The sequence below is a fragment of the Rhodospirillales bacterium genome (assembly GCA_016712595.1).
Classification (GTDB): domain Bacteria; phylum Pseudomonadota; class Alphaproteobacteria; order Rhodospirillales; family Defluviicoccaceae; genus Defluviicoccus.
Genome location: JADJQT010000002.1, coordinates 1,093,202 through 1,150,872 on the forward strand (window position 1 = coordinate 1,093,202; position 57,671 = coordinate 1,150,872).

A 57,671-nucleotide genomic window follows, 5' to 3' on the forward strand; every position below is an offset into this window, starting at 1 on the left:
GATACTCGCCTACACGACGCCGCTGTGGGTCGTGCCGCTGTCGGCGCTGCTGCTCGGTGAGCGCATCGGCGCGGCGCAGATCGGCGCCCTCGTGCTCGGCCTTGCCGGACTCGCGGTGCTCTTTAATCCGCTGGCGATCGATTACGGCAACGCCGATGTGCTGCTCGGCAACGGCCTGCTGCTTGCCGGCGCCGCCCTGTGGGCCATCACGATCATTCACGTCCGTGCCCACCACTGGCACGGAACACCGCTCGACCTGATGACGTGGCAGATGGCACTGGGCGTTGTTGCGCTGGTTCCGGTGGCGCTGATCGTCGAACCGCACCCATTCGTCCATTGGTCATGGGCGTTTGCCGCGATCCTTTTCTATAATGGCCCGATTGCCTCCGCGTTCTGCTTTTGGGCGTTCGTAACCGTCAATCGCAGTCTGCCGGCTGCGACGACGGCGCTCGGCTCGCTGGGGGTTCCGGTGGTCGGCGTGCTGTCCGCGGCGCTGGTGGTCGGCGAACCACTTACAGCGGCAACCCTGACCGGCCTCGGATTGATTGGTGCGGGTGTGGCGGTACTGGCGCTTAACCGGCGGGACGAGGGCTGATGCGATGGTCAAACGATCGGGGCGCCTTGCTTCGATTGGTGCAAACAACCATAGTACCTGCATGCGCACTCACGAGCGGTCGGCCCAGGAGTTCGGCACGGCGGCGGCCAGCAGGGCGGCGGCCGAGCGCCGTTGCTGTGAGCGCGAGGGATGCGATCGCGACGGCGTACACCGGGCGCCGCGCTCGCGCCAGAATCTGCAGGAATATGTTTGGTTCTGTCTCGATCACGTGCGCGAATATAACGCCGCGTGGAATTATTACGCCGGCATGAGCGACGCTCAGATCGAGGACGACGTCCGTCGGGATACGGTCTGGCAGCGGCCTTCCTGGCCGCTTGCGGCCGGTCTTCACGCCTGTGCCTGGAGCGCGGCGCGAATCGACGATGGCTTTGCCGGCTTCGACGGCGAGCACCCGGCCCCGCGTCGCCAGCCGAAGAGCCCGCATGAAACGGCGCTGGCAGTCCTCGACCTTCGGCCCCCGGTTACGGCCGCCGTGGTGAAGTCCCGCTACAAGGCGCTGGTCAAGCGCCACCACCCGGACGCCAATGGCGGCGACAAGGCTGCCGAAGAACGGTTCAAGCGGATTAGCGAGGCCTATCGCGCCGTCATGGATAGCTTGGCGCAATGAGTTTCGTCGCTGGAGAACGATGCCTGGCTTTGTCGATCCAAATGGATACAACCACGCAAAGAGCGAATGATGACGGCGCATGTTCCACATGAGACAGTCAAGACCGGGTGCGTGCTGAACGCGCCCGACATCACGGTGTCTGTTCGCCAGACGTTCGGCATCGACAGCGATATCGACGTACCGGCGTTCAGCATCGCCGATGACCACGTCCCGGACGTCGACGATGCCTACCGCTTCGATCACGACACGACGCTCGCCATCGTCGCTGGTTTCGCCCACAACCGGCGCGTTTTGGTGCAGGGCTATCACGGTACGGGCAAATCGACGCATATCGAACAGGTTGCGGCCCGGTTGAACTGGCCCTGCATTCGCATCAACCTCGACAGCCACATCAGTCGTATCGATCTCGTCGGCAAGGACGCGATCGTCCTGCGTGAAGGCTCGCAGGTCACCGAATTCCGCGAAGGTATCCTGCCGTGGGCGCTGCAACGTCCGACGGCGCTCGTCTTCGACGAGTACGACGCCGGCCGGCCGGATGTGATGTTCGTCATTCAGCGCATCTTGGAAGTCGAAGGCAAACTGACGCTGCTCGACCAGAACCGGGTGTTGCGTCCGCACCCGTGGTTCCGGCTGTTCGCCACCACCAACACCGTCGGCCTCGGCGATACCACCGGGCTCTACCACGGCACGCAGCAGATCAATCAGGGTCAGATGGACCGATGGAACATTGTCGCGACGTTGAATTATCTGCCGCACACGGCTGAGACGGAGATCGTGATCGCCAAGGTGCCGCACTACAACAGCCAGGACGGCCGCGAAAAAGTCTCGGCGATGGTCGAACTGGCGGCGTTGACCCGCACCGGCTTCGTGAACGGCGATATCTCCACCGTCATGTCGCCGCGCACGGTCATTACCTGGGCAGAGAACGCGCAAATTTTTGGCAGTATCGGCGTCGGCTTCCGGCTGACCTTTCTTAACAAGTGTGATGAGGTGGAGCGGCCGACGGTAGCGGAATACTATCAGCGCTGTTTCGGGGAGGACCTTCCCGAATCGGCAATGCGCTCCGTCGTTCGCTGAGCCACGTGAAAGACAAGGAAGACGCGGCGAACTTATTGAAGCGGGTCACGTCCGCAGCCTTGCGCGCCGTCGCCGGGCGGCGGGACGTCGCCATCGCCTTCGGTGGTAACGAGGCTGAGGTGCGCGGGAACCGGGCACGTCTGCCCAACCCCGCAGCGCGTTGCCAACCGACCGATGTGGCGCGGCTCCGTGGCTCCGCCGATGCGCTGGCGCTGATCCTGCGTTACCACGACAACGTGCTCCACCATCGCCGCATGCCGCAGTCTCAGCCGGGACGCAGCATCTTTGAGAGCGTTGAGCAAAGCCGGGTGCAGGCGCTCGGCGCCCGCCGCCTCGTTGGCGTCGGCGCCAATCTCGATGCGCTCCTCGAGCATACCTGCCGGAGCAAGGGATACGCCAAGGTCGAGGGCCGGGACGAGGCGCTCATCGCTGATGCGATCAGCCTGATCGTGCGCGAACGGTTGACCGGCAGCCGGACGCCGGCCATTGCCGCGCCCCTCGTCGATCCATGGCGGCCCATCGTCGCCGAGCGATGCGGCGCGCAACTCAAACGCATGGCCGAGAGCCTCGGCGATCAGGCGTCGTTCGCCGAGGCGGCGGCACAGATGATCCATGCGCTGGGTCTGATCGACGAGGATGATCCATCGTTGAGTAAGGACGACGAAAACGAAGAGCAGGACGGCTCGCAAAAGCCAAACGATGAGGAGGCATCGCGGACGCAAGGCAACGAAAACGGTTCCGAAGGCGGCATGACAGCGTCGGGCGGCTCGGCGATGGAGATCGGCGAAGCGGTTCCGGACAAGCCGTCGGGCGACGACGACATGCGCGGGGAGGGGGGAACGTCGCCGGCGGGTCCGTCCTTGCGGCGCAACCGTCAACCCGAGCCGCCAGCGTCGGAAGGCAACGCCTACCATTCGTACTCGTCGGCGTTCGATGAGATCGTCGCCGCTGACCGGCTATGCGATCATGACGAGTTGACGCGACTGCGCTTTCAGCTCGATCAGCAACTGAGCAGTCTCGAGGGGGTCGTGGCGCGCCTTGCCAACCGGTTGCAGCGCCGGTTGCTGGCGCAGCAGACACGCGCCTGGCAGTTCGATCTCGAAGAAGGGTTGCTTGACGCCGCTCGTCTGACGCGCGTCATCGTCGATCCGGTCCATCCGTTGACCTTTAAAATGGAAACGGAGACAGAGTTCCGCGATACCGTCGTGACCCTGCTGATCGATAACTCCGGCTCGATGCGAGGCCGTCCGATTTCGGTGGCGGCAATGAGTGCCGATATTCTTGCCCGCACCCTGGAGCGCTGCGGTGTCAAGGTCGAGATCCTGGGATTTACCACGCGCGCGTGGAAGGGCGGACAATCCCGCGAGCGATGGGTGAAGGAAGGGCGGCAGAAATCACCAGGGCGGCTCAACGATCTGCGGCACATCGTCTACAAGTCGGCCGACCAGCCGTGGCGGCGCGCCCGGCGCAACCTCGGCCTGATGTTGCGCGAAGGCCTTTTAAAGGAGAACATCGACGGCGAGGCGTTGCTGTGGGCGCACGGGCGGCTGGTGGGGCGCGCGGAGCATCGGAAGGTACTTATGGTGATTTCCGACGGCGCGCCGGTCGACGACGCCACATTGTCGGCGAACCCGGGTAATTTCCTTGAGCGTCATCTGCGCGACGTGATCAACTGGATCGAAACGCGCTCGCCGGTCGAGCTAACGGCCATCGGTATCGGCCATGACGTCACCCGTTACTATCGCCGTGCGGTTACGCTCGTCGATGCCGAAGAACTGGGCGGAACGATGATGCAGAACCTCGCTGATCTGTTTGACGAGGATGCGCGCAACCAGCCGGCGAAGCCGCACCGGCCGACGGGGCGCATCGCCGGCCGCCGTCGCTAGGCGAGACGGCCGACGGTACATATACCCGGCCGCCATCGCTAGGCGAGCCGCGAACACGGATCCCTGACCGGAATTGTTGCGCACAAGCAACTGTGCGACACGATCGGTACACAGCCGATTTCTCAACCTTGACGTTTAATCCATAAGACTATTATGGGATTTTAACGAACGGATCGCCGTTCGTCGCCGACGGTCGAGTCGGCCGTTAGGTGCGAACGAAGTCAGAAATACGGCCGCTCGAACGCTTTGCTAATCCGTTTCTTATGCGCGTGAGGCGGCTGCGGAGATGACAAAATGATCAAACAAACGATGACCAAGGTGGCAACAGCCGGTGTGATGGCGGTTGGCCTCGCCGCTGCCGCGCCCGCGCACGCCTACGAGCCTGGCGATTTCATGGTGCAATTGCTGGTGGAGGGGTTCTACAGCGGTGCTCAAGGGCACATCGCTCCCGGGGTCAACTATGACAGCGGCGATCTGAGCGCCAATCCGGCGCTGAACCTGAGCTACTTTTTCACCAAGAACATCGCGGTGCAGACGGTGATCGCGGTGCCGTGGGCGCGGGTCGATCTCAACGTCAATGGGGATCGTAGCAAGGCCACCGATCAGTGGGTGCTGCCGCTCAGCCTCATCGGCCAGTATCATTTCTTCAGCGACGAGATGATTTCGCCGTTCCTTGGCGCGGGCATGACCTACGCCAAGTTCTGGGAGGATCAGAGTCATCTTGCCGGCGGCTCGCACCTTGAGGTCGATGACACGTGGGGTGGGGTGATCAACTTCGGGGTCAACGTCAAGATCCCGGATTCGAACTGGGTCGCGGTCCTCGACGCCAAGAAGTGGTGGCTGGCTCCGGCCAACGTGCACGTCGGCGGCAACAAGTTCGACAACCTGACGGTCAATCCCTGGTTCTTCGGCGCCGGCATCGGCTACAACTTCTCGACGCCGCCTCTCTTTTAGGTTGAGATCTTCGCTTCTGGCGCGGCCGAAGCGTTCGTCCGTTCCTTGTGTGGAATCATATTGGTCATCGTAAAAGTAAAATCGGGCGGCGCCTTCCAGCGCCGCCCGTTTCCTTGTTCGCTTGCGAATTCGTGCGCGGTGTTCAGACGATGAACGGCACGATGACCAGCGAGACGATCGATAACAGCTTGATCAGGATGTTCATCGCCGGACCGGAGGTGTCCTTGAACGGATCGCCCACGGTATCACCGATGACCGCAGCGGCGTGCGCATCGCTGCCTTTCTTCTCACCGGTGATCTTGCCGCCTTCGATGAACTTCTTGGCGTTATCCCAGACACCGCCCGAGTTGGCCATGAACAGCGCCAGCACCACCCCGACGATCAGCGAGCCCATCAGCATTCCACCAAGCGCCTCGGGACCGATGAAAAAGCCGACGATCACCGGCGCGGTGACCGCCATCAGACCGGGTGCGATCATCTCCCGCAACGCGGCCTGGGTCGAGATGGCCACGCAGCGCGCCGTATCCGGCTTGGCCATCCCCTGGAGCAGGCCGGGGATCTCGCGGAACTGCCGGCGGATTTCGTTGACCATGTCGATCGCCGCCTTGCCGACTGAACTCATCGTCATTGATGCCGCAAGAACGACGACGATGGCGCCGACGAAGGCACCGACGACGACACGCGGATCGGTGATATCCATGTTCAGCGGCACCGGTGATTTCAGGTCGACCGCTTCCTTGTAGGCGACGAACAGGGCAAGGGCGGTGAGCGCCGCCGAGCCGATGGCGAAACCCTTGCCGGTGGCGGCGGTGGTGTTGCCGATGGCATCGAGGCCGTCGGTGATCTGACGCACCTCCTCCGGGCATTCCGACATTTCGGCGATGCCGCCGGCGTTGTCGGACACCGGGCCGCTGGCGTCGAGGGTCATGGTCATGCCCGCCGTGGCGAGCATGCCGACCGCTGAAACGGCAATCCCGTAAAGGCCCGCCGCCTGGTATCCGACGAGTGTCGCGGCGGCGATCAGCAGCAGCGGCAGAGCGCAGGACTCAAATCCAACCGCGATACCGGTGATCACGTTGGTTGCGGCACCGGTCTTCGATGCGGCGGCGACGCGCAGCACCGGCTTTGAGGCCGTATAGTATTCGGTGATGCGGCCGATCAGCACGCCGGCGACATTGCCGGAAATCACCGCGACAAAAATTCCCCAGCCGTAACCGAAGCTCAACAAAATGATCAGCGTCAGCGTGATGAAGATCGCGGCGGTGCCCATATCGGCGATGGCCAGCGAGCGCGCTGGACCGACGCCCTTCAGCAGGCGCAGGCCGAAGATGCCACACAGCGACGCTGCCAGCCCGGCGATCGCCATCAGCAGTGGCAGGGACATGAGCATTAGGTGAGCCGCGATGACCTCGCCGCCGAGCACCGGCATGACACCGATGGTCGACGCCATGTCCATCAGGCGGGCGGGAATGGCGCCACCGAACATCGATAGCACGTCGGTCGTGCCGAGGGTCGCGCCCAGCGTCATGGTCGCCACGATCGCTCCGACGTAGGATTCGTAAATGTCTGCGCCCATGCCGGCGACGTCACCGACGTTATCGCCGACGTTATCGGCAATGACGCCAGGGTTGCGCGGGTCATCCTCGGGGATACCTGCCTCGACCTTGCCCACGAGGTCCGAGCCGACATCCGCTGCCTTGGTGAAGATGCCGCCGCCAACTCGCGCGAACAAAGCGATCGATGAGGCTCCCATGGAAAAGCCCCAGATGTTGTGCACCAAGTCCGGCGTTCCGTAGAAATAGAACAGCAGGCCGACGCCGAACAGGCCGAACGACGCCACAGCCAGTCCCATGACCGCGCCGCCGTTGAACGAGACGTTCAGCGCCGCGCGCTCGCCACTGTAAAGGGCCGCCGCCGTGGTACGGACGTTGGCCCGCGTCGCTGCCTGCATGCCGACGAAACCAGCCCCGGCCGAGGTGAGCGAGCCAAAGATGAAGCATATGCTCATGTAGATGTCGTATTGGAAGGACAGCAACATCGCGACAACGACGACAAAAATCGCAATGCGAAAATACTGTTCGCGCAGATACGTCATAGCGCCGAGATGAATTTCGGCGGCGATCGCCTTCATGCGGTCCGTCCCCTCGGGCTGGCGCACGATGCTGGCGAAAATCACGGCCGCGGCGGCTATTCCGATCCCCGCCGCGACGAGTGCTAACGTACTGGTGCTTATACCCACGCTCATTCTTAGTCTCCCGTCCGGTTGGGTCTCTTCTCGGCAAGGCGGGGCGGGTTATCGTGATTTGAGAACGCCCCCTCGGAGGGCGGACCTATCAAACCGCGTGCCACTTTCTTGTTGTGGAGTGGTTACCGCAGCCCACGCGCCTAATCTGACACAGCCTTCCCCACGCGGGTTACACCATCCGATTTTGAGACTTTGTTGCCTTCTAGAGGCCAAATCGCGAACTGTCCAGTCGATCGCGATTGCGACTCATCCCGCGCACTGGTGTTGCATCGCGATGGGAAGCCGAACAGAATGGGGCGAAGAGGTCGTCGTCTACCGCATCTGGCCCTTGTCTGCGCCATCGCCCCAGGGCCGGCGCGCGGGTGCAAATGCGTAGCACCGCCGCAATGGACATCTGGGAGAATAATACATGTATTGCCGGCATTACATGGTGCGCTCAACGCCAACTGTGCTTGATACCGCGACACTCGCGGAAGCATTGGCTATTATGGTGAAGCATCACAGGCAGCAGTTACTGATTGTCAATGTTGCGGGGGAATACGTCGGCGAAGTAACCACGTTCACCTTGGCGAAGATGCTTTTGCCGGAAGACGGAAAGAGCCAGACGGTGGAAGAAGCAGAACTCGAAACGGTCGTCGACGTCGACGATCGTATAGCTCCTTATCTTGGCCGAAAGGTCGCAGAATTTGTCGAGCACGATCTGCCGATCATGTCACCTGATACGCCATTGGCGGAGGCGGTCAAACTGCTGGCCAGTGGCCGGCTTCGCTTGCCGGTTGTTGACCCGAAGACCAACAAGTTCGTCGGCGCCATTTCATCACTCACTGTGCTGCGCCGCTATCAGTTCTAAGGGGTAAGGCCTTTGCCCGGGGACGAGGTGGCCGCATTCAAACGGCTTCCCGTCCGCTCGGGTGCCCGCGGCGGGCTGCCTGATCGTGTGCGATGAGAATGCGCGCTTTCGGCCGGTAGCACTCAACGCGTGCCTGTGCTATAGGCAGCGTCGATGAAGAATCTGACCAAGAAGCGAGTGGGAAGGACGAAATGATTTTAAAAGTCATGTTGTTGCTAACCGGTGGTGGGCCGATGGTCATTCTGACGTCGTCCGAGTCGCCCACCGCGCCAGCGTTGCTCCGCAAGTTGCATTCGAAGGGCATTGACAAATTTATCGCTTACGACATTCCGATCGAATTGGCCAAGGAACGCTACGGCAATCACTTTGACGCCGTCGTTCACGATATCCACGAAACGGACCAGTTGCGGATTTTGGACTTCAGCGGCGACCGCGCCTTCAAGCTCTTCCGCTTTGAGGAACTGGGCACTCCCACTCGCTACGAAAGTCCCGCATAGCCCGGGGCGGGGCCGCGGCCTCGCTCCGCCGGTCGCGCCAGGGGCAGGCGGAGGGCGCAGGGGTGGGGTCGTACGGTCTTAAAGATTGGTGCGGAAAAAATGCTGTGTCCGCTCCCAGGCGAGTTGCGCGTCCTTTTGATCGTAACGAGCGCCTGAGGGGTTGGCGAAGGCATGATCGGCTTCGTACCAGTAAACGGTGAGCGGCCTGTCTGCCTGGCGCATCTCGGCCTCGAACGTGTCGACCATTGTTTTGGTGATCCAGGTATCGCGCGTGGCAAAGTGGCCCAGGACCGGGCCGTTAAGGCGGGCAAGGCGTTCGGCCGGCTGATCGACTTGGCCGTAATAGATCACCGTCGCATCGACGGGCGTCGCGAGCGAGGCGTTCAGCGACCAGCCACCGCCCAGGCACCAGCCGATCGTTGCGATCTTCGCCGAGGTTTTCGGGTTGTCGCGCAGCCAGTCCGCCCACGCCACCAAGGTCTCGGTCGCTTGCAACGGATCGATCGCCTGCATCAGCGGCTTCGCCGCGTCCGGTGTTGTCGCTACCCGGCCGCCATAAAGGTCGACCGCGAGGGCGACATAGCCCTCGCGGGCGAGCTCGCCGGCGACCGCCTTGATCTGATCGTTCAACCCCCACCATTCGTGGATCAGCAGCACGCCGGGCGCCGGCGTCCTTACCGGCAGGGCGAGGGCGGCGGTGATCGCCCGCCTGGACCGGGTGGTGATGGAAACGCTCTTCAGCGCCGCTGCCTCGGCGCGCGCCAAGCGGGCGTCGGCCAGGATCGTGGCGAGCGGGGCGGCGGATGCGATGCCGCAAACCACCGCACGACGGCCTACTGCGCGACGGCCAGGGGTATCGATGTTCATGGGGTACCTCCTGCCTATTTGTCGCCCGGAGCGCTTCGCAACCGGACGTTGGCGCCATGCACGAAATCTCGACAGCAGGACGCGCGGGCGAAGAGCTGGCGATGCTGAGGCGCTCCGCGAGCCAGGGTATCACTCGCAAGCGCTGCGCGCGCGCACTCTTCGCGCTTCTTGTTGCTTGTGCCTGCGGCGGTGCTGCGCCAGGGGGGCCAGCGCGGGGCGGCGTCAACGCGGACGAGATCGCGGTCGACTCGATCCCCATGCCGTTGCGGCCTTTCCATTCAACGGCGCGCCATCTCGGCCGCCTCGACTACCGCGGCGGCGTCCGGCTGTCTTCCGCCGACGCCCGTTTTGGCGGCCTGTCCGGCCTGCTCGTCTCCGGCGACGGGCGCTCGCTGATCGCCATCTCCGACCATGGCTATCGCGTCGACGCCGATCTCGTCTACGATCCGCAGGGCGATCTTGCCGGGATCGAGCGCGTCCGTCTTAGCGATCTGCGCGGGCCTAAGGGAGGCTCGCTCGCCGGGACGCGCGGCGGTGACGCCGAGGATCTCGCCCGTGCGGCGGATGAACATGCGGTTGTGATCGCCTTCGAAAGCCGGCCCCGGCTGTGGCAGTACCCGGCGGCGAATGCGCTGCCGGAGCGGCTTGCATCACCGCCGGGACTCGAGAATGCGCCGCGGAACGCTGGTATCGAAGCGCTAACCCGCCTTGCCGACGGCCGCCTGCTGGCGCTGACCGAGGGATATCGCATCGATGGTGGTACGGTCGGATGGCTCAGCCAGACACCGGACGGCTGGTCGGCGCTGACCTGGCGCAGCGGCGGCGGCTTCGAGCCGACGGGAGCGGCAACGCTGCCGGATGGCGACGTCCTGGTGCTGGAGCGGCGAACGCTGCCACCTGGCGCACGGCTGCGCGTGCTGAAAAGGGTGGATGTCGCGGCGGGCGCCGTGCTCGACGGCGAGGAAATCGCCCGCTTCGAAGGGCCGGTGACGTTCGATAATATGGAGGGCATCGATGCACGCCGCGGTGCCGACGGCGAAACGCTCATTTACCTTGTGTCGGACGACAACTACATGATGTTGCAGCGCACATTGCTGCTGATGTTCCGCTTCGTCGAATAGGGACAATCGCCCGCCGGCGGCTTGTGCATCCGTAGGCGACGTTCAGGCGCCGCCGGCCGGAGCATCATGGCCGACGCACGTCCAACCACAACCAACGACGGAACGCGATGAGAACACGATCACCGACTTCCGCCGATCCCGGTCACCGGGGAGACCTGCGGACGCTTCGCACGCTGCTGCCGTACTTGTGGCCGGCGGGTGAGCTGGGCCTGCGCGTCCGCGTGGCCGCCGCCGTCGTGTTCCTGATCGCCGCCAAGGGGATCAATGTCCTGATCCCGGTGCTCTACAAGTACGTCGTCGACGCTCTCGCTAGCGACTCGACCGGCCGGATCGCAGCGGTGCCGGTGATGCTGGTCGTCGCCTACGGCGTTGCCCGCATGGGCTCGCAGGCGATGGGTGAAGTGCGCGACGCCGTCTTCGCCAAGGTTGCACAACGGGCGATCCGGACCGCCGGCCTCAGGACGTTCGAACACCTGCATGCGCTGTCCTTGCGCTTTCACCTCGACCGGCGAACCGGAGCGGTCAGCCGGGCGATTGAGCGCGGCACCAAGGGCATTGATTTCCTGCTCAGCTTCATGCTGTTCAACATCCTGCCGACGCTGCTGGAAATCCTGCTCGTCTGCGGTATCCTCTGGTCGCTCTTTGACGTCTGGTACGCAGCCGTCACCTTCGCCTGCATCTCCGCCTACATCGCCTTCACCATCTTCGTCACCGAATGGCGGACAAAATTCCGCCGGCTGATGAATGAGACGGATTCCGACGCCAACACCAAGGCGATCGACAGCCTGCTCAATTTCGAAACGGTGAAGTACTTCGGCAACGAGGCGCACGAGGCGCGCCGCTTCGATGCGGCGCTCAGCCGCTACGAGCGCGCCGCGGTCAAGAGCAAGGTAACGCTGAGCCTGCTCAATATCGGCCAGGGCGGCATTATCGCGGTTGGATTGGTGACGTTGATGCTGATGGCGGCATCCCAGGTCGCCGCCGGTGAGATAACCGTCGGTGATTTCGTCATGATCAATTCCTACCTGATCCAGCTCTATCTGCCGCTCAACTTCCTCGGGTTCGTCTATCGCGAGATCCGCCAGTCGCTGACCGACATGGAGCAGATGTTCGCCCTGCTCGCCGTTGACGCCGAGGTCGCCGATCGCCCGGGCGCACCACCGCTAGTGCCAAACGGCGGCGGCATCGTCTTCGACGGCGTCTCCTTCGCCTATGATGCGCGCCGTGCTGTCCTGCAGGATATCTCGTTCACCGTTCCACCGGGCGCGACCGTCGCCGTCGTCGGCTCCAGCGGTTCCGGTAAGTCGACGCTCTCGCGGCTGCTGTACCGGTTCTACGACGCAACCGATGGCCGGGTGCTGATCGACGGCCAGGATTTGCGCGCGGTCACACAGACGAGCGTTCGCGCCGCGATCGGCATCGTTCCGCAAGACACCGTGCTGTTCAACGATACGATCTTCTACAATATCGCCTATGGACGCCCGGGCGCCGGGGCAGCCGAGGTCGAGGCCGCGGCACGCCTCGCCCGCATCGACGAATTCGTGCGCTCACTGCCCGACGGCTATCAGACGATGGTCGGCGAACGCGGACTGAAGCTGTCCGGAGGGGAGAAGCAACGGGTGGCGATCGCCCGCACGATCCTCAAGGCGCCGTCCATCCTCGTTTTCGACGAGGCGACGTCGGCGCTCGATACGCATACCGAAAAGGAAATCCAGACGAGCCTGCGCGACGTGTCCCGCGGACGGACGACCGTGGTCATCGCTCATCGCCTGTCGACCGTCGTCGATGCCGATCAGATCCTCGTGCTCGAAGCCGGGCGCATCGTCGAGCGCGGCACCCACGTCGCGTTACTCGCCGAAGCCGGGCGCTACGCGGCGATGTGGGCGAAGCAGCAGCAGGTCGAGGAGGCCAGGGAGGCCCTGCAACAGGCGGTCGCCGAAGAAGGCGTTCCGGCGATGGTGGACAGTTAACCGCCTTATTTATGTAAAACATCTTAAAACAGGAAAATAAGCTTCTTTTTGGCGGCTTATCCTGGTACTGTTTGTAAATTGTAGGAACAAAGACCTGTAGCGAGGTCATCTGCCATGGCTCCCTCAACGATCAGCCTCAAGGCAATGCGCCGCTTGCTGTTCGCGCATCAATGGGACGACGCTGCCGACTGGGCGCAGGCGATCTTCTCTCTTGCCGAGCTTGCCGACGACGAAATCGAACGACTGGCGCAACCTGCCGGTGCCGCCCCGGCACCGCGGCGGCAGCATCGCCGTGCCGCCATCGGCTCTGAGACTCAATCTCAATCGGAACAGGGAACGCCGGCGATTGGCCGCTCGGCCGTGATCCAGCCGCCGCCCAGGACGCGTCGCTCGCGGTAAAGAACGCACGCCTGCCCTGGGGCGATGGCCGCCTGCGGCTGGTCGAGCATGACCGTGGCATTTCCCGCGCCATCGATGCTGACGCGGGCGGGAACCGCGGCCATGGTCGAGCGCAGTTTCACTTCGACGGCCAGGTTGTCGACGGGCAGCGGCTCGGAGCCGAGCCAGTTGACCTCGCGGACGAACACCCGATCCTGCAGCAGGGCGGTGCGTGGGCCGACGACGACGCGGGCGGCGGTAGCATCAAGGCGGACGACGTAGAGCGGATGGTCAGCGGCAATGCCGATACCCCGCCGCTGGCCGACGGTGAAATGGGCGATGCCGGCGTGCCGGCCAAGAACGTTGCCATTAAGATCGACAATCTCGCCCGGGCGATGAGCCTCGGGACGCAGCCGCTCAATCAGGCGCGCGTAGTCACCGGACGGCACGAAGCAGATGTCCTGGCTGTCCTGTTTCTCGGCGACGGGCAACTGCAGGCGGCGGGCGATCGCGCGTGTTTCGTCCTTTGGCAGATCACCGAGGGGAAAGCGTAGGAAGTCGAGCTGGGCGCGGGTCGTCGCAAACAGGAAATAGCTCTGGTCCCGGCTGGCATCGGTGGCGCGGTGCAGCGATGGGCCATCGCTGCCGTGGCGGTGGATGGCGTAGTGACCGGTGGCAAGGGCGTCGGCGCCGAGATCGCGAGCCGTTTGCAGCAAATCTTCAAACTTAATCCGCTGGTTACAGCGCACGCAGGGAATCGGCGTTTCACCGGCGACGTAGCTGTCGGCGAAGTCGTCGATGACGGCGGCGCGAAATCGCTGCTCGTAGTCGAGGACGTAGTGGGGGATGCCGAGACGATCAGCGACGCGGCGGGCGTCATAAATGTCCTGACCAGCGCAGCAGCTTCCCGGACGGGCGACGGCCTGACCGTGATCATAGAGCTGCAAAGTGACGCCGATGACACTGTGGCCGGCCTCAGCCAGAAGCGCCGCAGTCACCGCGCTGTCGACACCGCCGGACATGGCGACGACGATCCGGCTCGCCGCCGGGAGCGCCTGGGGCGGAAGAGAAATCATGCCCTGACTATATCCCGCCCGCGACCGGCCGACAGCATCCACGTTTGGCCGATTTCATTTGCGCAAGCCCACATGCGAACGATCGAACCGCCATCGTGATCCGGGTCCTATCGACGGCCGCTGGCAAAAATCTGCGCGGACTGCTCTTGCGGAGGAAATCCAGGCTGCTGCAAAAAATGCCATAAACCCCTCGTTTGGGGCAGTTAAGGGGTGATATAGGACGTAGTTCCTGTTAGGTTGATCGCGTCTATGTGGACCTAGCTATTCCCGCTGGAGTTTGGAATGGGCCGATCGCGCTGCCTGGTCAAGCTTATTCTCCTCGCCATGGGGTCCTGCCTGCTTTTCGCCAGCGGATCCGGAGGTGCGGTGGAGGCAGAAAGACATGTTATAATTGTTGGAACATTAAAAAATTTCTACCCTGAGTATACAGTTGACCCAAATGGGCGATCCGACGACTTCGCGATCCAGATGATGGATGCGGTGGCGAGGCATGCCGGGCTGAGCGTGAGCTATCGCCCGTTCGAGACCTTGGCCGAGGTCTTCGCGGCGTTGGATCACGGCGACATTGACGTCATTCCCCTCGTGACGATTACCCGGGAGCGTGAACGGCGCATGCTGTTCACGCGCGCATTATTAACGTTACCCACCGCCTTGTTCGTTCGGCTCGATACCGAGAACATCCGTAGCTGGGCCGATCTCGCCGACCGAAGCATCGGCGTGATCTCGAGCGGAATTTCGGAGGAACTCCTCAAGCAGCGCGGACTCGAATCGCGCCTCGTCTCCTATCCTCGCCTGCAGGATGCGCTGTTCGGCCTTATGGCCGGAGACATCGATGCCCTCGTCTCCTTCGAAAATTCGGTGTTGAAGCTGGCTCAGCGAGCGCGAATAGACGATCGGATTAAGGTCATTGACGAGCCTCTGACTGAGGCGAGGCGTGCCATTGCCGTGCGCAAAGACCTGCCCGATCTGCAGCACCGGCTGGATCTGGCTGTCGACGATTTTATGAATACGACCGAATATCGGGAGAGTCTCACTCGATGGTATGCCGATCTACCACCGTTCTGGACACCCGCGCGGGCAACGTGGATTGCCGGGGCGTCTCTGGCTCTCCTTTTGCTCGCGATGCTGATCTGGCAGACGCTCTCCGTCGCGGCCAGGGATCGCCGATTGGACGAGGACGTGCTCGGAACGGTCCCGCTCGGTCCACCAAGCGACGAAGACATCGGTGCACGGGTGGCGCGCGGGTGCGGTCTTACGGCGCTGGCGCTTGGCGTCGTCGTGCTGCTCGGATGGGCATTCGATGCCGCCATGCTCAAGAACGTGCTGCCCGGTCTGGTGGCCATGCAGCCGTGGACCGCCACCGCCATCGCGCTCGGTGGAGCCGCACTGCTGGCGGCAACAGCTCCGGGCAAGCTTGCAGCCACGCTATTCCTGACCTTCTCGGGGGGTGTCCTGATCATCGGGTTGCACGCCCTTATCGAGTACACGACGGGGATCAACTTTGGGGCTGACATATGGCTCTTCTCTGAAAGCCTGCGCAGCCAGCCGGCACCGTACCCGTATCCCGGCAGGCCATCCCAGGCCACCAGCGTTGCCTTCATACTCCTCGGTGCGGCGCTTCTGCTCGCACATCGTCTGTCAAGCCGTCGGGGCGCGCCGATGCGCGCGGCCTTTCTGACCTTGGGCACCTTGGGACTCATGTGGACAGGAACGCCGCTCCTCGGCTATGCGATCGATATCGCCGCGCTGCTCAATGTGCCGTTTTTTCGGGAGCTCGCCCTCAACACGGCGTTAGGCCTGACCGTGCTGTTCGCGGGAGTACTGGCCTTGCGCCCGGGTGTGGGATGGATCTCAACGCTCCTTCGCGACAGACCGGGTGCCGCCTCTGCGCGCATGTTGCTGCCTGTGGTCGTCTTTGGCCCGGTGCTGCTGGCGATGCTGGTCGATGCCGGCCGGAGAGCCGAACTCTACGGCACGCAATTTTGCCTGGCGCTGTTCACCCTGTCGACCATCACGCTGCTTGCCACCAGTGTGCTGTGGAGCGCCGTACGCGTCGATCGTCTGCACCGCGCCCGGCTGGCGGCGGCCGGGGCGCTGCGCGAAAGCGAGGGCCGCCTCGCCGCGATCGTGGAATCGTCGGACGACGCCATCATCAGCAAGACACTCGAGAGCATCATCACCAGTTGGAACCCTGCCGCTGAACGACTCTTCGGCTATTCGGCCGCCGAGGCGATCGGGCAGCCGATCTTTCTGATTCTGCCGGAATTGCAGGTATCCGAAGAGGCAGAGCTCTTGGCGCGGATAAGGCGCGCGGAACACGTCGCCCATTATGAGACCAAACGTCGACGGCGTGACGGCAGCGAGGTTGACGTCTCCATTTCGTTGTCGCCGTTGCACGCTGCTGGCGGCGAGATCGTTGGCGCTGCGGCCATCATGCGCGACATCAGTGAACAAAAGCGCCGGGATGAGGATCTTCACCGCAGCAATGCCGAGCTCGAGCAGTTCGCCTATGTGGCATCTCATGACCTCCAGGAACCGCTGCGCGCGGTCGCTAACTTCACCGAACTGCTGGCACAGCGCTATCAGGGTAAGCTCGACGAGCGGGCGGACAAGTACATCCACTACGCCTGCGAGGGCGCCCGGCAGATGCAGCGGCTCATCGCCGATCTTCTGGCTTATTCCCGGGTGGGATCCGAGGCCAAGCCGCTTGAGCCGGTCTCATCCGGGTTCGTTCTCAATCGTGTGTTGAGATCGCTGCGCAGGGTGATCAGCGAGACCGGCGCCCAGATCGACCATGGACCGCTTCCGGTTGTCCTTGCCGACGAGATCCAGCTGGCTCAGCTTTTTCAGAATGTGATTGGCAATGCGATCAAGTTCCGCTCGAAGGCGCCACCGAAGGTCAACGTGAGCGCGGAGCCCAACGGAGGACACTGGCACTTCATCATCGCGGATAACGGGATCGGCATGGACATGCGCTATGCCGAGCGGATCTTTCAGATGTTCCAGCGCTTGAACGAGCGCGGCAAATTCGAGGGAAGCGGCATCGGGCTTGCCATCGCCAAGCGCATTGTCGAACGCCACGGTGGTCGGGTTTGGGTCGAGTCCGAGCTCGATGTCGGCACAACCTTCCATTTTACGCTACAGGCGGCGAGGGACGACCATGCTGAGACCGATTAACGTTCTTCTCGTCGAGGACAACGAGGCGGACGCCTTTCTAACCACGGAGACGCTCGCCATGAGCAAACTCCGAATCGATATTACGGTCCTCGCCGACGGCGCCCTGGCCCTCGCCTATCTGCTGCAAGAGCCTCCGTACGAAAACGCGGAAATACCGGAGCTGATCCTGCTTGACCTCAACCTTCCGAAAATCGACGGCGCGCATTTGCTTGCCGAGATCCGCGGGCGTGAGACGCTCCGGCGAATACCCGTGGTCGTTCTCACATCGTCGGACGCCGAGCAGGACATCATCAAGAGCTATGATCTTGGCGCGAACTGTTACGTGACCAAGCCGGTCGGTATCGAGACGTTCCAATCGATCGTCCGTTCGGTTGAGCATTTCTGGTTCACCATCGTCAGGCTCCCTTGATCCGACGCCACGTGCCTGGCGTGCGCGGGCGCTCTCAAGCGACATCCCGGAGCCACGTCCGCGAACGCCGCTCAAGGACAGATGGGCAAGGCTGAAAACCACCCAAGCCATTGGCTTAAGGCCTTAATTTCAAACGTCTGCGTCGACCCCGGCGTCGCGGCGGCGGCAGCGGTCAAAGGTGCCGCTCGGGCGCGACAGAGCGGCTATCTCCGCCGCCTTTTCCCTTTCGTCGGAACGAAGGTTGCCGGTTGCCGCCGTTTGACGTTGAATGCGTCGCGGCGTCGTCGTCCGCCTCCTGCAAGACGCAGGGGGACGATAAAGAGATGCGGACCGCATGAGACGGACGGAATCACGATAAAAAGAGGAGCGCGAATGCGACGGATCGCCATCGGCTGCCAGGGTGGGGGTACCCACACGGCGTTTACGGCCGGCGCTCTCGCCGCCCTGATCAAAGAACAACTCGCGCATCAGGATTTCGAGATCGTCGCGCTGAGTGGAACGTCGGGCGGCGCGATCGGTGCGCTCCTCGCCTGGTACGGACTTCTTCTCGACGGAGGTCCGGCTGCGATCGATCGACTGGAACACTTCTGGCAGGACGGCTTTCCGCGTGGGGGCGCGGCTCAACTGGTCGCCGACCGATTGGCGAATGCCGCGGCCGTGGCGGCGCTGCGGCTACCGACGATGACCGAGGTCAGCCCCTATACCGCCGATCGACTTCTCAGCCTGATACCGCGATCAGCGCAGGAGCCGCTGCGCGTGTGGTTCGATGCCCAGACGGGGCTGCGCACGATCATCGAGGCGTTCGTCGACTTTTCCACCATCCCGGCGCTGGTGGCGAGGGACCGGTCGCGCCGCGAGCTGCTCATCGGTGCGGCAGAAGTGCTGAGCGGCAATTTCGTCGTCTTTCGCGGCACCAATCCGGATTTCAGCGTCGATGCCGTGGTCGCCTCCGGTTCGCTGCCGGAGTTGGCGCGCGCCACGGTCATCGGCTCTGGCCGTTATGCTGGCGTCTATTGGGACGGCCTTTATTCGCAAAATCCGCCTATCAGCGATTTTTTCGACCTCGGCGAGGGGGGCGTTGAGGACAAGCCGGACGAAATCTGGCTGATCCGCATCAATCCCGAGGCGCGGGACAGCGAGCCGCGGACACTGCTCGACATCTCCGACCGGCGCAACGAAATGGGCGCCAACCAATCGTTGCAGACGGAACTCTCGCGGGCGCGCTCAATCAATCAACTCGCCGAAGCCTTCATCGCGACGGGCACGGCTCTCGGTGCGACCAGCGCCGAGGCACTGGCGCAATTCGAAACCTCGCCGCTCGCCGGCTTGTTGCGGCGCTACAAACCCGTGGTGCTGCCCGAGCCGATCGTCATGGCGCCCGCCGTCTCCGGCCGGCTGGACCACGCGTCGAAGTTCGACCGCAATCCGGCCTTCCTGCGCAAGCTTTTGACGCACGGACAGGATCAGGCGCTGGCATTCCTCGAGCGTCGGCGCCAGTCCGCGCAATGGCGGGCGACGACGGTGTAGCGACGTATTCCGCCACCATCGGCATCGGGCTTCAGCGAAAGCCGTCGAGCGGGATGCCGTGCTTCTTGATCTTGTCGTAGAGAGTCTTCTTGGGCAGGGCGAGCGCTTCGCTCGCCGCGGTGACGTTGCCCTGGTCGCGGCGAAGCTGCTCGACGAGTAGCATGCGCTCGAATGCGTCGACCTGATCGGCCAGGCTTCGCGGTGGCTCGATTTCGTCATCGCCGGCGAATGGCCGGCCAAGGACGCCAAGAACGTAGCGGTCGGCGACGTTGCGCAACTCGCGGATGTTTCCCGGCCAGGGGTGGGCGATCAGCTTTCGCGTCATTTCGGATGAAACGACTGGGGCTTGGCGGCAGTAGCGCGTGGCCGCCTGCAGCACGAAATGCTCGAACAGCAGTGGAATGTCGTCTCGCCGTTCGCGCAGCGGCGGCAGATCGATCCGCACGACGTTGACGCGGTAATAAAGATCGCGGCGAAACCTGCCGTCGTCGCTCAACTCTTCGAGATCGACTTTGGTTGCGGCGATAAAGCGGACGTCGACGTCGATGACGACGTTGGAGCCGAGGCGCTCGACGCTGCGTTCCTGGATCGCGCGAAGCATCTTGACCTGAATCACCAGGGGCATGGATTCGATCTCGTCGAGAAAGACGGTCCCTCCGGCGGCATGCTCCATCTTACCGACACGCCGCTTGACCGCGCCGGTGAAAGCGCCGACCTCGTGGCCGAACAGCTCGCTGTCGATCGTCGTCTCCGGCAGGCCGCCGCAGTTCAGCGCGACGAAATTTGCGTCGCGGCGGCGGGAAAAGCGGTGAAGGCACTGCGCGACGAGTTCCTTGCCGCTCCCGGTCTCGCCACAGATCAATACATCCGGGACCGCTTCGGCCAGCCCCAGGATCGTCCGCCGGATGCGCTCCATTTCCGGCGAGGCGCCGACCAGCACACTGCCGATCCCCTCCCGGTCGTCGAGCTTGCGTCGCAGATCTTGCACCTCGAAAGTCAGCGAGCGTTTCTCCAGCGCACGCTGGACGGTGCTGACCAGGCGCTCGGAGGCAAACGGTTTCTCGAGAAAGTCGTAAGCCCCCCGCCGCATCGCCTGAACCGCCATCGCGATATCGCCGTGTCCGGTGACAAGGATGACCGGCAAGTCGGCGTCGATCGCGATCGCGCGGTCAAGCAATTCGAGCCCGCTCATGCCGCGCATGCGCACGTCCGAGACGATCACGCCCGGCAGGTGCGGGTGGATATGCGGGAAGGCCGCATCGGCGGACTCGAACTGCTCGACGGTAAGATCCGCGAGTTCGAGCGCCTGCACGACGCCAAAGCGTACAGCCGGATCGTCCTCGATGAGGATGACTCTAAGCGGGTTGTTCAATGCTCGCCTCTTCCCGGACGGTCTCGGCGAGTTCGATGACGACGCGCGCGCCACCGGATGGGCGGTTCTCGGCCAAAAGGCTGCCGCCGCACTGGCGGACGATTCCTTCCGAAATGGTCAGGCCGAGACCGAGGCCGACGCCGGCGGCCTTGGTGGTGAAAAAAGGCTCGAACAATCGGGGCAGGACGGCGGCGGGAATGCCGGGACCATTATCGCTGACCGCGATGGTGATCCGGTGGTTGCCGTCTTGTCGGGTCTCGGCCTTCGCCTCGGCTCGCGTCACGGTAATCTCTATTCGGCCGCGTGGCGTCTCCCCCAGCGCATCCAGGGCATTGGTCAAAAGGTTGACCAGAACCTGCTCCAGCCGGCCAGGATCGCACAGCACCATTACCGCGGACGGAATCGCATCGCAGACGACCTCGATCTGCTGGCGAGACAGACGATTTTCGACCAGAGCAAGAGCATGTTCGAGGCAAACGCCGATGGCAGCGAGACCGGGGCGGCCTTCGCCCTTGCGGGCAAATCCCTTGAGCTGACCGGTGATCTTGGCCATGCGCTCGACGGTCCGGACGATCATCTCGAGATTGGCGCGAACGGACTGGGGTTTGTTACGCTCGAGCAGGAGCAAGGCGTTATCGGCCAGAGTGCGCAGGGCCGCCACCGGTTGATTGAGTTCGTGGGTCATGCCCGCCGCCATCTGACCGATCACGGCAAGCTTGCCGGCATGGACCAATTCGTCCTGCGTCTCGCGCAGGACCTGTTCCGCCCGCTCGCGTTCGGCAACCTCGTCGCGAAGGCGCACGTTCACGCAGGTCAGGTCGCGCGTGCGCTCCAGAACCTTGCGCTCGAGTTCCTGGTTCGCGCGCTCCAACGCTTCCTTGGCGGCGAGGCGGATGCGGATTGCACGGCGTCGTGCCGAGAGATAGAGGCTTCCCAGTAGCAGCGAGCCGAGGCCGAGCGCGGTGACTGCCTGTGCCGCGCGGGTCAGCAGCCGGACATCGGTCAGCTCGGAGAGAACGACGATCTTCCAGTCCGAGTGGCCAAGGCTGGCCTCCTGCGCCAGCATGCGCAGGCGGTGGCCGCCGGACTCTTCAGGAAGCGAGATGACGTCGATTCCGTCGGCGACTGGCTGTTCGACCCTGAGCCCGAGGGGATGGAGCTCGACGTGCGCATATTTGCGGTTCGCCCGCACGACGGCGAGGACGTCAGGCGCGAGTTCATGCAAGGTGTGGAACTGCCAACCGGGCACGGAAGAGAGAATAACGACGCCATATTCGTCGACAACCATCGCCGGGTCCGTACCCCAGCCGAAGGGATTTTTCACCCCGTCGAGCGCCACCTTGACGACGGCGACGCCGAGCCGGACGCCGTCGGCGTCGATCGCACGGGCGAAATAGTAGCCAGCCTCGCCGCTGGTGGTGCCGACGCCGTAGAATTCGGCGGCGCCGGCCTGCAGCCCGTCGCGGACGTACGGCCGATAGGAAAGATCGATTCCGACGAAGCTGGTCGGTTTCGCCCAGTTGCTGGCGGCAAGGACCTGGCCACGCTGGTCGACGAGGTAGAGCGCCGCCGAGCCCGCCGCGTCGTTGACCGCATCGAGGTAACGGTTGACGCGATCGACTTGGCCCGGGACAGGCGGCGAGCGCATGAGCGCGAGGACCTGCGGATTGAGCTGAACGATCTCCGGCAGGTAATTGTACTTCGAAAGTTCCCCGTTAAGCAGGCGCGCGTAGTGTTCGGTGCGGGCAGCGCCATCGTCAGTGAGCTGGCCGATTTGGGCGCTTTCCACCAGCCGTCCGGCGAGGAGCACGGCAATGACGAGCAGAGCAGCGCTGGCAATCCACAGGATCGATTGACGATAAGAAAACGAACGAGAAAATGACGGCCCCATCAGCAGCGCACCAATATCCTCCGAGCGCGGTCTCGCTCCGGTTGAGAGTAACGCGGGGAAGTTTCGCTGACCACAGACGGGATGTGCGCGAGGAGCGAAAAGCATCGGATCTCCAAGGAAAAAACTGCCGCCGGCTTGGGGGGCCGGCGGCAGATCGACACCTCGATCGACAGGGGAAGGGGACTGCCGGCGAGATGTGTTGCGGAAAGAGGCTGCCCGCCGCCGCGTCGACCTGTACGTTTGACGGTTTCGCGGCGGCGGCTACTCAGACTCCTGACTCTTTAATCGCCGCATGAACCAATTCGGGCTGGTTCGCTTCCGCCGTGGTTTCATGATCGAGGAGACGGCGCATGCGGTCGCTGTCGAGGGCATTTTCCCATTTGGCGACGACGATGGTGGCGATGCCGTTGCCGACAAGGTTGGTTAAGGCGCGAGCTTCCGACATGAAGCGGTCGACGCCGAGGATCAGCGCGATGCTGGCGACCGGGATATGGCCGACGGCGGCGAGCGTCGAGGCGAGGACGATGAAACCCGAACCGGTGACGCCGGCGGCGCCCTTCGACGTCAGCAGCAGGATGCCGATGATCGCCAGCTCCTGACCCAGGGAAAGATCGATGTTGGTCGCCTGGGCGAGGAACATTGCCGCCATGGTCAGGTAGATGCAGGTTCCGTCGAGGTTGAAGGAATAGCCGGTGGGGATGACGAGGCCGGATACCGAGCGGCTGACGCCGAGGTTTTCCATCTTCGCCATCATCCGCGGCAGCACCGATTCCGACGACGAGGTACCGAGCACGATCAGCAGCTCTTCTTTGATGTAGCGAATGAACTTGAAGATGCTGAAGCCGCAGATCCGGGCGATCGTTCCGAGCACGACGAAGATGAAGATCAGGCAGGTGGTATAGAACGCAGCCATCAGCTCGCCGAGCGAGACGAGGGTGCCGATCCCGTACTTGCCAATGGTGAATGCCATCGCGCCAAACGCGCCGATTGGCGCCACGCGCATGATGATGCCGACGATGGCGAACATGATGTTCGAAAGGTTGTCGATCAGCGTGAGAACCGGCTTGCCGCGCTCGCCCAGCATGTGCAAAGCAAACGCGAACAGCACGGAAAACAGCAGGACTTGAAGGATTTCGCCCTCGGCGAAGGCACCGATCACGGTACTCGGTATGATGTGCAGGAAGAAATCGACGGTGGATTGCTGGCTGGCCTTGGCGGTGTAGGCGGCGATCGCCTGGGTGTCGAGCGACGCGGGATCGACATTCATTCCGGTGCCTGGCTGCCAGACGTTGATGACGATGAGGCCGACGATCAACGCCAGGGTGGTCAACACCTCGAAGTAAATAAGTGCCTTGAAGCCGACGCGTCCGACCTTCTTCATGTCTTCCATGCTGGCAATGCCATGCACGACGGTCAGAAAGATAATCGGCGCGATGACCATTTTGATGAGCTTAATGAACGCATCGCCAAACGGTTTCATCTTAGCGCCGATCTCCGGGTAAAAGTGACCCAGAAGTACGCCAAGCATGATTGCGCAGATGACTTGGAAATAAAGGCTTTTGTAGAGGCGCGGTTTATTTTCCGGCGTTGGCCGGGCGGCGGGCACTGTGGTCATGACGTCTCCCTTAATGTGATCGATTACCTGCGTTCGACCTTTGGCCGGCGGCACGATCTGTTTTCGAATAGATAAACGCACGACGCGTGCCATGACCGCGGTAGTGTCCAAAAAACCGTAACAATCTGAATACACTTAAGAATACCGCTGCGGTCGGTCGTTCAAACCGCAGCCGTGCGCGAAAGTTCGCACGCTCGCCCGTTGGGTCGTGCGGGTTTCCGCACGCGACCGCCGGCGCCCGCGCCCAGCCGGTCGTCCTCGGTCAGAGCGGGTCGCCGCGGTCGACGTGAAGAGGAATGGCGCTCTTGATGTGGAGATCGCGCTGGGGAAACGGCATCTCGATACCGTGCTTGCGCAGGGCATTGTAGATGGCGAGGCAGTACGCGGCACGGGCGCCGGCCGGCCGATGGATACCCTCGGTCGTCAACCAGACGACGAGTTCGAACTCAAGCCGGTATTCGCCGAATTTCACCAGCCAGAGCAGGAGCTTGCGGTTGTCGTCGCCCTGAAGTGTGAATGGAACCTGCTCGGCCGCCTCGAACACGACGGCACGGACAGTCTCTACGTCGATGCCGTAGGCGACGCCGAAGGGCACGTGGATGCGCGCGTGGGCGTCGAGCATCGTCCAGTTGGTCACCCGGCCGTTGACGAATTCGGAGTTTGGCACGGCGACGTCGATGTTGTCGGGGGTGGTGATGATGGTGTTGCGCACGCTGATCTTGCGGACGGTGCCGGCGAGATGGCCGTGATCAAGGTCGACGAAGTCACCGACCTTGAGACTCCGCTCGGACAGCAAGATCAGGCCGGCGACGAAATTGTTGAAGATCGCCTGCAGGCCGAAACCGATTCCGACGCCGAGGGCCCCGGTAAATACGGCAAGCGCGGTCAAATCGATGCCGATCGTGCCGAGCGCGATGAACACCGCGCCGATGATCAGCATCACCTTGATCAACCGGGCGAAGAGCACCTGTGTCGAGGCGGCGAGTCCGGAGATCGATAATAAGCGGTCTTCAATCTGCCGCGCCGACCATGAGGCGAGCCAGAGCAGTCCCGCCAGCCAGACAAGTCCAGTGACGATGGTGATCGGGGAAAGATGCAGGCTGCCGATGGTGAAGGAAATCCGCCCAAGCGTGTCGAACGTATCACCCAGCAAGCCGAAGATATTGAGGGCGGCGAGCACCCACACGACGCCGGCGATCAGGCGTTCTCGCATCCGGTCGCGCAGGACGCTCGATGTCAGCCGGATCACCACCCACGCGCCCAAGAGGCTGGTTGCGAGGTTGAGATGCTGTGCCGGCCAGCCGGCGGTGCGGGCGGTGGCGAGCGCTGCCGCGAGCAGCGGCAGCATGAGGATCGGAACGATCAACGGGATGAGCGCGATGGTCAGGCGGCGGACGACGACGTTCGTCTTCTGGCCGAGGCGGCTATCGCTGTCGAACCGCCGGTGCCATGTCCGGATCCAGCCGCGGACACGAGGGGCGGCGAGCAGGGCGACAATCACCGCAAGGGCGATGATGGCCATCTGCACCAGCGCGCCGGTTGTTGCGACCTGGGCGAGAAACCACCCGCGCGCCGTCGCGAATCCCGCCTCGAATGTGGGCTGATCGAACGGCGTGGTCACGCGTGCCTCCATCAACCGCGACGCGCCTGGGGGCGCGGCAGTGCCCGCGCGCGCAGCGATCAGAAGCTTACAGTGTCTGCCGTCGAGCGCAAATCGCCGCACGGCAAAACCCGCCGCGCCACGAACGATCGGGGGGCGGCTTCGCTGAGGATGACGTCGGCGAAAAGGTTATCCGCCCGGAACTCAGCTTGCGTCGGCTTGCAATGCCGCTCGGGCGCGCGTTTGCGGGCGACTTTTGCACGCCGCGTGGACAGGTGGCCTACGTGCGTTCGTCGAGCCACGCCATCTGGATGGATTCGAGGATCTTTTCGTTGGAGCGCAGCGGATCGTCATCGAAATCGGAAAGGTTCTGGATCCACTGCCAAAGATCGGTAAAGCGCAGATTGACCACGTCGGCGTCAGGGTGCTCCTCCTCCAACGCGATTGCGATATCGTTCACGTCGGACCAGCGCAGGCGCATGTGGGCGTCTCCTCTCCGGCGGCGAAAGATTAGCGGTCGACCATCATATTGCGGGTTGCGGACGGCAGGGTGACCGTCAGTCCGTCCAGTTCCGTCGTCATGCGGATCTGACAGCCGAGGCGGGACGTATGGGTCAACCCGAAGGCAAGATCGAGCATGTCCTCCTCCTCCTCGCTCGGCTCGCCAAGACGATCGTACCAATCGGGATCGACGATGACGTGACAGGTAGAGCAGGCGAGCGACCCCTCGCAGGCGCCTTCGAGATCAATGTCGTTGCGATGAGCGATCTCCAGCACCGAAAGGCCGAGTGGGGCCTCGACCTCGCTGCGTGTCTTGCCATCGGCCGATACGAAAACCATCTTCGGCATGCACAGTCTTCCCTCGTTTAAGACCCTCAGGGCTGCCCGCCGATGTTTCGGTCGTCATTGGCAGCCTGATCAAATTCCCGCACGTCGCGGCCACTGAGTGCCGCGCGAATTCCCCTATCCATCCGCCGCTCGGCGAACGGGTGGGTCGCCGCATCCAGTTCCGCAACCGCGGCACTTATTGCATCGCGATCCATGCCATCGACGGCGATCTCGACCGCCTGCATCGCGCTGCCGATGACACGTTGCTCTTCGTCCGTCAAGAGATCGCCGTCTGCGGTGAGCGCTGACGCCACCGCCGCCACCACCCGCCGGGCATCGACACGGGACTCGGCGAGAAGCCGGCGCTGCATATCGTCGGCACCGTGCCGCAGAGCTTCATAAAGCATCGCGGCCATTTCGTCCTCGTCAAGTCCGTAGGACGGCTTCACCGCGACCTCCTGTTCGACCCGCGTGGTCTGTTCGCGAGCCGAGACGGTGAGCAGGCCATCGGCATCGACGGTAAACATCACCCGGATGCGCGCCGCTCCCGCGGTCATCGGCGGGATTCCCCGCAGTTCGAACCGGGCCAGCGAACGGCACTCGTCGACAAGCTCGCGCTCACCTTGGACGACGTGCACCGCCATCGCCTGCTGGCCGTCCTGATAGGTGGTGAACTCCTGCGCCTTGGCGACGGGAATGGGGGTATTGCGCGGGATGATCTTCTCGACGATCCCGCCCATCGTCTCGATTCCGAGCGACAGTGGCGTGACGTCGAGCAGCAAGGTGTCCGATCCGCGGGTCAGGGCGTTCGCCTGCAACGCCGCGCCCACGGCCACCACCTCGTCGGGATTGATATGGGCGAGCGGCTCGCGGCCAAACATCTCGGCGATGCGACGGCGGACGAGCGGCACCCGCGTGGAGCCGCCGACCAGCACAACACCGCAGACATCTTCGGGAAGTACCCCGGCGTCGTCGAGCACATGGCCGCAGATATCGATCGTCCGCTCGACCAGAGGAGAGATGATCCGCTCCAGCGCCTCGCGGTCGAGCTTGTGCAAACTGTGGGCATCGTTCACCTCGAGCGCCCACTCTCCCCATTTCTGGCTACTGAGGCATTCCTTGGCGATGCGTCCGGTCATCAATGCCTGCTTGACCGCCGACGAGGACAGGTGATCGTCGGCGAAGCGGGCACGACGCTCGGCAAGGAAATGTTCGGCAACCGCATGATCGAAGTCATCGCCACCGAGGGCCGAATCGCCCCCGGTCGCCAGCACCTGAAAGACGCCCTTTTGCATGTTGAGCAAGGAAACGTCGAAGGTTCCGCCCCCGAGGTCGTAGACGGCGTAGACGCCTTCGGCGTGGTTGTCGAGGCCGTAGGCGAGGGCGGCCGCCGTCGGCTCGTTGACCAGGCGGAGCACCTCAAGGCCGGCGAGGCGCGCTGCATCGCGCGTCGCGGAGCGCGCCGCGTCGTCGAAGTACGCCGGCACGGTCACGACGGCCTGCTTGACCTCGGCGCCGAGGATGTCCTCCGCCCGCTGCTTGAGGGCGCGCAGGATGTCGGCGGAGATTTCAACCGGGGTCAACGTGTTGCCGGCGACGAGGACGCGGACCATCCGGGCGGACTCATCGCCCGAGTCGGTGCTGCCCGGAGCGATTTCGTAGGGCAGGGACCCGGCGAGGGTCTTCAGGTCAGCGGCGCCCCGGCCCATCAGGCGCTTGATCGAACTCACCACGACCTCGGGCCGGTCGAGGATCAGGCGCCGGGCGATCTCACCGACGATGGCCGAACCGTCGGCCGCATAGGCCACGATCGAGGGCAGCAGCGCCGTGCCGTCCTCGTCCCGCAGAACCCGGGTGTCGCCATCGACGGTGGTCGCGATGACGGAATTGGTCGTTCCAAGGTCGATGCCGACGGCGATCGACCCGCCCTCGTCGTCCGGTCGCGGTGTCGCGCCAGGCTCGTAGATGTTCAGAAGCTGGATCATCGTTCATGCCGGATGTTCGAGGCCACGCGCGCGGACCTCAAGGCCGTTGACGCGAAAGGCAGAGGAAGGAAAGCCGCAGAGGGGAACGCCCGATCGCAGCCGATCGTCAGAAGAGCGCGGTGTTGCGGCGAAGGCATCGTCCGCGCATCGCCGTTCTAGCGCCCCGCGCGTCTTTGCAGGCGCGCCCGGCAGTCGTCGGTGAGTTTGTGAAGGTAGGTCAGCCGGGTGGTCAGCCGGGCTGCTTCGTCGAAGTCGCTGCGGGCGAAGGCGTCGGCGACGTTGGCGACGCACCGCTCGATATCGACGCGAGCGCTCTGGGCCAAAGCGCGAACCGCTTCGGGCGTGCCCGCGTCTTCTAACGCCTCGCGCAGCTCCATGGCTTCGAGCAGCAGGTCAGGATCGTTGGCGTGCGTCACACCGGCGCTCCCGTCCGCGGCATGCCGCGTCTGCAGCAGATATCCCGCACGACGCAGGGGGTCCTTCAGCGTTTCGTATGCTTCGTTGATCGCTGTCGCCTGGCTTTGAGACAGGGCCCGCTCGCGCGGGCTCCGGGTGGCGAAACGGTCGGGATGAAGCTGACGCTGCTGCTCGAAATAGCGCCGCTCGATAAGCGCGGGATCGATGGCAAACGCCGCGTCCAGACCCAATCGGGAGAAATGGTCGATCTGCCCGGGCGGCTGAACCGCACCACAGGTCCGGCAGAACATCTCCCGAACGCTGGCGGGGCCGCGACAGGACCAGCATGCGAGCATTGGCGTGTCGGGCGATTCCGCCCCCATCGTAGGTGCGCCAATGAGGCCAATCCGCTCACCCATGGTGCGTTCAGAGCCGTCCATTTCCATCGCCTTCCCGCAAAAGCGTTTGTCCTCTCGCCAAGGTTCGACCGAACGCCGGCCGATCAAACGTGGAAGGATTCGCCACAGCCGCAGCGGCCCTTCTCATTCGGATTTCGAAACACGAAGCCGGACTCCATCTTGTCTTCGACGAAGTCCATCTCCGTGCCGAGGATGAACATCGTCGCCTTGGGGTCGATCAGGATGGTCACACCCTCTGTCTCCACCACCTCATCGAACGCGGAGCGTTCGTCGGCGAACTCGAGCGTATACGACATCCCGGAACAGCCGCGGGCCCGGATGCCGATGCGAACGCCGACCGATGGTTTGCCGCGGCTGGCGAGCAGGGCTTTGACGCGATCGACCGCCGCCGGCGTCACGCTGATAGGTTGCTGGTTTTCCGCCATAATTATTTCTGCCGTTCTCCGGTTAGGTCTGCGGTTCAGGCGACCTGTTCGTCCTCGCTGGTTTTGCTCGTGGTCATCGAACGCTTGCGCTTGTAATCGGCGATCGCCGCCTTGATCGCGTCCTCGGCCAGCACCGAACAGTGGATCTTGACCGGAGGCAACGCCAAGTGGTTGGCGATTTCCGTGTTCTTGATCGATTCGGCTTCATCCAGCGACTTGCCCTTAACCCACTCGGTGACCAGCGACGATGAGGCGATCGCCGATCCGCATCCGAAGGTCTTGAACTTGGCGTCCTCGATGATGCCCTCGGCGCTCACCTTGATTTGCAGCTTCATAACGTCACCGCACGCCGGCGCGCCGACGAGACCGGTTCCCACCTCGGTGGCGTCCTTGTCCATCGCGCCGACATTACGCGGGTTTTCGTAGTGATCGACTACCTTGTTACTATAAGCCATCGTGTTTCTCCTTCCTGTGCGTCGAGACGGTTTTGTCCGCTGTTGATCCCGCGTGTCAGGCCGTTGTGCCTCAGTGTTCCGCCCATTTGATTGACTTGATGTCAATTCCCTCCTGGGCCATTTCCCACAGGGGACTGATGCTGCGCAGCCGTTCGACTTCGCCGACGATACGCTCGACGGCACGGTCAACCTCGGCCTGCGTGGTGAATCGCCCGAGGCCGAGACGCAGGCTGGTATGCGCGAGTTCCTCCTCGACACCGAGCGCGCGTAGGACGTACGACGGCTCAAGCGAGGCCGACGTACACGCCGAGCCGGACGAAACCGCCAGTTCCTTGATCCCCATCATCAGGCCCTCGCCTTCGACGAAGGCGAAGCTGATGTTGAGATTGCCAGGAATGCGGTGGTCGAGATCGCCGTTCAGGTAGACCTGCGGCAGCCGGCTGGTGATCGCGTCGAGCATCCGGTCGCGCAGGGCACGCAGGCGTTCGGCCTCCGCGGCCATTTCCTCGCCGGCAATCCGGCAAGCTTCGCCGAGACCGACGCACAGCGGCGTTGCCAGCGTACCGGAGCGCATGCCGCGTTCCTGCCCGCCACCGCTGATGATCGCTTCGAGCCGCACCCGCGGCCGGCGGCGAACGTAAAGCGCGCCGATCCCCTTCGGGCCGTAGATCTTGTGGCCGGAGATGCTCATCAGATCGATGTTCATCGCCTCGACATCGAGTGGGATCTTGCCCACCGCCTGCGCTGCGTCGGTATGGAAGAACACCTTCTTCTCGCGGCAGAGGCGGCCGATTTCGGCCAGCGGCTGGATGACGCCGATCTCGTTGTTCACCGCCATGATCGAGACGAGCACTGTGTCGTCGGAAATCGCCTCGCGCAGTTGAGCGAGGTCGACCAGACCGTTGTGCTGTACCGGCAGGTAGGTGACGCGAAACCCTTCCAACTCAAGATGGCGGCAGCTGTCGAGCACGCACTTGTGCTCGGTCACCTCGGTGATGATGTGGCGCTTCTTGTCCTTGTAGAAGCGAGCAACCCCTTTGATCGCAAGGTTATTCGATTCGGTCGCGCCGGAGGTGAAGACGATCTCCTTTTCGTTGGCGCCGATGATCGCCGCCACCTGGGCGCGCGCGGTCTCGACGGCCTCTTCCGCTTGCCAGCCGAACGAATGGTTGCGCGAATGCGGATTGCCAAAGACCTCGGTGAAGTAGGGCAGCATCTTCTCGACCACGCGCGGGTCCGTCGGCGTCGTTGCCTGATAGTCGAGATAGATCGCCGCCTGAGCGTTCGAGGGGCGACTCTTTGGCGTCGCAAAACTGGCGAGTTCGTTCATTCTGTCACCTTTCCGACACGATCCCAATCCAGCGCAGCGGTTGCCGCAGACCCAGCCGAAACGCTCTCCCGACGGCTCACTTGCGCGTAAATGCTCGTCCAGACCTGGCAAAACCGATCGACGTCGTCTGCAACCGTGGTCCAGCCGGTGCTCACTCGCAGCGCGCTCCTTGCAAGATCCTCGCCAACACCCATGGCTCGCAGCACATGGCTGGCGCCGACCTTTCCCGACGCGCACGCCGCGCCGGCGCTGACCGATATGCCGGCGAGATCGAAGGCGATGACCTGAGTTTCAGCCGGCACGCCCGGCATCGTCAGGCAGGTAGTATTGGGCAAGCGCGGCACGCCTTGAGCGAAGACGCGTGACGATGGGCACACACCGCGAATTCGCCGCTCGATGGCTTCGCGCAGACCGGCGAGACGCGCGTCGTCCTGGCTGCCGGCGGCAGTCTCGGTCGCCGCGGCAAATCCGACAATTCCGATCAGGTTTTCACTTCCAGCACGGCGTCCACGCTCCTGGCCACCGCCCCGCAGCATCGCTGCGACCGGAATACCCGGCGCAATCGCGAGCGCGCCGATGCCGGCGGGGCCGCCGAGCTTGTGCGCCGACCAGGACAGAAGGTCGATGCCCATCACGCGCATGTCGATGGCGATCTTCCCGGCCGCCTGCGCCGCGTCGCAGTGGAATAGCGCTCCATAGCGATGCGCGATATCGCCAACGGCTGCGACCGGTTGCACCGCACCCGTCTCGTTGTTGGCAAGCATGACCGAAACCACTGCCGGCTCGGTGCTTTCCGCCAGGATAGCGTCGAGCGCGACAAGATCGACAATCCCGTCGTCGTCGACGGGAACGATCACCGGGCTATCGCCGGCGCTAAGCACCGAGGCGTGCTCGATCGCCGTGACGACGAGGCGCCGCCGACCGCTCGCGCACAGAGCCAGCGCATTCGATTCGGTGCCGCCGCTGGTGAACACGACATCGGCCGGTTCTGCTCCAACGCTGCCCGCGATCGTAGCGCGGGCGTCTTCGATCAGCCGGCGGGCGTTGCGGCCATGGCGATGCACCGAAGACGGATTGCCGAGCATTTCCATCGCCGCGCGCATCGCCACGGCCGCCTCGCAGCGGAGCGGCGTCGTCGCGTTGTGATCGAGGTAAATGCCAAAGCTCATCTCGGTGCGAAACTCCACTTGTGTCCGGTCTATCGTGCCGCCGCAGCGGAGAGTTCCGTGCGCACGCCGCCGCTGAAAACCATCCGGCTGCTGCCCAAGACCCGCCGTTCGCAGACGTCGGCGAGGGTGACCGAACTCAAGAACAGATAAATCTGATTGCCGAGCTCCTCCCACAGATCATGGGTCAGGCACCGGCCCTTATGCGAATGGCAGCCCGAGGGCGAACCGGGGGTACACCGCGTCGCCTTGATCGGCTCATCGACGGCAAGAATGATGTCGGCGATACGCATCTCCGAGGGCTCGCGCGCCAGCATGTAGCCGCCGCCGGGTCCGCGCACGCTCGATACCAGGCCACCGCGCCGCAATCGCCCGAAAAGCTGCTCAAGATAGGACAGGGAAATCTCCTGGCGATCGGCGACTTCCGCGAGTGCGACCGGCCTGCCGTTGCTGTGGTGGGCGAGATCGGCCATCGCCATCACCGCGTACCGACCCTTCGTGCTCAATTTCACCGTCGGCCTCCTCTTGCTACCCTCAGCTTGATCAATGACGCAGCCCTTCGCCATCCGCCTGCTTGGCACCCTCGATGTGTGTCTCCGCTCCGCCGTCGGTTCCGTCGGATGGCGGGCTGGCGGGATCGGAACGTCCATCGGTGCGCGCTTGCATCGCATCGAGACGTTGGGTGAGCGCCATGACCTGAGCGGTGAGAACGTCGATCGTCGCCTGCATCGGGTCCGGACAGCCGCCGGCAAGGGTGCCATAGGCGGAAAACCGCTCGACGACATCGCGATCGCGCGGGGCGACGACATGTGCGGGAATGCCGACCGCGGTTACGCCGGCGGCCACGTCGCGCGTGACGACCGAGTTGGCTCCCACGCGTGCGCCCTCGCCGATGACGATCGGCCCGAGAATCTGGGCCCCTGATCCGATGATCACGCCGGCTTGCAGCGTCGGGTGCCGCTTGACCGCCACCTGCGCACGCGAATCAACCGACGGAGAGATGCCGCCGAGTGTGACACCCTGATAGAGCGTCACGTCATTTCCGATCTCGGCAGTTTCGCCGATGACCACGCCCGTGCCATGATCGATCACGAGCCGTCGCCCGACCGTCGCCCCCGGATGAATCTCAATTCCCGTGGCCAGCCGCCCGAGGTGAGAAACCATACGTGCCAGAAGGAACATACGCCGACGCCAAAGGAACCGGGCGACCCGGAAAACGACGATCGCTTGGAATCCCGGATAGCAAAGGACGATCTCGATTCGAGAGCGCGCCGCCGGATCCCGCGCCATGAAGGCGTCGATGTCCTCGTTAAACCTCTTGAAAACCATGGGTCCTTCGATATTTTCAGGCCTCCCTTGCCCCGATCGAGCGGCAAGCGTGGCCGTGGCCAACCCTCCTATACGCAAAATCGTATATAGGATGCCTGAGTGATTTGGTCAAGATTGTCGAGTATGTGCAGACTTGCGGGCAGCATTATTCACCTACTACAGCATTAGGAAATTAAACGACAAGCAGGGGGGTCAGCAGCATGGGAATCGCATGCCCGAGGTAATATTCAACGGCACTGAGGGACGGCTCGAGGGGCGCTATCACCACTCGAAGCGGGCGAACGCTCCGATCGCCCTGATGCTGCACCCCCATCCGCTTCACGGCGGCACGATGAATAATCGCGTCGTTTTCGCACTCTTCCAGGCCTTCCAGAAGCGGGGCTTTTCGGTCCTGCGCTTCAATTTTCGTGGAGTCGGGCGCTCGCAGGGTCGGTTTGACGCCGGCCCCGGCGAATTGGGCGATGCCGCGTCGGCGCTCGACTGGATGCAGAACATCAATCCGAACGCATCGGGCTGCTGGATCGGGGGATATTCGTTCGGCGCGTGGATCGGCATGCAGTTGTTGATGCGCCGTCCCGAGATCGATGGGTTTATTTCGGTCGCGCCGCCCGCCGGCAGCCTCGACTTTTCCTTTCTCGCGCCGTGTCCCGCCTCGGGCCTGATTCTGCACGGCGACCGTGACGACGTCGTGCCGGCCGAAGCGGCGGAGAAGCTGGCGAAGAAGCTGGCGCACCAGAAGAACGTCGTTGTTGAATTCAAGGCGATCGCCGGTGCCGATCACATTTTCGCGGCACACATGCCGGAACTGGCGAAAGCGATCGACGCCTACCTCGACAAGTCGCTGCCGGCGCGCGCGTAAACCCGGCTGTTGCCGTCGTCAGCCGTGTGGCGGCGAGGCGGCCGCTGGCTCACCGCAGGCGGCAAAGGGTCGATTGCCGCGTCGGGTCTTGCCGGCCCCGTGACTTAGCACCCAGCGCCCCGCCGCCCGGAATCGCCCAGCCGGGAACCTTGCCCGCGACCCGCCGTTCCCGACATGCACCGCGAGGGAGATCGGCCATGAAATCCGTCATATTGTGGGCACTGGGTGTGCCGCTCGGCATCGTCATCCTGTTGAACGTGTTTCACGTCCTTTAGCCTTTAGGCCTTTGGCTTGTGCCATCGGGTGACGGGTGATGCAGCCGGCCGCCGGTGAGTGCGCGCGGCGTGCCGGTAGTCGAGGGCAGGCTCAAGGGCTGCCCGCGCAGCGAGCGGACGGCGAGAAAGGCAAACGCCTCCGCCTCAATGGCATCCCCGCGCCAGCCGACGGCTTCGACCGGCTCAACCGGTGCGCCGGCGATATCGGCGATCATCTGCATGAGTGTCGGGTTGTGGCGGCCGCCGCCGCATACCAGCCACCGACGCGGCGAATCCGGCAACAGCGGCAGGGCAAGGGCGAGAGCGCGGGCCGAAAAAGCGGTCAGGGTCGCCGCGCCGCTTTCCGTGCTCATCCCGGCGATGGCGCCAAGGACAAAGTCGAAGGCATTGCGATCCAGTGATTTCGGCGGCGGGCGGCGGAACCAGTCATGGCGTAGCCACTGCATGACGCGCGCGCCGTCGATTCGTCCGGCGGCTGCGGCGCGACCGCCTTCATCGCAGGCGGTACCCGTGCGCGCCTGCATCCAGTCGTCGAGCAGCGCGTTGGCGGGGCCGGTATCAAAGGCGAGCACGTGAGGATCGGACCTCGACGGTCCAACGGGCGTTCCGATGTAGGTAATATTGGCGACGCCGCCGAGATTGAGCACGGCGACGGGCTTTTCCAGCGCTTCCGCCAGGGCGGCATGATAGAGCGGAGCGAGCGGCGCGCCTTCGCCGCCGGCCGCGACGTCCGCCGCGCGAAAGTCGTTGACGACGGGAATGCCGAGCAGGCGGGCGAGCCGGGCGCCGTCGCCGATCTGCAGCGTTTGCTGGCGCTCCGGGCGGTGCCAGATCGTCTGACCGTGAAAACCGACGACGCCAATCTCGCTGGCGCCAATGCCCGCTTCGGCGAGCAAGGTTACGACCGCGTCTGCGTGCCGATCGGTCAGTTCGTCAATGATCGGCTGCCAGGACGGCTGCGGCTCGCCGCCGAGAAGCGCGTGCAGCCGGCAGCGAAAGTCCTCGGGGTAAGGGGCGGTAAGGGCGTGCCCGTGCGCCAGCACCCGCTCGCCGTCGGTGGTGATCATCGCCGCGTCGATCCCGTCGAGAGACGTGCCGCTCATCAGGCCGATCGCGAGGATGCGCGCGCTTGGAGGTGCTGCGCCCGATCCCGAAGCGCTGAACCCGGCTTCACCCAAGCCCGTTGCGTTCATCGGCCGTTCCTCCCCGGCGTTGTTCGCCGCCGTCGCGTGTGATACCTACGCCGCCGCCCGCATCCGTTCGCCTTGAACTTGTCACCTAGCACGAGGCCCATGTCTAATCCTCGCTCGGATTTTCTTCGCACCGTCGTCGATCGCGGTTATCTGCACCAGTGCACCGACCTCGAGGGGCTGGACGCGCTCGCCTGCGAGCACGCGATCACCGCCTATATCGGGTTCGACTGCACCGCGCCGAGCCTGCACGTCGGTAGCCTCGTTTCGATCATGCTCTTGCGGCATTTGCAACGCGCGGGCCACAAGCCGGTGGTGCTGATGGGCGGTGGGACAACGCGGATCGGCGATCCTTCCGGACGGGATGAATCCCGCAAGCTGCTGACCGACGGCGAAATCGCCACCAACATGGCGGGCATTCACCGCATCTTCGAGCGGTTCCTCGTCTTTGGCGACGGACCCGCCGATGCGGTGATGCTGAACAATGCGACGTGGCTTGATCCCCTGGCATACATCCCGTTCCTGCGGGACTATGGACGGCATTTTTCGGTAAATCGCATGCTCACGTTCGAATCGGTGCGCATGCGCCTTGACCGCGAGCAGCCGCTGTCGTTTCTCGAATTCAACTACATGATCTTGCAGGCGTACGATTTTCTCGAACTTGCCCGGCGCGCCGGCTGCGTGCTGCAGATGGGCGGCTCGGACCAGTGGGGCAACATCGTCGCCGGCGTCGAATTGGCCCGGCGAATCGACGGGCGCGGGCTGTTCGGCCTGACGACGCCGCTGATCACCACCGCCTCTGGCGCCAAGATGGGCAAGACCGCGGCGGGCGCCGTGTGGCTGTCCGCCGAGATGCTTTCGCCCTACGACTATTGGCAATTCTGGCGCAACACCGATGATGCCGATGTCGGTCGCTTCCTGCGATTGTTCACCGAGCTGCCAGAGCCGGAGATCATTCGGCTGGAGCGGCTGGTCGGCGCGGAAATCAACCAGGCGAAGGTCGTTCTCGCCGACGAGGCGACGCGGCTGTGCCACGGCGAGGATTTGCGGGCGGCAGCGGCGGAAACCGCCCGGCGGACTTTCGCGGAGGGCGACGCCGGCGACGAGTTGCCGACCGTGGACGTCGCGCGGGGCGAAGTCGCCGCCGGAGTACCCGCGTTCGAACTATTCCGCCGGGCCGGCCTCGCCGCATCGAACGGCGAAGCCCGGCGGCTAATCAAGGGCGGCGGCGCACGGCTCAACAATGAGCCTATCAGCGAGGAGACCCGCCCGGTGACGCTGGACGACTTCGACGAGCGGGGGCTGCTCAAGTTGTCCGCCGGCAGGAAGCGCCACGCGCTCGTACGCGCGCTCTGACCGATCCGGAGTCCGATCCGCACAGCGGCATAAGGCGTTCGTCTTACACGTTTGGCGATCGGCGGCCTCGGCCACCGCGGCGGCGCTCAAGGACGAGGATGAAGGCGCAGACACCGGCGATGCAAACACCCGCCGCTGCTGCGAGCACGCCCAGCAGTCCCGTCCGTGAAAGGATCGCCGTCGGCAGACGGTGTTGCGAGGTCAACGCTTGCGCCGCCTGTTTCGCTTCGAACGCGGCGATCAGCCTATTACCTTGGTCGACGGAAACGTCGAGCGCGGTTTGCGCGCTTATGGTTCCGGCGAAAAATGACCGCAACTGCTCTTCGATGATCTGTTGAACGTGGGCGAAATCCCCAAGGCGGATGCCGCGCGAATGGACCGTCGGCGGATGCAGTTCCAGCGTCTGAACGGCGATGTTCGTCCCTGGGTTGACGGCATAATATCCTTGAGCCCGAGTGAACGCGTACGCCTCGCTCGTCGTCGGAACGTCGCCGGTCGCCTGATGCCACGCCGCTTGAACGGGCGCTGAGATGAGATATCCGAAGAAGCGCGCGACACAGCGGTCTTCGGCTTGCGTACCGCCACGCGGAGACCAAAGATAGCTGCCGCCGATCAGGGTATTCTGAGGGGCGCCCGGATCATCGGGCCAATACGGTAGCGGCCCGATTTCAAACTCGAAGCCCCTGATCGACGTTTTCAGCGCGGCGTATTCGCTGGAGGAATCCGTGTACATCACGCAATGCTGCGTCAGGAATTTCTGTGCGGCCTCGTTGCGCCCGTTGGGTCCGTCCTCGTTCGGTCCCGAATACTCGAACACGCCAACGCTTTGCCACTCACCCAGGGTTTCGAGGTGACGGATAAAGGGGCGGGCATTGAAAGCGAGGCGAGCCGGGCCAGGATCGAGGCCGTTCGCGTAGGTGGCGAACGGCAGGTTGTGCCAAGCGGCGAAGTTTTCGATGTGCACCCAGGACGGTCGTCCGGTCGTCAACCCGCAAGCATAGCCGGCTGCCTGGGTCCGGTGTGCGGCGCGGGCGACATCCGGCCACGTCCTCGGCGGAGTCTTGGGATCAAGGCCAGCCAGTCGGAACGCGTCCTTGTTGTAGTAGAGGACAGGCGCCGCGAGATCGAACGGCAATGCCATCAGGTCACCGTTCTCGTCGGTGACGCTCCCTGCAACGGCCAGCAGGAACTGGCTTTGATTGAACGGCTCGCTGGCGGCGGACATCAGCTCCCGGATCGGGTAGAACCGGTCCCTTGACGCCAGAAGTGTCGCCGTGGCGGTACGGTCAATCTGAATGATTTTCGGCGGATTGTTCTGATCGAGCACGTCGAGGACGCTATTCGTCGCTGAGAAGAAATTGCCGGCATAGATCGGAACGACCGAACACTCCGGCTGTACGGCGTTAAAGCGGGTGACCATTTGACGTAGTTCGGTGCCGCGCTGGCCCGACATCGTATGCCAGAATTCAACGTAATCGGCTGCCCAAGCCGATGCCGTCGCCGCCGCCATCGCCGCAAGGTAGGCGGCAAACCATATGACGGAAGTCGTCCGCATATCGGAAATCCTTCCCCGGCGCCAGCGGTTGGACTCGAAGTTTGTCGGCACCAATCCAGTCGAGGCGTCTTTGGAGATGAAGTAAATTTCAGGCCGGTCAGCTTCTCGCGCGCGGGAGGCTGACTATTCAACGGCAGTTTGCATTTTTCCAATTATTCCTATAATAGGTTAATTGTCAATGACGGAGGCGTGTCATTTCGCGTCCAGCCGATAAGCATGCGCCGATGACTGAAATTCCCGAGTCGAGGTGCTTGGCGGTTGGAATCCTGAGGCGGTGGTCGCCCGCTCAAGGGGTGGTGGACTCCGGCGGTTCGTCGGCGATCGTCGACGCTTCAGTGGTAACCCACCCCTCGAACGTCGACAGGATCCAGCGCAGGAAGCCGGGGAAGAGCACGCTGATCGGATTGACCGAAACGGCCGGCTCGGCCAGCGATCCAGTGACGGAATAACTCGCGGAAAAGACGCCTCCGCCGGATTCGCCTCCGGTCAAAGCACCGCCGATCAACGGCAGACGGCCAAACGCGGCGTTGACGGCATAGAACGGCACGAGTTCCCCTTGCATGTCGACCGTGTCATTGCCGGTATCGACGTTCCCGGAAGCGGTGATGCCAAGTGCCGCGCCGAACGCCTTGGCGTCGGTGATATCAATGGCGCGCGCGCGCGCCTGGAACGGCATATCGAAGGTCGAAAAGTGAATGCCCCGGCCGGTCAGTGCATCACGAATGCCGGTCAATGCGAGCACGCCCAGCAGTCGGGCGAGGACGGGCATGTTCACCAGATAGAAGTCGGTTACGCGCAGCCGGCCCTTCAGCGGGTGATCCGCCTGGCTGTCATCGAACCTGCCCTTGGCGTCGAGCCGGCCGCCGGTCATGTCGGAAAACAGGCCAAACGCACGCAGCGCCGCTCCGGCGTTCTCGGCGTTGACGGTGAGCAGGCGGCCCTCGCCATCGGTCGGCGTGATTGACAGGGCGAGTGGATTGGCATCGGCGAGTGAACCCTCGAGCTGGACCGGGCTCCACTTGCCGTCTTGATGGATGACGGTCGCCTTCACGGCGAGAATTGGATCGTTGTCATCGAACCATACGCGGTCGAGATCGGCGGTCAGCACGAGACCGGGCCAAACGCGCGCGCCCGCCGCTTCATCATCGCTGCTCTTCGCTTCGACGTCGATCAGCGGACCCAGATCGATGCTGGCGCCGCTCACGGTCACCTCCCAGCCGTCGCCCTCGAGGCGGCCGATCGTCCCGGTGGCGTTCGTTCGGCCGGCGATGAGGTGTGAGATATCGATGCGATCGATATTGTTGTCGGCATCGAACCGCAACACGCCGCTGACATCGAGGCCGGGTGCCAGGATCGTCAGGCGCGGGACGGCGGCGATGCGATCCGCCGTCGTCTCGATATTGGCCGTGACCGTGCCCATGGGGCCCGCGGCCTTGCTCCAGCCGAGCTCGGGTATCGCAACCGCGGCGCGACTTGCGTCGATCGTTGTATCGATGTGTCCGTCGCCGCCGCGCGAGATCACCAGCACGGCCTTGCCGGCGAGTGCGCCGTCAAGAAGATACTCGCTGAGTTTAGTGGCCTTAGGGACGCTCTTGCGCAGACGCTCGACCGGAACCTCGGGTGCCTCGACCTCCAGGCGCGACTGCGGCTCTGCGTCATCGACAAACGATTGGCTCAGCGCGAATTTCGTCTCGATGTCCGCGACAGCCAGGTGACCGGTGGCTGTCATCCCGTCGCCGTTGATGTCGAGATGGCCGTTGCCGTGGCTGAGATCGACGCGTGGCTTGAACCCGGGGATGATATCGGTCACGCCGAGATCACGCAGGTCGGCGGTCGCCTGGATGTCGATCTGATCCGCGTCGAGATCGGCGAGCAACGGGAACGCCAGCCGGACCCGCGCCGACGTCTCGCCGGATGTCTGATCGGGCCTGATGCCGATTTTCTGGGGATAGGCGAGGGGTTCGTGGGCGATCAATTGCATCGCGTCGCGCACCGGCCCGTCGACGACGATGTCAATATCGATGCTGGACACGTCGCGATCGATGTCCGGGAAGACAATCGTGCCTTGGCGCACGGCCAGTCCGTCGGCGCGTCCCCCGGTCACGGCGATGCGCAGGCTGTTCAAATCGGCCCGCGCTGTTCCCCTGGCGTCGCGAACCGGCGGCATCGGTGGAAGATAGTCGACCGTGAGGCGCTCGATGCCGAATTGGGCGTCAAGGGCGGCGATCTGCGTCGCTCCGTCGCGGGCGACGAGGTCGATACGGGCGCGGGCCTCCGGCACGAATCCGTCACGCAGGTGTTCAATGCACCATTCATAAGCGCCGGAGGCCAGTTTCGGCGGCCAGTAGCGGCGAAAGTCGGCGACCTTGACCGCGCTCATACGCAAAGCAACGGTCCCTGCCGGCACCGCGTCAAGACCATCGATCGACGCTGTTGCCGTCAACTTCTGGCCCGCGAGATCGAGATCAAGATGGCCGTCGCGAAGCGACGCGGAGGCGTACGTTCCCGATGCGGTGAGGCTCGCCAGGGGCAGGTGAAAATCCACCGGTTCCGGAAGGTATATCTGTGTTCGCGGCGAAAAATTGATGCTCGCGCTTTGCACGTCGATACCAGCGGCCGCGCCCGACATTGAGGCACGCAGCGCGAGGCTGCTTACCGCAAGCCGCTGCGCGGCGGCGATGGGAAGGTGCATCGCGCCAAGAACTTCGGCATCGAGTGAGAGGAAACCGGTGCCGCCGGAGATCGCCGCGACGATGGTATCGAGGTTACCGTCGTCGGCGACGGTAAAGGTCATGCGTCCTTGCAGGGGCACGTCAAGGGCGGCGAGTGGCGCCAGTTCGGGCAAAAGGCTGGCAAATGCCGCCGGTCGCAATCTTGCAACCGTGAGCGTTCCATCGGTTTCGTTCCTGTCGGCGGCGGTTTCCAGACCGAGGGTGATCGTCGCGGTTTCTCCATCGTGAGCAAGCGCCGCATCGGCGGTGCCGACCAGCGCGTCACCGTTACGGACGAACCGTGCTTCGCCGATTCGGGTCGACCAGGACGTACCCGGCTTCGCGTTTGCCGCTGGTGGATCTTTCTGCGCGATGCTCACATCGCTCAGTTTTGCATCGAGCAGATAGCTCAAGGGGCGGGTGGGTGTCGGTTGTGAGCGCAGCCCTGCCAATACCGCGGCGATCGTATCGCCCTCTCTCGGCTCCCCTTCCACAATTGCGGGTGAAGGTGCGGACGAGGGGACCGGCAGACGTGCGATCTCACCGCCGGGAAGAATAAGCCGCACGGTTTCGGCTTCGATCGAGGTCGGCGCCAGAACCCGATGCGTCATCGCCTGCGGACTGAACGCGACGGCAAGCGCGCCGATGTGCGCGATCGAAGCGCCGGTGTCGTCAAAGGCTTCGACGTTGGCGAGGCGCACGAGCAGCCCTTGTCGCCAGTCCCGCCATAAGACGCCGGCATCGCCCACGGAGAAGCGCCACGGCGTTGCCGTATCGAGCGCGTGCTCAATGAGCGGTGTGGCAAACTGCAAGGCTACCGGCCCGGCGGCGAGGCGCGCAGCGGCAAGCGCCAGCAGCACGACCATAAGGACGAGCGCGCCCGCGAAGAGACGGACGAAACCGTGGAGCGTGCGCGCCATTCCCGGTGGTTCCTGTTGGTGACTGTTCCGGCGCCCATTTTAACTGAACGGGCGAAACCGATCTGTGCGTAGCAATGTTGCGCGAGTTTGCGTCAAAGCACGACACTTGAACAATGGCGAAGGTTTGCGGTCCGCGTGCGGGCGGCGATGCGCAACGCCCGCATTGACCATCCCTGCCTCGCGGCGCACGCTTGCGATCGCTCCGCGCATCCGTGCGGGCGAAGTGAAACAACAGTGTGCCGGGGCCGGTGCTGCGCCTTCGGCGGGACCCAGCGTTTGAACTGAACTGCAATCGAATGCCCTCGTCTGCTGATTGTCTTTCCCTTGCACCCGTTTTGATCGGCGCCCGCTCGCCGGCTGCGGCCGACCACGACCGTCTGAGAGTCGGGGTGGAGCGCTGGCAGGCGGCGGTAGCGGCACTCGACGCGGCGCCGTTGAGCGCGGCTGCAGACCTGCTGCAGGCGGACCCTGCCGCTGGGCGGCTGTTCGCCGGCGTGTTCGGCAACAGTCCGTTTTTGTCGCTGATCGCCGAGCGCGAGCCGGCGTTTTTCCTGCAGCTCCTGCGCTGCGGACCGGACGCGGCGGTCCCGACGATCCTGGAAGCGGTCGCCGTGGCGCGGCAACGGGGACTCGACGGCGTCGATCCAGCCCCGGAGCTTCGCCGCTGCAAGCGACGGATCGCGCTCGCGGTCGGCATCGCCGATATCGCCGGGATCTGGTCGGTCGAGCAGGTGACCGAGGCCCTGTCCGTCTTTGCTGAGGCCGCTCTCGACGCGGCGCTCTCGTTCCTGCTGATCGAGGCGGCAGGACGCGGCGCCATTGTCCTTGCCGACGCGACCGAGCCGCTGCGTGCGTGCGGTCTCGTCATCCTCGGCATGGGCAAGCTGGGGGCGGGCGAACTGAACTATTCGAGCGATATCGATCTTGTCGTCTTTTACGACCCGCACCGCTTTCAGACGCCCAACGCCGATAACCGCCAGCGGGAGGCGGCGCGACTGACTCGCGGCCTGGTGCGCGAAATGGCCGAACGGACGACCGACGGCTACGTTTTTCGTACCGATCTGCGCCTGCGTCCCGACCCGGGAGCGACCCCCGTCGCCATATCGATTGTCGCTGCTGAAGAGTATTACGAAACGCTCGGACAGAACTGGGAGCGCGCTGCAATGATCAAGGCGCGCCCTGTGGGCGGAGATCGCACGGCGGGGGAAGATTTCGTTCAGAAACTGCGGCCGTTTATCTGGCGGAAGCATCTCGACTTCGCGGCGATTCAGGATATTCATTCGATCAAGCGCCAGATCAACGCCCATCGTGGCGGCGCACGCATCGCCATTTACGGCCACAACGTCAAACTCGGTCGCGGCGGTATCCGCGAGATCGAGTTCTTCGCCCAGACGCAACAGCTCATCTGGGGCGGCCGTCTGCCCGCCGTGCGGGTTCGTGGTACGGTGGCCGCGCTGACGGCACTGGCGCGCGCCGGCAAGATCAGCGTTGCGGTCGCCGACGATCTGACCCGGGCCTACCGCTTCTTGCGCCGGGTCGAGCACCGCTTGCAAATGATCGACGATTCGCAGACCCACACGCTGCCGGTCGATGCGGAGCGATTTGCCGCGCTCGCCACGTTTCTGGGTTATGGCGATGCGGATAAATTCAAGGCCGAGTTACTGGCGACGCTGCGCTGCGTCGAAGGACATTATGCCGAGTTGTTCGAGGACGCTCCGGCGCTGGCGCTGGCGGGCGACATCGGCGGCAATCTGGTATTCACCGGCGCGGATGCCGATCCGGAAACGCTGGTAACTCTCGAAGGACTCGGCTTCGCCGATTCCAAGGTGGTGGATTCGGCGGTGCGGGCCTGGCATCACGGCCGCTGCCGGGCGATGCGCAGCACGCGGGCGCGCGAGTTGCTCACCGAACTGACGCCGCACCTTTTGAAGGCCCTGGCAGAAAAGCCTGATCCGGATGCCGCCTTTCGCGCTTTCGATCGCTTTCTGACCGGCCTGCCCGCGGGTATTCAGCTATTCTCGATGTTTCACGCCAATCCCCCGCTGCTGGGACTTGTCACCGACATCCTGGGTGTCGCTCCAGCGCTTGCCGATTATCTGGCCCGCTGGCCGGGAGTGCTGGAGAGCGTGCTTTCGGCGCCCGATTTCTTTGCTTCGCCGCCGCCGCTCGACGCCTTGCTCGACGAACTCGCTCACCTGCTCGAACAGGGCCTTTGTGCCGAGGAGCGACTCGACATCAGCCGCCGATGGGCGAACGATCGGCGCTTTCAGATCGGCGTTCAGTCGTTGAAGGGGATGATCGACACGCCTGCGGCGATGGCCGCCTGGTCATCGGTCGCCGAGGTGTCGCTGCGGGGCCTCTTGCCTCACGTCGAGGCAGATTTTGCCCGCGCGCACGGTCGCATCGCCGGATGCGACATAGCGGTCGTCGGCATGGGTAAGCTCGGCGGCCGGGAAATGACCACGACCTCCGACCTCGACCTGATTTTGATCTATTCGACCTCGGAGGTGGTCGCCGTATCCAGTGGCGAACAGCCGCTCGCCGCATCCCAGTATTTCGCGCGACTGAGCCAGCGGTTGATCAGCGCGATCAGTGCACCCACCGCCGCCGGACGGCTCTACGAGGTCGACATGCGCCTTCGCCCCTCGGGCAAGGCGGGGCCGATCGCCGTGAGCGCGACGACCTTCGCCCGCTACCAGCAGGAAGAGGCATGGGTGTGGGAGCAGATGGCGCTGACCCGTGCCCGCGTCGTCGCCGGTCCTTCGGTGCTGGCGAACGAGATCGAGGCCGTAATCCGCGCCGTGCTGACCCGCCCGCGCGATGCGACGCTCCTTGTCGTCGAGGTCGCCGACATGCGGGCGCGGATGGCCGAAGAGCACCGCCCCCAGTCGAACTGGGACGTCAAGCACCTGCGTGGCGGTCTCGTCGACATCGAATTCATTGCCCAGTATCTGCAGCTTCTCCATGCTTGGCGGGTACCGGAGATCTTGTCGACGAATACGCACGATGCGCTGATGCGGCTGCGGACGGCCGGCCTGCTCGACGAGCCGGACGCGGTCGACCTCCTCGATGCCCTCAGCCTGTGGCAAGCGGTGCAGTCGCGGGTGCGGTTGAATATCGGCGAGCAGATCCGCGCGGTGCGAACCGAAGCGCCGAGAGCCTTGCGGCTCGCCGTCGAAGGCATTGCCGGTCTCGATTTCGATCGCTTGGTTGAGCGGATGGAAACGTCGGCGCGTCGCGTCCATGATGTTTTCCGGCGCCTCATCGACGCGCCCGCGGAGCAGGCACGTGCCCGGATCGCAGCGCGCGAGGCCGACCAGCATGGCTCGCGGCCATCCGTTGCCGCAATCGCCACGCCGTCGCCGCTACCGCCCGCCCACCCGCCGCTACTGCCCGCCAGGACGCGCCGGCCGGTCATCCCGGTGGCGAAGCGCACTCACGAAGGAGGATCAATGAGCGTTGATGTTGGTGATCTTGTGCCGGACTTCGCCCTGCCGACGGACGACGGCGGCATCGTGACCGCCGCCGGCCTGCGGGGGCGGATCTGCGTGCTCTATTTTTATCCCCGCGATGACACTCCCGGTTGCACAACGGAGGCCAAGGCGTTTCGCGACGCTATCTTTGCGTTCGCCGCGGTTGAGGTGACGGTGATCGGCATATCCGCCGACGGGATCGACAGCCATCGGAAGTTCAAGAACAAGCATGAGCTGACATTTACGCTTGCCTCCGATAGCGAAAAGGCGCTTGCCCAGGCTCTGGGGGTGTGGGTGGAAAAAAGCATGTACGGGCGGAAGTACGTGGGCATGGAGCGGGCGACCTTCCTCATCGATGGCGCCGGCGTCATCCGCATGATCTGGCACAAGGTGAAGGTCAAAGGTCACGTCGACGCGGTACTGCAGGCGGCGCGCGCCCTCGCCGGCGAGGACGCGCCGCCGGCATGACCAGCGGTGGCGATGGCGGTCGGCGGGCCGGTCTGTATGTGATGCATTCCCATCATGTCCGGTAACCGCGTTGAGCGTCGCGATCTGTTCTGATACGCAAGAAGCGGTGGCGGACGATCGAGAAGCCGCGCCTCCGGGGATATACGCAGCCAACAAAGGCTGCCATTTCACGCATAGGAGAATTCAATGAGTGATCGCGACATCGATAAGTCCGCCGTTCTCGGCGTCCTCAACAAAATCCTCGAGGCTGAACTCGCGGGCGTCGTCCGCTACACGCATTATTCGTTGATGGTATACGGCTACGGCCGCATCCCGATCGTCGGATGGCTGCGCGGACAGGCGAGTGAATCGTTGCTGCATGCCCAGGAAGCGGGCGAATACATCACCGCGCTCGGCGGTCACCCCTCACTCGGCATCGGCAAACTGCTGGAAAGCGAGAAACACGACATCGGCGATATTCTGCGCGAATCGCTGGCGCACGAGCACAGCGCGCTCGATCAGTACAAGGCGTTGCTGTCCCTTGTCGCGGACCAGGATGTCATGCTTGAGGAATATGCCCGCCAGATGATCGCCGCCGAAAGCAAGCACATCAGCGAGGTCGACAAGATGCTGCGGGCTCCTGGCGACTTGCAACCGTTCGGCGCTTGAGGCAGCCGGCCACCGGAGGCGCAAGGCTCCGTTAACCGTCGTTCCGTTAGTCTCGCAGGCTATGAGGCAAGTATCGGCCTCTGCGGTCGAATGGAACGGCGGTCAATGGCGCACAGCAGGAAGCCGGCGGCGGACGGTGAAGCGAAGAAGCCCGGCAAGGGCTTGCTCGCGCGTGTCCTGCAGCCCATCGCCATCGCCGCCGCCGCGCTCGTCTTTTCGGTCGCGCTGCTAGCCACCTCGCTGCTGGTCGTGAGCGATCATTCCGACGGCGCGGCACAGGGGGTCTCGTTACCGGTAGCGGGGCCGATCATCCAGCAGGAACTGCCCGAATTCGTCGCCGATCTCGACGCTTCGGGCGCCCGCTCGCACTATCTGCAGATCGCCATCGTCGTCGAGCTGCCGCAGGAGGCGGTCAGCCGGCTGAAAGAAGAGCAGGCGCAGATCCTGTCCGAGGTGCAGTCCTACCTGCGTGACCTCAATCGCCGCGATCTTTTCGGTTCCGCCGGTATCGAGCGCGTGCGCGTCGATGTGCGCGCGATTGTCGACCGCCACATCGCTCCGACGCGGACCCGGGACGTCTACTTCACCAAGTTCCTCGTCGATTGACCTGATCCCCCGGCTGCGTACCGACGGGCCGCGTGCCGAAGCGCTTCGCGCGGTCCGCACGGGGTCAGCCGTCGCCGCGCGGCTCGGGCGCCGGAAACAGCTGCAATGTCTTGCCGGTCAGATCGTAGGCGAGCAACCCGACCCACTCATGAAGCGCAAGATCGAGGTTCTCGTTGCCCTCGCCGATGTCGAAGGAAAAGCGGCTCTCGCCGATCGGCGTGCGGTAGTCGACCGGCAACGGGACGACCGGCCAGCCGAGGGCCTGGAAGACGCCGACGCTGCGCGGCAGATGGAAGGCGGAGGTGAGCAGCAGCCATGTCTCGCCAGCGGCCGGTTGAACCAGTGCCTCGCTGAACAGCACGTTCTCAAAGGTATTGCGCGCGCGCCGTTCGTAGCGGATGCGCTTCGGATCGATCCCTTGCGCTTCGAAAAAGCGTTGTGCGATGTCTGCTTCGCTGGGGCCCTCCGGCGCGAGGCTGTTGGAAAATCCGCTGAAGACGATCTGCATGTCGGGGAATCGATGGGCGAGTTCGACCGACTTGGTCATCCGTTCCGCCCGGTCGTTGAGTGGTGCCGTGTCGCGCGTCTCGGCGACAACGCCGGTCTCGACCGCGCCACCGAGGACGATAACGCCGGTGGGATTCAGCGTCTCGATCATCGGCGGCGCGAAGCGGTCTTCCAGCGGGCGCATGACTGCATCGGACACGGGAGACGCGCCGATCAGAAGCAGCAGGACCACGGCTGCGATGATCCCCGCGCTTCGCAGCCGCCCCGCCCCGCACCATCCTGCGATCAACGAGCCCAACAGTAGCGCGAGTACGATGTGCAACGGATGGGCGATGAACTCAAACACTTTGGAAAGAACGAAGAACATGCGCGGTCAACTCCGCCGGTCTAGGCACCAGGGGTGGAAGTGTTGATCAAGAAAACGGTGGAATTGATAAACAGGGGGACGCAAAGTTGGACGCTGGGTCGTCGGCACGCCTGCCGACGCTACTCCGCGCTGGAGAAAACCGATCATGACTTACCGTGATCTCCTCGTGCATCTGGACGGCAGCGAGCAGAGCGAGGCGCGAGCGGCGATTGCCGTCGAAGTCGCGCGGGCGTTCGGTGCCGTTCTGACCGGTCTTTACGGTGAAAGCGATCCGCATGTCCTGGTTCCGGCGAGTCGTGATCCGGCGGCAAGTCTGCACACCGTGGCCGAGAGGATCGAGACCGCTTTCCGCCGGCGCGCGGCCGCAGCGGGGATCGATACGAACTGGCTGACGGCAATGACCGTCAACGATACCGAACTGATCAAGCGCGTGCTGTTCGCCGCCCGACATGCCGATCTCGTCGTGCTTGGCCAGCATCGCGATGGCGAGCGGACGGCGAGCGTTCCGTCGGACCTGATCGAGCAGATCGCGCTGAACTGCGGCCGGCCGGTGTTGTGCATACCGAGCGTTGGGCGCTTCCCAACGGTGGCGGCGCGGGTGCTTGTCGCGTGGAACGGCAGCCGCGAGGCGGCCCGAGCGGTCAACGATGCGATGCCGTTCCTCCTCCGCGCCGAGCGGGTGAGGCTGCTCGCAATCAACCCCGATCATAGCCGCGACGCGTATGGCGAGGAGCCGTTTGCGCCAATGCAACGCCATTTGGCGTCTCACGGCGTTATTGCGCAGTGCGAAACCCTCTGGGTCCAAGACAGCGACGTCATCGAAGGGCTGTTGTCGCGGCTGGGTGATGAGGGTATCGATCTTCTGGTCATGGGGGCGCATGGCCACTACGGCTTCCCCTACCTTTATCGCGGAGGCGGCACCAGACAGATTCTTCGTTCGATGACCACGCCGGTACTGATGTCGTATTAGCCGCCGCTAATCACCAGACGATCCGGGAAGTCCTGCGCATCAAACATATATTGTGCATATTGCACATGCGAAAGTAGGATAAGTCTCAAAATAAATCGCACCGAATACCTGCGCAAACAATAAACCGATAAACGCCCAAGCGGGTCTGGAAAAAATCTGGTCAATATGCCAGAAATGCAGGTCTGCATTGCGTCGACTGCGCGGAACCGCTCAACAACCGAGGAGTCGGGGCGTGTCGAGAAACGTCAGCAAGGGCGATCGGGCCAGCAGCGATGACTGATGACTTCATCATCGAGACCGGCGGACTCACCCGGGAGTTCAAGGGATTTGTCGCTGTTCGCGATGTCAGCCTGCGCGTGCGCCGGGGAACCATTCATGCGCTGATCGGTCCCAACGGTGCTGGCAAGACCACCTGCTTCAACATGATCTCCAAGTTCCTCGAGCCGACGCGGGGAAGTATTCGCTTCAAAGGGGTCGACATCACCGCAGCCAAGCCGCACGCGGTAGCGCGGATGGGTATGGTGCGCTCGTTTCAGATTTCTGCCGTTTTTCCGCACCTTTCGGTCCTCGACAACCTGCGCATCGCCCTGCAGCGCCGGCTCGGCATCTCATTTCACTTCTGGCGCCCGGTCTCGGTGCTCGCCGTTGTCGATGAGCGGGCGCACGCGCTGCTCGAAGACGTCGGCCTGACCGGTTACGCCGAGATCGCAGCGGCCGAGTTGGCCTACGGGCGCAAGCGCGCGCTCGAGATCGCAACCACTTTGGCCCTCGATCCTGACCTGCTGCTCCTCGACGAGCCGATGGCCGGCATGGGCCGCGAGGACATCGACCGCATCGCCAGACTGATCAAGCGCGTCTCGGCCAACCGCTCGGTTTTGATGGTCGAGCACAACCTTTCGGTGGTCGCCGACCTCTCCGATCGGATCACCGTGCTCGCGCGCGGCGGTATCCTCGCCGAAGGCACCTACGCTGAGGTTTCCAGCAATCCCGACGTCATTTCCGCCTATCTCGGCTCCGAGGCCGGCCATGGCTGAGCCGGTGCCGTTGCTGGAGGTCGCTGACCTGCAGGCGTTCTACGGTGAATCGCATGTGCTGCACGGCGCCGGGTTCGTCGTTGGCGAGGGCGAGGTGGTGACCCTGCTTGGCCGCAACGGTGCCGGCAAAACGACGATCATGCGCTCGATCATCGGCATTCTCGCCCAGCGGCGCGGCTCGATCCGCTATGAGGGACGGGAGACCATCGGTCTGCCGTCGAACCGCATCGCCCGCCTCGGTATCGCTTACTGCCCGGAGGAGCGCGGCATCTTCTCCAGCCTAACCGTGCTCGAAAACCTGTTGCTGCCGCCAGTCGTTCGCAACGGAGGCCTTCGCGTCGAGGAAATCTACGCGTTGTTCCCCAATCTCAAGGAGCGCCGGGCGAGCCAGGGAACGAAGCTGTCCGGTGGCGAGCAGCAGATGCTGGCGATCGGACGCATCCTGCGCACCGGAGCTAGGCTCTTACTGTTCGATGAGCCGACCGAGGGCCTTGCGCCGGTGATCGTCCAGGAGATCGGCGCCGTGATCCGCAGCTTGAAGCGGCGCGGTCTGACCATTCTTCTCGTCGAACAGAACTTCCACTTCGCGTCCACCGTCGCCGACCGGCACTACGTCGTCGAGCACGGCAAGGTCGTCGATATGATCGCCAACGATGAATTGGCGGCCAACCAGGGCAAGCTGCAAGGGTATCTGGGTGTATAACGAGGGAGGCAACCGTGAAGCAGTTCCTGCGTAAGGGTCTGGCCGGCGTGGCGCTTGCCGTATTGACGGTAACCAGCGCGTTCGGACAGGTATCGGGTGATGTCGTCAAGCTCGGCGTTCTCAACGATCAGTCGGGCGTTTATGCCGACCTCGCCGGTCCGGGGTCGGTCGTGGCGGCAAAGATGGCGGTGGAGGATTTCGGCGGCAAGGTCCTCGGCAAGCCAATCGAGGTGATCTTCGCCGACCACCAGAACAAGCCCGACGTGGCGACGCCGATCGTCAACCAGTGGATCGACGTTGATAACGTCGATGCCATCGTCGATGTTCCGACCTCGTCGGTGGCGCTCGCCGTTCAGGAAATCACCAAGAACAAGAACCGCATTCACCTCAATTCGACCGCCGGCACCTCGGATCTCACCGGCAAGGCCTGCTCGCCGACCGGCATTCACTGGACGTACGATACCTATGCGCTCGCCAACAGCACCGGCAAGGCCTTGACCAAGGACGGCGGCGATACCTGGTACTTTATCGTCGCCGATTACGCCTTTGGTCACGCCCTGGAGAAGGACACCTCGGCGGCGGTGGAATCGGCAGGCGGCAAGGTGCTGGGCGCGGTGAATGCGCCGTTTCCCAACCAGGATTTTTCCTCTTTCCTTTTGCAGGCTCAGTCCTCCGGCGCGAAAGTCATCGGTCTCGCCAACGCCGGCGGCGACATGATCAACGCCATCAAGCAGGCGCACGAATTCGGCATTACCGACGCGGGGCAGCGGCTCGCCGGCCTGCTCGTGTTCATTTCCGACATCAACAGTCTGGGACTGGAGACGACCAAAGGCCTCGTTTTGACCACCGGCTTTTACTGGGATCGCAACGACGAGACCCGTGCGTGGTCGAAGCGCTTTGCCGAACGCAATGAAGGACGGATGCCGACGATGGTGCAGGCGGGCGTTTATTCGGCGGTCGCTCACTATCTCAAGGCGATCGCGGCCGCCGGCACCGACGAGGCCAAGGCGGTGATGGCGAAGATGCGGGAAATCCCGGTCAACGATTTCTTCGCCAAGAACGGGCGGGTTCGCGCCGACGGGCGCATGGTGCACGACATGTACCTTGTCCAGGTCAAGACACCGGCGGAATCGAAGTATCCGTGGGATTATTACAAGATTCTGCGGGTCGTTCCCGGTGACGAGGCTTATCGGCCGATGGATCAGGGCAATTGCCCGCTGGTTGCGAAATAGAGCCCCCGGCTGCGGCTGACAGGGAGCCCTAAAGGCATGTTCGAGATGCTGGGCATTTCACCGCAGGCCCTGTTTGGCCAGCTCTTAATTGGGCTGATCAATGGCGCCTTCTATGCGATCCTCAGTCTCGGCCTTTCCTTGATTTTCGGGCTGCTCAACATCATCAATTTCGCTCACGGCGCCCAGTACATGCTGGGCGCGTTTGTCGCTTGGTATCTCTTGGCCTATGTCGGGATCGGCTACTGGCCGGCTCTGATCGTCACGCCGCTGCTCGTTGGTCTCGTCGGCATGGCGACGGAACGGCTCTTGCTGCGCCGGCTTAGCAGACTCGATCCGATCTACGGCCTGCTGCTGACCTTCGGTCTGGCTCTGGTCATCGAAGGCGTGTTCCGCCACGTCTACGGTGTCTCGGGTCAGCCGTACGCGCCGCCGGCGTCGCTCTCCGGCGGTTACCGGCTCGAGTTCATGTTCCTGCCGAAGTACCGGGCGTGGGTGGTCGTCGTCTCCCTTGCCGTCTGCCTCGGCACCTGGCTCGTGATCGAGAAAACCAAGCTCGGCGCCTACCTGCGCGCCGCCACCGAGAACCCGACGCTGGTCCAGGCCTTCGGCGTCAACGTACCGGTGATGGTGACCGCGACCTATGGTTTCGGCGTCGCGTTGGCGGGGTTCGCCGGCGTGCTCGCCGCGCCGGTCTATTCGGTCAATCCCCTCATGGGCTCGAACCTGATCATCGTCGTCTTTGCCGTCGTCGTCATCGGCGGCATGGGCTCGATCCTCGGATCGATCATCACCGGCTTTTCCCTTGGGTTGGTTGAAGGGCTGACAAAGGTGTTCTATCCGGAGGCGTCGAATACGGCAGTGTTCATCATCATGGCCGTCGTTCTGCTGCTGCGGCCGGCCGGGCTTTTTGGCAAGGCGGCCTGATCCATGTCCTCGGAACGCAGCCAGCGCCTCGTTCTGCTCGTTCTGCTCGCGCTCGGCCTCGTCGCGCCGTTCGTGCTCTATCCCGTTTTTTTGATGAAGGCGCTGTGCTTTGCGCTTTTTGCCTGCGCCTATAACCTTTTGATCGGCTACGTCGGTCTGATCAGCTTCGGCCACGCGGCGTTCTTTGGTATCGCCGCCTATGCGACCGGCCACGCCGCCAAGGTCTGGGGCCTGCCGACCGAACTCGCCCTGTTGACAGGAACCGCCGCCGCCGCCGCTCTCGGTCTTGTCTTCGGTTGGCTGGCCATACGCCGGCAGGGCATCTACTTCGCCATGGTGACCCTGGCGCTGGCGCAGATGGTGTTCTTCTTCTGCGTGCAGGCGCCGTTCACTCACGGCGAGGACGGCATCCAGGCGATCCCGCGCGGAACGCTGTTGGGCGTGATCGACCTGAACAACCAGCTGGTCCTTTACTATTTCGTCTACGTTGTCTTCGTTCTCTCCTTCCTGATCTTGCGGCGCACGGTCAACTCGCCGTTCGGCCAGATCCTCACAGCCCTGCGCGAGAACGAGGCGCGCGCCGTTTCGCTCGGATACCGGGCGGATCAGTATAAGCTCGTCGCCTTCGTTCTCTCGGCGGCCTTCTCTGGACTGGCCGGCGCGATGATCACCATCGTCTTTCAGCTCGCGGCGCTGAACAGCGTGCACTGGCACCTGTCCGGGGAGGTGGTGCTGATGACGCTGATGGGTGGCATGGGCACGTTGCTCGGCCCGGTCGCGGGTGCGCTCCTTCTCGTCGCCATCCAGAACTACTTCGCCCAGGTCGGGGCGTGGTCGACGATCATCCAGGGCGCCATCTTCGTCGTCTGCGTCCTCGTGTTCCGGCGGGGAATTGTGGGTGAAATCGAGGCCTGGCGGCAACGGCGCGCGGCGGCATCGAAACCGCGCGACTGAGAAACCGCGCGACCGACGGGCTTAAGCGAAAGCCTCGATGACCAGCCACAGATTGGCCGCGGAGATCACCGCGAACAGCAGCCAGGCGACGGCGGCGACGCCACGCCCGCTGGCGAACGGGCCCATGATCCGCGCATCGCTGGTCGAACGGATCAGCGGCCACAAAGCGAACGGCAACTGCAGCGAGAGCGCCACCTGCGTCAGCACCAGCAGCTTGCCGACCGAGTCTTCGCCCAACAGCCAGATGCCGCCCAGGGCGGGGAGAATGGCGATGACACGGGTGACGAGACGGCGTTGCCAGCAGGGGATCTTGATATCGAGAAAGCCCTCGAGAACGATCTGGCCGGCGATCGTGCCGGTGAAGGTCGAACTCTGACCCGAGGTGAACAGGGCGACGGCAAACAGCACACCCGCCGCGGCCGCGCCGGTGATCGGCGTCAGTAACTCGTGCGCGTCGGCGATGTCGGCAACGTTCGCGTTACCGCTGGCGTGAAACGCCGAGGCGGCGAGAACGAGGATCGCACCGTTAATCACCGTCGCCAGCAGCAACGAGCCGACCATATCGAGCGTGGTTAAACGGATCGCCGCGCGCTTGCCCGCGTCGCCGTTGCCGATACGGCGTGTCTGCACGATCGAGGAATGGAGGTAGAGATTGTGCGGCATTACCGTGGCACCAAGAATGCCGATTGCCAGCAACAGCGCTCCCGGCTGTTCCAGGCGGTTGACCTCGGGCACGAGACCGGCCGCCAGCAGGCTCGTGTCCGGTGGCGCAAGGACGAGTTCGGCGAAAAAACAGAGCCCGATCGTTGCGACAAGTCCGAGGATGATCGCCTCGACCTGGCGAAAGCCGCGCCCCTTCAGCCCCAGCACCAGCAGCATATCGAGACCGGTGAGGAGAATGCCGATCTGCATAGGCAGACCGAACAGCAGCTTGATCGCCAGCGCCGAGCCCAAGACCTCGGCGATATCGGTGGCGATGATCGCGCCTTCAGCCATCAGCCACAGCAGGATGCGCGTTCTCGGTCCGTAACGGTCGCGGCACACCTGGGCGAGGTCGCGCCCGGAGGCGATGCCGAGGCGCAGGGCGAGCGTCTGCAACAGCATCGCCGCCAGACAGGTGAGCGCGACGATGAACAGCAGATCGTAGCCGAAGCGGGCGCCGGCCTCGATGTCGGTCGCCCAGTTTCCGGGGTCCATGTAGCCGACGGCAACGAGGAGGCCCGGGCCGACGAATGCGGCGAGGCGGGTGCGCAGCGGGGCGGAGGCGGCGACGGCGACGCTGCCACGCACCTCGCTGGGACAAAACGGAGCGGTCGCTGTTGTCGGCAGGCGCAGGGCGAAACGGATTCGGCTGAGAGCGTTGGTCCGGGTGTGCATGGTGGCGACAAAATGCCGGCTGCGCGTCGTCGTTTCCAGGGATTTTGCGGTGGTGAGGCGTAAAGGCCGCTGCGGTGCTTTCGTTTTGATGCGTGCGCTGCGATGCTGTCGGAAACCCGGGCGGCATCGATTCTCGGTGCGCTTTCGGACGTTGCGATGCTTGGGGGCGGGCGGGGAGCAAAACCATGGGGGTGACCCCGCATCTGAAATTTCTCGTTGCCTTGTTTGTGATCCTCAACCCGATCGGCATCGCGCCGCTGTTCGCCTCGATGACCGAGGCGATGACGCCCGCCGAACGCAACCGTACGGCGCTGACGACCGCAGCGGCGGTGTTCGTGACCTGCACGCTGTGCGCCCTCGTCGGCAAGACCCTGCTCGGCTTCTTCGGGATCACCGTTGCCGATCTGCAGATTGCCGGCGGCCTCGTGGTCCTGCTCATCGGCCTTGGCATGGTCAATGCCCAGCCGGACCGAACCAAGCACACACCGGCGGAGAACGAGGAGGGGAAGGGCAAGGACGATCCATCGGTGGTTCCCCTCGCCATCCCGCTGACTTCAGGTCCGGGGGCGATGGCCACCGCCATCCTTGCTACCGATGATCACTCCAGCTTCGGCGAGTACGCGGTTGTCGTCGCCACCATCTTGGTGTGTAGCGTTCTGGTACTGGTGATCTACCGGAGCTGCGGGCGGCTGCAGCGGCTGTTCGGGGTCACGGGCATGGGCATTCTGACCCGGGTTATGGGTCTCGTCGTCGCTGCTATTGCGGTGCAGATGATCGTCACCGGGCTACTTCACAAACTGCCGCTACTGCCGATCGCCCATTGAACGCGGCTGGCGCCGCTGCCGCGCCGTCACCTCAGAGCATCTTGCCGGGCAGATTTCGCCGCATCATAACGTAAAATAAACACGGTATCGGGTATCCCAACAAAACGCCGCGACGAGAGGCGTCGGGGCGAAGGAGGTCTCACCGAGGTATTGGCGGAAATGTCGCTCCACAAACAGGCTCAGGCGTTCTTCACCGCGCTCAACGCGCATGATCTCGATACCGTTGCCGAGATGATTGATCCTCAGGCACAGATCCGCACACCGATCGGCTCGTTCACCGGCGGTGAGGCGTACCGGGAATGGATGCAGATGCATTTCCGTGCCCTCCCTGATTTCACCCATGAAATCCGTGGGTTCACGGCGGAGACGGGAGAAGTGCTCGGCTTCGAGCTGCATGCCACCGGCACGTTCACCGGCCCGCTGGACTTGCCGGGTGGCGTGGCCGCTCCAACCGGACGGCGTGTCGATATTTCCGCCGTCGACTTCTGGCGGATCGAAGACGGCCTGATCACCGACTATCACCTGTACTTCGATCGTCTGGATTTCTTTACCCAGCTAGGCTTGCCGCCGACGCCGTAGCCTCTTCGCCGGCTCTTACGGGGGCAGAGCTGCCGGCTTGAAGCGGGATCACGGCGTTATCGGGTGGGCGG

Annotated in this window: 48 protein-coding genes and 1 pseudogene (2 of these 49 running past the window's edge); 25 read left to right on the forward strand and 24 right to left on the reverse strand. The window is 63.7% G+C overall.

Annotated elements, in window-relative coordinates; all coding sequences use genetic code 11:
- From IPK66_16755 to IPK66_16775, 5 genes are all read left to right on the forward strand, one after another.
- Positions 1 to 595: the 3' portion of an EamA family transporter gene (locus tag IPK66_16755; protein MBK8176842.1), read on the forward strand. 290 nt of this gene lie to the left of the window's left edge; the window shows 595 of its 885 coding nt (coding positions 291-885); its start codon lies beyond the left edge, outside the window; its stop codon occupies positions 593 to 595.
- A 61-nt stretch (positions 596 to 656) separates the two neighbouring features.
- Positions 657 to 1,223, forward strand: coding sequence for a J domain-containing protein (locus IPK66_16760; protein ID MBK8176843.1), 567 nt, complete (start codon positions 657 to 659; stop codon positions 1,221 to 1,223).
- Positions 1,224 to 1,292: 69 nt separating this feature from the next.
- On the forward strand, positions 1,293 to 2,300 hold the full coding sequence (gene cobS / locus IPK66_16765; protein MBK8176844.1) for a cobaltochelatase subunit CobS: 1,008 nt from the start codon (positions 1,293 to 1,295) through the stop codon (positions 2,298 to 2,300).
- Positions 2,301 to 2,305: 5 nt separating this feature from the next.
- On the forward strand, positions 2,306 to 4,186 hold the full coding sequence (gene cobT, locus IPK66_16770; GenBank protein ID MBK8176845.1) for a cobaltochelatase subunit CobT: 1,881 nt from the start codon (positions 2,306 to 2,308) through the stop codon (positions 4,184 to 4,186).
- Between the two features lie 294 nt (positions 4,187 to 4,480).
- Positions 4,481 to 5,140, forward strand: a complete 660-nt coding sequence (locus tag IPK66_16775; protein ID MBK8176846.1) for a hypothetical protein — start codon at positions 4,481 to 4,483, stop codon at positions 5,138 to 5,140.
- A gap of 142 nt (positions 5,141 to 5,282) precedes the next feature.
- Here the strand turns inward: IPK66_16775 and IPK66_16780 are convergent, their stop codons facing one another.
- Positions 5,283 to 7,385, reverse strand: a complete 2,103-nt coding sequence (locus IPK66_16780) for a sodium-translocating pyrophosphatase (GenBank protein ID MBK8176847.1) — start codon at positions 7,383 to 7,385, stop codon at positions 5,283 to 5,285.
- A gap of 409 nt (positions 7,386 to 7,794) precedes the next feature.
- Here IPK66_16780 and IPK66_16785 point away from each other — a divergent pair, with 409 nt between their 5' ends.
- Positions 7,795 to 8,235, forward strand: a complete 441-nt coding sequence (locus IPK66_16785) for a CBS domain-containing protein (protein MBK8176848.1) — start codon at positions 7,795 to 7,797, stop codon at positions 8,233 to 8,235.
- 191 nt (positions 8,236 to 8,426) lie between these two features.
- Positions 8,427 to 8,732, forward strand: a complete 306-nt coding sequence (locus IPK66_16790; protein MBK8176849.1) for a cytosolic protein — start codon at positions 8,427 to 8,429, stop codon at positions 8,730 to 8,732.
- 78 nt (positions 8,733 to 8,810) lie between these two features.
- Here the strand turns inward: IPK66_16790 and IPK66_16795 are convergent, their stop codons facing one another.
- Entirely contained in the window at positions 8,811 to 9,599 is a 789-nt protein-coding gene (locus IPK66_16795; protein ID MBK8176850.1) for a dienelactone hydrolase family protein, read from the reverse strand.
- A 101-nt stretch (positions 9,600 to 9,700) separates the two neighbouring features.
- Here IPK66_16795 and IPK66_16800 point away from each other — a divergent pair, with 101 nt between their 5' ends.
- Together IPK66_16800 and IPK66_16805 are read left to right on the forward strand one after the other, a co-directional pair.
- Positions 9,701 to 10,720: an esterase-like activity of phytase family protein gene (locus IPK66_16800; GenBank protein ID MBK8176851.1), complete on the forward strand. Its 1,020-nt coding sequence runs from the start codon at positions 9,701 to 9,703 to the stop codon at positions 10,718 to 10,720.
- Positions 10,721 to 10,827: 107 nt separating this feature from the next.
- The gene (locus IPK66_16805; GenBank protein ID MBK8176852.1) at positions 10,828 to 12,690 is read left to right on the forward strand and encodes an ABC transporter ATP-binding protein/permease; all 1,863 of its coding nucleotides are present in this window, start codon (positions 10,828 to 10,830) and stop codon (positions 12,688 to 12,690) included.
- Positions 12,691 to 12,813: 123 nt separating this feature from the next.
- Here the strand turns inward: IPK66_16805 and IPK66_16810 are convergent, their stop codons facing one another.
- Both IPK66_16810 and mnmA read right to left on the reverse strand, forming a co-directional pair.
- Positions 12,814 to 13,008 carry a hypothetical protein gene (locus tag IPK66_16810; GenBank protein MBK8176853.1) on the reverse strand — a complete coding sequence of 65 codons (195 nt, stop codon included), beginning with the start codon at positions 13,006 to 13,008 and terminating at the stop codon, positions 12,814 to 12,816.
- Positions 13,009 to 13,010: 2 nt separating this feature from the next.
- Complete coding sequence (gene mnmA, locus IPK66_16815; GenBank protein ID MBK8176854.1) at positions 13,011 to 14,144, reverse strand: tRNA 2-thiouridine(34) synthase MnmA; 1,134 nt, start codon at positions 14,142 to 14,144, stop codon at positions 13,011 to 13,013.
- A gap of 366 nt (positions 14,145 to 14,510) precedes the next feature.
- Here mnmA and IPK66_16820 point away from each other — a divergent pair, with 366 nt between their 5' ends.
- The 3 genes from IPK66_16820 to IPK66_16830 all read left to right on the forward strand — a co-directional run bounded on the left by IPK66_16820 (position 14,511) and on the right by IPK66_16830 (position 19,257).
- A complete protein-coding gene (locus IPK66_16820; GenBank protein ID MBK8176855.1) occupies positions 14,511 to 17,321 on the forward strand; it encodes a transporter substrate-binding domain-containing protein in 2,811 nt (936 codons plus the stop codon).
- On the forward strand, positions 17,305 to 17,730 hold the full coding sequence (locus tag IPK66_16825; protein MBK8176856.1) for a response regulator: 426 nt from the start codon (positions 17,305 to 17,307) through the stop codon (positions 17,728 to 17,730). The genes IPK66_16820 and IPK66_16825 overlap by 17 nt, the downstream gene beginning before the upstream one ends.
- Before the next feature lie 372 nt (positions 17,731 to 18,102).
- A complete protein-coding gene (locus IPK66_16830) occupies positions 18,103 to 19,257 on the forward strand; it encodes a hypothetical protein (protein ID MBK8176857.1) in 1,155 nt (384 codons plus the stop codon).
- 31 nt (positions 19,258 to 19,288) lie between these two features.
- On the opposite strand, the gene IPK66_16835 is transcribed toward IPK66_16830, so the two are convergent.
- The 14 genes from IPK66_16835 to cysE all read right to left on the reverse strand — a co-directional run bounded on the left by IPK66_16835 (position 19,289) and on the right by cysE (position 34,068).
- The gene (locus IPK66_16835) at positions 19,289 to 20,629 is read right to left on the reverse strand and encodes a sigma-54-dependent Fis family transcriptional regulator (protein ID MBK8176858.1); all 1,341 of its coding nucleotides are present in this window, start codon (positions 20,627 to 20,629) and stop codon (positions 19,289 to 19,291) included.
- Positions 20,613 to 22,520, reverse strand: coding sequence for a sensor histidine kinase (locus tag IPK66_16840; GenBank protein ID MBK8176859.1), 1,908 nt, complete (start codon positions 22,518 to 22,520; stop codon positions 20,613 to 20,615). The genes IPK66_16835 and IPK66_16840 overlap by 17 nt, the downstream gene beginning before the upstream one ends.
- Before the next feature lie 265 nt (positions 22,521 to 22,785).
- Positions 22,786 to 24,135, reverse strand: a complete 1,350-nt coding sequence (locus IPK66_16845) for a dicarboxylate/amino acid:cation symporter (GenBank protein ID MBK8176860.1) — start codon at positions 24,133 to 24,135, stop codon at positions 22,786 to 22,788.
- Between the two features lie 262 nt (positions 24,136 to 24,397).
- Positions 24,398 to 25,756, reverse strand: a complete 1,359-nt coding sequence (locus IPK66_16850) for a mechanosensitive ion channel (GenBank protein MBK8176861.1) — start codon at positions 25,754 to 25,756, stop codon at positions 24,398 to 24,400.
- Positions 25,757 to 26,015: 259 nt separating this feature from the next.
- Positions 26,016 to 26,210 carry a Fe-S cluster assembly protein IscX gene (gene iscX / locus IPK66_16855; GenBank protein ID MBK8176862.1) on the reverse strand — a complete coding sequence of 65 codons (195 nt, stop codon included), beginning with the start codon at positions 26,208 to 26,210 and terminating at the stop codon, positions 26,016 to 26,018.
- A 35-nt stretch (positions 26,211 to 26,245) separates the two neighbouring features.
- Positions 26,246 to 26,584, reverse strand: a complete 339-nt coding sequence (locus tag IPK66_16860; GenBank protein MBK8176863.1) for a ferredoxin family 2Fe-2S iron-sulfur cluster binding protein — start codon at positions 26,582 to 26,584, stop codon at positions 26,246 to 26,248.
- Between the two features lie 26 nt (positions 26,585 to 26,610).
- Positions 26,611 to 28,545, reverse strand: a complete 1,935-nt coding sequence (gene hscA, locus IPK66_16865; GenBank protein MBK8176864.1) for a Fe-S protein assembly chaperone HscA — start codon at positions 28,543 to 28,545, stop codon at positions 26,611 to 26,613.
- 158 nt (positions 28,546 to 28,703) lie between these two features.
- Positions 28,704 to 29,327 carry a Fe-S protein assembly co-chaperone HscB gene (gene hscB, locus IPK66_16870; protein ID MBK8176865.1) on the reverse strand — a complete coding sequence of 208 codons (624 nt, stop codon included), beginning with the start codon at positions 29,325 to 29,327 and terminating at the stop codon, positions 28,704 to 28,706.
- Positions 29,328 to 29,446: 119 nt separating this feature from the next.
- Positions 29,447 to 29,788: an iron-sulfur cluster assembly accessory protein gene (locus IPK66_16875; GenBank protein MBK8176866.1), complete on the reverse strand. Its 342-nt coding sequence runs from the start codon at positions 29,786 to 29,788 to the stop codon at positions 29,447 to 29,449.
- A gap of 35 nt (positions 29,789 to 29,823) precedes the next feature.
- Positions 29,824 to 30,243: a Fe-S cluster assembly scaffold IscU gene (gene iscU / locus IPK66_16880; GenBank protein ID MBK8176867.1), complete on the reverse strand. Its 420-nt coding sequence runs from the start codon at positions 30,241 to 30,243 to the stop codon at positions 29,824 to 29,826.
- A gap of 70 nt (positions 30,244 to 30,313) precedes the next feature.
- Positions 30,314 to 31,573 carry an IscS subfamily cysteine desulfurase gene (gene iscS / locus IPK66_16885; GenBank protein ID MBK8176868.1) on the reverse strand — a complete coding sequence of 420 codons (1,260 nt, stop codon included), beginning with the start codon at positions 31,571 to 31,573 and terminating at the stop codon, positions 30,314 to 30,316.
- A complete protein-coding gene (locus IPK66_16890; protein ID MBK8176869.1) occupies positions 31,570 to 32,742 on the reverse strand; it encodes a cysteine desulfurase in 1,173 nt (390 codons plus the stop codon). Before IPK66_16890 ends, iscS begins: the two co-directional genes overlap by 4 nt.
- A gap of 29 nt (positions 32,743 to 32,771) precedes the next feature.
- The gene (locus IPK66_16895) at positions 32,772 to 33,251 is read right to left on the reverse strand and encodes an Rrf2 family transcriptional regulator (GenBank protein MBK8176870.1); all 480 of its coding nucleotides are present in this window, start codon (positions 33,249 to 33,251) and stop codon (positions 32,772 to 32,774) included.
- A gap of 31 nt (positions 33,252 to 33,282) precedes the next feature.
- Complete coding sequence (gene cysE / locus IPK66_16900) at positions 33,283 to 34,068, reverse strand: serine O-acetyltransferase (protein ID MBK8176871.1); 786 nt, start codon at positions 34,066 to 34,068, stop codon at positions 33,283 to 33,285.
- A 211-nt stretch (positions 34,069 to 34,279) separates the two neighbouring features.
- On the opposite strand from cysE, the gene IPK66_16905 reads away from it, so the two are divergent.
- On the forward strand, positions 34,280 to 34,927 hold the full coding sequence (locus IPK66_16905; protein MBK8176872.1) for an alpha/beta hydrolase: 648 nt from the start codon (positions 34,280 to 34,282) through the stop codon (positions 34,925 to 34,927).
- A 271-nt stretch (positions 34,928 to 35,198) separates the two neighbouring features.
- Here the strand turns inward: IPK66_16905 and IPK66_16910 are convergent, their stop codons facing one another.
- Positions 35,199 to 36,395 (reverse strand): anhydro-N-acetylmuramic acid kinase, encoded by a 1,197-nt coding sequence (locus tag IPK66_16910; protein MBK8176873.1) that lies wholly within the window; start codon positions 36,393 to 36,395, stop codon positions 35,199 to 35,201.
- 99 nt (positions 36,396 to 36,494) lie between these two features.
- Between IPK66_16910 and IPK66_16915 the strand changes: the two genes are divergently transcribed.
- Positions 36,495 to 37,748 (forward strand): tyrosine--tRNA ligase, encoded by a 1,254-nt coding sequence (locus IPK66_16915; GenBank protein ID MBK8176874.1) that lies wholly within the window; start codon positions 36,495 to 36,497, stop codon positions 37,746 to 37,748.
- A gap of 43 nt (positions 37,749 to 37,791) precedes the next feature.
- On the opposite strand, the gene IPK66_16920 is transcribed toward IPK66_16915, so the two are convergent.
- Together IPK66_16920 and IPK66_16925 are read right to left on the reverse strand one after the other, a co-directional pair.
- Positions 37,792 to 39,303 (reverse strand): extracellular solute-binding protein, encoded by a 1,512-nt coding sequence (locus IPK66_16920; GenBank protein ID MBK8176875.1) that lies wholly within the window; start codon positions 39,301 to 39,303, stop codon positions 37,792 to 37,794.
- 286 nt (positions 39,304 to 39,589) lie between these two features.
- Complete coding sequence (locus IPK66_16925; GenBank protein MBK8176876.1) at positions 39,590 to 42,934, reverse strand: hypothetical protein; 3,345 nt, start codon at positions 42,932 to 42,934, stop codon at positions 39,590 to 39,592.
- 296 nt (positions 42,935 to 43,230) lie between these two features.
- On the opposite strand from IPK66_16925, the pseudogene IPK66_16930 reads away from it, so the two are divergent.
- The 3 genes and pseudogenes from IPK66_16930 (at position 43,231) to IPK66_16940 (ending at position 48,129) form a co-directional block, all read left to right on the forward strand.
- Positions 43,231 to 46,224: pseudogene (locus tag IPK66_16930) on the forward strand (bifunctional [glutamine synthetase] adenylyltransferase/[glutamine synthetase]-adenylyl-L-tyrosine phosphorylase).
- An 837-nt stretch (positions 46,225 to 47,061) separates the two neighbouring features.
- On the forward strand, positions 47,062 to 47,523 hold the full coding sequence (locus tag IPK66_16935; GenBank protein MBK8176877.1) for a bacterioferritin: 462 nt from the start codon (positions 47,062 to 47,064) through the stop codon (positions 47,521 to 47,523).
- 105 nt (positions 47,524 to 47,628) lie between these two features.
- The gene (locus tag IPK66_16940) at positions 47,629 to 48,129 is read left to right on the forward strand and encodes a flagellar basal body-associated FliL family protein (GenBank protein ID MBK8176878.1); all 501 of its coding nucleotides are present in this window, start codon (positions 47,629 to 47,631) and stop codon (positions 48,127 to 48,129) included.
- Between the two features lie 64 nt (positions 48,130 to 48,193).
- Here IPK66_16940 and IPK66_16945 read toward each other — a convergent pair whose 3' ends face one another.
- A complete protein-coding gene (locus tag IPK66_16945; protein ID MBK8176879.1) occupies positions 48,194 to 49,003 on the reverse strand; it encodes a YdcF family protein in 810 nt (269 codons plus the stop codon).
- Between the two features lie 145 nt (positions 49,004 to 49,148).
- Between IPK66_16945 and IPK66_16950 the strand changes: the two genes are divergently transcribed.
- The 6 genes from IPK66_16950 to IPK66_16975 all read left to right on the forward strand — a co-directional run bounded on the left by IPK66_16950 (position 49,149) and on the right by IPK66_16975 (position 54,820).
- A complete protein-coding gene (locus IPK66_16950; protein MBK8176880.1) occupies positions 49,149 to 49,973 on the forward strand; it encodes a universal stress protein in 825 nt (274 codons plus the stop codon).
- Positions 49,974 to 50,245: 272 nt separating this feature from the next.
- Positions 50,246 to 51,007: an ABC transporter ATP-binding protein gene (locus IPK66_16955; GenBank protein MBK8176881.1), complete on the forward strand. Its 762-nt coding sequence runs from the start codon at positions 50,246 to 50,248 to the stop codon at positions 51,005 to 51,007.
- Positions 51,000 to 51,710 (forward strand): ABC transporter ATP-binding protein, encoded by a 711-nt coding sequence (locus tag IPK66_16960; protein ID MBK8176882.1) that lies wholly within the window; start codon positions 51,000 to 51,002, stop codon positions 51,708 to 51,710. Before IPK66_16955 ends, IPK66_16960 begins: the two co-directional genes overlap by 8 nt.
- Positions 51,711 to 51,736: 26 nt before the next feature.
- Entirely contained in the window at positions 51,737 to 52,942 is a 1,206-nt protein-coding gene (locus IPK66_16965; protein ID MBK8176883.1) for an ABC transporter substrate-binding protein, read from the forward strand.
- A 36-nt stretch (positions 52,943 to 52,978) separates the two neighbouring features.
- Complete coding sequence (locus IPK66_16970) at positions 52,979 to 53,866, forward strand: branched-chain amino acid ABC transporter permease (protein ID MBK8176884.1); 888 nt, start codon at positions 52,979 to 52,981, stop codon at positions 53,864 to 53,866.
- A 3-nt stretch (positions 53,867 to 53,869) separates the two neighbouring features.
- Complete coding sequence (locus IPK66_16975; GenBank protein MBK8176885.1) at positions 53,870 to 54,820, forward strand: branched-chain amino acid ABC transporter permease; 951 nt, start codon at positions 53,870 to 53,872, stop codon at positions 54,818 to 54,820.
- Positions 54,821 to 54,841: 21 nt separating this feature from the next.
- Here IPK66_16975 and IPK66_16980 read toward each other — a convergent pair whose 3' ends face one another.
- The gene (locus tag IPK66_16980) at positions 54,842 to 56,197 is read right to left on the reverse strand and encodes an Nramp family divalent metal transporter (protein ID MBK8176886.1); all 1,356 of its coding nucleotides are present in this window, start codon (positions 56,195 to 56,197) and stop codon (positions 54,842 to 54,844) included.
- Between the two features lie 185 nt (positions 56,198 to 56,382).
- Here IPK66_16980 and IPK66_16985 point away from each other — a divergent pair, with 185 nt between their 5' ends.
- Positions 56,383 to 57,021 (forward strand): MarC family protein, encoded by a 639-nt coding sequence (locus IPK66_16985; GenBank protein ID MBK8176887.1) that lies wholly within the window; start codon positions 56,383 to 56,385, stop codon positions 57,019 to 57,021.
- Positions 57,022 to 57,180: 159 nt separating this feature from the next.
- The gene (locus IPK66_16990) at positions 57,181 to 57,600 is read left to right on the forward strand and encodes a nuclear transport factor 2 family protein (protein MBK8176888.1); all 420 of its coding nucleotides are present in this window, start codon (positions 57,181 to 57,183) and stop codon (positions 57,598 to 57,600) included.
- A gap of 48 nt (positions 57,601 to 57,648) precedes the next feature.
- On the opposite strand, the gene IPK66_16995 is transcribed toward IPK66_16990, so the two are convergent.
- Positions 57,649 to 57,671 carry the 3' portion of a cobyric acid synthase gene (locus IPK66_16995; GenBank protein MBK8176889.1) on the reverse strand. The gene runs 1,447 nt beyond the window's last position, so only the last 23 of its 1,470 coding nucleotides appear in the window; the start codon falls outside the window, past its right edge; its stop codon occupies positions 57,649 to 57,651.

Bases quoted from the DNA above. Each gene is read 5' to 3' on its own strand.
- IPK66_16760 (MBK8176843.1), top strand. From the start codon at position 657: ATGCGCACTCACGAGCGGTCGGCCCAGGAGTTCGGCACGGCGGCGGCC.
- cobS (MBK8176844.1), top strand. From the start codon at position 1,293: ATGACGGCGCATGTTCCACATGAGACAGTCAAGACCGGGTGCGTGCTG.
- IPK66_16775 (MBK8176846.1), top strand. From the start codon at position 4,481: ATGATCAAACAAACGATGACCAAGGTGGCAACAGCCGGTGTGATGGCG.
- IPK66_16780 (MBK8176847.1), bottom strand. From the start codon at position 7,385: ATGAGCGTGGGTATAAGCACCAGTACGTTAGCACTCGTCGCGGCGGGG.
- IPK66_16785 (MBK8176848.1), top strand. From the start codon at position 7,795: ATGTATTGCCGGCATTACATGGTGCGCTCAACGCCAACTGTGCTTGAT.
- IPK66_16790 (MBK8176849.1), top strand. From the start codon at position 8,427: ATGATTTTAAAAGTCATGTTGTTGCTAACCGGTGGTGGGCCGATGGTC.
- IPK66_16795 (MBK8176850.1), bottom strand. From the start codon at position 9,599: ATGAACATCGATACCCCTGGCCGTCGCGCAGTAGGCCGTCGTGCGGTG.
- IPK66_16800 (MBK8176851.1), top strand. From the start codon at position 9,701: ATGCTGAGGCGCTCCGCGAGCCAGGGTATCACTCGCAAGCGCTGCGCG.
- IPK66_16805 (MBK8176852.1), top strand. From the start codon at position 10,828: ATGAGAACACGATCACCGACTTCCGCCGATCCCGGTCACCGGGGAGAC.
- mnmA (MBK8176854.1), bottom strand. From the start codon at position 14,144: ATGATTTCTCTTCCGCCCCAGGCGCTCCCGGCGGCGAGCCGGATCGTC.
- IPK66_16825 (MBK8176856.1), top strand. From the start codon at position 17,305: ATGCTGAGACCGATTAACGTTCTTCTCGTCGAGGACAACGAGGCGGAC.
- IPK66_16830 (MBK8176857.1), top strand. From the start codon at position 18,103: ATGCGACGGATCGCCATCGGCTGCCAGGGTGGGGGTACCCACACGGCG.
- IPK66_16840 (MBK8176859.1), bottom strand. From the start codon at position 22,520: ATGGGGCCGTCATTTTCTCGTTCGTTTTCTTATCGTCAATCGATCCTG.
- IPK66_16845 (MBK8176860.1), bottom strand. From the start codon at position 24,135: ATGACCACAGTGCCCGCCGCCCGGCCAACGCCGGAAAATAAACCGCGC.
- IPK66_16860 (MBK8176863.1), bottom strand. From the start codon at position 26,584: ATGCCGAAGATGGTTTTCGTATCGGCCGATGGCAAGACACGCAGCGAG.
- hscB (MBK8176865.1), bottom strand. From the start codon at position 29,327: ATGGGGGCGGAATCGCCCGACACGCCAATGCTCGCATGCTGGTCCTGT.
- IPK66_16875 (MBK8176866.1), bottom strand. From the start codon at position 29,788: ATGGCGGAAAACCAGCAACCTATCAGCGTGACGCCGGCGGCGGTCGAT.
- iscU (MBK8176867.1), bottom strand. From the start codon at position 30,243: ATGGCTTATAGTAACAAGGTAGTCGATCACTACGAAAACCCGCGTAAT.
- iscS (MBK8176868.1), bottom strand. From the start codon at position 31,573: ATGAACGAACTCGCCAGTTTTGCGACGCCAAAGAGTCGCCCCTCGAAC.
- IPK66_16890 (MBK8176869.1), bottom strand. From the start codon at position 32,742: ATGAGCTTTGGCATTTACCTCGATCACAACGCGACGACGCCGCTCCGC.
- cysE (MBK8176871.1), bottom strand. From the start codon at position 34,068: ATGGTTTTCAAGAGGTTTAACGAGGACATCGACGCCTTCATGGCGCGG.
- IPK66_16905 (MBK8176872.1), top strand. From the start codon at position 34,280: ATGCCCGAGGTAATATTCAACGGCACTGAGGGACGGCTCGAGGGGCGC.
- IPK66_16910 (MBK8176873.1), bottom strand. From the start codon at position 36,395: ATGAACGCAACGGGCTTGGGTGAAGCCGGGTTCAGCGCTTCGGGATCG.
- IPK66_16915 (MBK8176874.1), top strand. From the start codon at position 36,495: ATGTCTAATCCTCGCTCGGATTTTCTTCGCACCGTCGTCGATCGCGGT.
- IPK66_16920 (MBK8176875.1), bottom strand. From the start codon at position 39,303: ATGCGGACGACTTCCGTCATATGGTTTGCCGCCTACCTTGCGGCGATG.
- IPK66_16925 (MBK8176876.1), bottom strand. From the start codon at position 42,934: ATGGCGCGCACGCTCCACGGTTTCGTCCGTCTCTTCGCGGGCGCGCTC.
- IPK66_16935 (MBK8176877.1), top strand. From the start codon at position 47,062: ATGAGTGATCGCGACATCGATAAGTCCGCCGTTCTCGGCGTCCTCAAC.
- IPK66_16940 (MBK8176878.1), top strand. From the start codon at position 47,629: ATGGCGCACAGCAGGAAGCCGGCGGCGGACGGTGAAGCGAAGAAGCCC.
- IPK66_16945 (MBK8176879.1), bottom strand. From the start codon at position 49,003: ATGTTCTTCGTTCTTTCCAAAGTGTTTGAGTTCATCGCCCATCCGTTG.
- IPK66_16950 (MBK8176880.1), top strand. From the start codon at position 49,149: ATGACTTACCGTGATCTCCTCGTGCATCTGGACGGCAGCGAGCAGAGC.
- IPK66_16955 (MBK8176881.1), top strand. From the start codon at position 50,246: ATGACTGATGACTTCATCATCGAGACCGGCGGACTCACCCGGGAGTTC.
- IPK66_16960 (MBK8176882.1), top strand. From the start codon at position 51,000: ATGGCTGAGCCGGTGCCGTTGCTGGAGGTCGCTGACCTGCAGGCGTTC.
- IPK66_16970 (MBK8176884.1), top strand. From the start codon at position 52,979: ATGTTCGAGATGCTGGGCATTTCACCGCAGGCCCTGTTTGGCCAGCTC.
- IPK66_16975 (MBK8176885.1), top strand. From the start codon at position 53,870: ATGTCCTCGGAACGCAGCCAGCGCCTCGTTCTGCTCGTTCTGCTCGCG.
- IPK66_16980 (MBK8176886.1), bottom strand. From the start codon at position 56,197: ATGCACACCCGGACCAACGCTCTCAGCCGAATCCGTTTCGCCCTGCGC.
- IPK66_16985 (MBK8176887.1), top strand. From the start codon at position 56,383: ATGGGGGTGACCCCGCATCTGAAATTTCTCGTTGCCTTGTTTGTGATC.
- IPK66_16990 (MBK8176888.1), top strand. From the start codon at position 57,181: ATGTCGCTCCACAAACAGGCTCAGGCGTTCTTCACCGCGCTCAACGCG.